This is a genomic window from Methylobacterium sp. NEAU K, assembly GCF_030700285.1.
GTDB lineage: Bacteria > Pseudomonadota > Alphaproteobacteria > Rhizobiales > Beijerinckiaceae > Methylobacterium.
Genome location: NZ_JAUYZJ010000021.1, coordinates 53,434 through 96,580 on the forward strand (window position 1 = coordinate 53,434; position 43,147 = coordinate 96,580).

A 43,147-nucleotide genomic window follows, 5' to 3' on the forward strand; every position below is an offset into this window, starting at 1 on the left:
TGCCCACCTCCGCCCCCTCCCCGTTCGAGGACACCGCCGCCCGGTTGCGGGCCTGCCGCATCTGCCGGGACAGCCCGCTCTACGGGCCGCCTCTGCCCCAGGAGCCGCGGCCGATCGTGCAGGGGAGCACCGGCGCGCGCCTGTGCGTGGCGAGCCAAGCCCCCGGCACCCGGGCCCACCGCACCGGCCTGCCGTTCATGGACCCTTCGGGCGTGCGGCTGCGCGCCTGGCTCGGCCTCGACGAGACGCAGTTCTACGACCCCGCCAAGGTCGCGATCGTGCCGATGGGCTCCTGCTTCCCCGGTCTCGACGCCAAGGGCGGCGACCGGCCGCCGCGCCGGGAATGCGCCGAGCGCTGGCGGGCCGAGCTGTTCGCCGGCCTGCCGGACCTCGACCTGATCCTGGTGATCGGCCAGTACGCGCAGGGCTGGCATCTGGGCCGGCTGGAGGGCGGGCTCACCGGCACGGTGCGGCGCTGGCGCGCGATCCTCGCGGAGCCCCGCCGCCCCCGGGTGCTGCCCCTGCCCCATCCGTCCTGGCGCAACAACGGCTGGCTCAAGCGCGAGCCCTGGTTCGAGACCGAGCTGCTGCCGGTGCTGAAGGCGGAGGTGGCGCGGGTGCTGGCGGACTGATCCGGCCGCCTCGGCATTGACTCGCCGGTGTTCCGCATGGTCGGTGCCGCCAGCCCGAAGGATGCCCCGATGACCGAGAGTGCCGATCCCCGCGACCGCCTGATCGTGGCCCTCGACCTCCCCGGCGTGCCGGAGGCGGAAGCGCTGATCGACCGGATCGGCGATGCCGCGACCTTCTACAAGATCGGCTACCGGCTGGCCTATGCGGGCGGCCTGGCGCTGGCCGAGCGTCTGGCGGCCAGGGGCCTCAAGGTCTTCCTGGACCTGAAGCTGCATGACATCGGCAACACCGTCGAGGAGGGCGTGCGCTCGGCCTCGGCGCTGGGCGCCGCCTTCCTCACCGTGCATGCCTATCCGCAGACGATGCGGGCGGCCGTGCGCGGCCGGGGCGCGGGCCTGAAGATCCTCGCCGTGACGGTGCTGACCTCCTACGACGATGCCGACGCCGCGGAGGCCGGCTACGCCCTGCCGGTGGCGGAACTCGTGGCCAAGCGTGCCGCCCAGGCCGCGGAGATCGGGGTTGACGGCCTCGTCTGCTCCGCTGCCGAGGCCGCCTCTGTCCGGCGCATCGTCGGGCCGGACCGGCTGATCGTCACCCCGGGGATCCGCCCGGCGGGCGCGGAGGCCGGCGATCAGAAGCGGGTGATGACGCCCGGAGCGGCGCGGGCCGCCGGGATCGACCACGTCGTGGTCGGGCGCCCGATTACCGGCGCCCCCGACCCGCGCGCGGTGGCGCGGGCGATCGTGGCCGAGCTGACCTGATCTCCCGCCGGGATTGCCTTCGGGCGGTGCGGACCCACTTGGCTCGGCAACCGAGGAGACGCAGGATGGCGAAGGGCTACTGGATCGCGCGGGTCGATGTCCGCGACGCGGAGGCCTACAAGGACTACGTGGCAGCCAACGGCGCCGCCTTCGCCAAGCATGGCGGCCGCTTCCTGGTGCGCGGCGGGGCCTTCGAGTCGGTGATGGGGCAGGCCCGGTCCCGCAATGTGGTGATCGAGTTCCCGAGCTACGCCGACGCCCTCGCCTGCTGGAACTCCGACCTCTATCAGGCGGCCAAGGCCAAGCAGCGGGGCGGGGTCGAGGCCGAGATCCTCGTGATCGAGGGCTATGACGGCCCGCAGCCGAGCGCCTCCGAGGCGGCGCCGGAGGCCGGTCCGGCCTCGGAATAGAGCGGGGCTGCAGGCGGCCGCACGGCGATCGGACGCGTGGTCCCTACGGCCGCCCCGCATCCGAGCCGGCGGAGCGCGTCGGCGCCAGGGCCCGAAGCAGGAACGCCGTCATGGCCTCCAGGGACGGCACCGGCTGGAGCGCCGATTGCCCGACCAGCAGGGGATGGGTGTAGCGGGCGATGCCCGCATGGACGCAGGCGGCGGCCTCCGCCGGGTCGGCGGCCTCGAACTCGCCGCGCCCCACCCCGTTGCGGATGATGCGCTCGAACCCGGCGGTGATCCGGGCGATGTGGTGGCGGCAGACATCCCAGCTCTCGCCCATGGCCGCCTCGACCATCTCGTGGAGGCGGGGAAATTCCTGGCAGCGCCGCGTGCAGTCCCGGTGCAGCACGTCGATCGCCGCCACGAGTCGCTCGGTCGCGCTCAGCCCCGGACGGTCGGCAATCTCCGAGACCAGGGCCTCGATCTCGCCGATCAGCCGCTCCAGCACCGCCTCGTTGATCGCCTTCTTCGAATCGAAGAACCGGTAGACGTTCGCCGGGCTCATCTTCAGCGCCCGGGCGATGTCGGCCACGGTGGTCTTCTGGTAGCCGATCTCGCGAAAGTACTCCGCCGCGGTCGCGAGGATGCGGCAGCGGGTGGTGGGCGCGCTCTCCTCTGCGAGCACCGGAGTCGGGTCAGCCAGGGACATGCGCTCTCAGTAGGGCACGGGCACGCAGGGCGTCAAAGACCCCGACCCGGCTCGGGATAGCCGGCGGCCGAGGGGCGCCTGGAACCGGGCCCGACCGGACCAAGGCGATCGCCCGGGCGATCCACTATCTCGCCTCGGCCGCGTCCGATTACATGGCCGGCCACACGCTGGTGGCCGATGGCGGGCCGACGGTGTGAGTGGGGCGGGGCGTGCACGGCGAAAAGGCGCCGGGCAGGTGCCCGGCGCCGTGTCGAAGGCGGATGGGATCAGATCTTTGGCCGGCCCGCGCGGCGAGCCGCCCTGCCTACGACCCGAACTGGGAGCCGAGGCGCTCCAGGTACTCGGCGAGGTCGACGCCGCCGATGCGCTTGCCGTAATCGAAGCGCATGCCCTGGCGGATGTCGATGCTGGCGTCCCGCGTGGTGAGGGTGAAGGGCCGGACGCACACCCAGGCCCCGTCGCGGCGGTGCTCGAAGTAGCCGAGGATCTCGTGCTTGGCCATTTCCTTCCCTCCGGGATCGTGTTCGAAGACATAACGGACACGCTGCACTCCGGTTCGCGCGACGCGACTGTTTTTCTCGATCGATCCGACACGGATCGAGTGTTCGCGTCCTGAAGGTCCGCAGGCCCGCCTGGCCTGAGCTTGGCTATTACGGTTCAAATCTGCCGCGTGTGGTCCAGGGCGCTCACGGCCAGCGGTCGAGGATCGCGTCGCCCCGGCCGCCCGGCGATCGGGCGGCTCCGACCGGCATGTGCGCACGCCCCCACCGGCGACGATGATCCTGCCCGGCCGATGCCTCGGAAACCGGCCGGGCGGCGGGGACGCGTCAGCGGTCGGCCTTGGCGCCCGAGGTGGTCAGCGCGATGTAGCGCTCAGTCGTCGGCTTGATCAGCGCGCGGACCGCCTCCGCCATGGCCTGCTCCTCCTTCAGCGACTGCTGGAGGGCGGTCCGATGGGCCTGCTGGCCGGCCGCCTCGCCGATCGTGAGGAGGGACTCGTAGGCCGCGATCTCGAAGTTCTCGAAGGCGTGGTTGGCGTAGGTGTTCTTCAGGATCTCGTCCTGAGCCGGCGCGTGGCCCAGCGCCATCATGTTCCCCACGAAGCCCAGGAAACCCTCCTTGAGCGCCGAGGGGCCGTCGCCCAGGCTCTGGAGGGCTTCCTCCAGGCGCCGGCGCTGGCCGTGCGTCTCCTCGATGTGGCGGCGCAGGGCCTGCTCCATCTCCGGATAGCGCTCCAGGCGCTCGACCTGCCGCTCCATGATCTGCAGGGCCTGCATTTCGAGGGCGTGGGTGTTCTTCAGGGCCGTGACGTAGATCTCGCGCGCGTCCATAGCCATGGGCTTCCTCCGACGGGGTGCGGGTCCTGGGGGCCCGCTCACCCGGGGAACCCGGGTGGCGTACGGCCAAGTTCCGGTCGGAAGGTCGCAGGCGCCGGCCTTTCGCCAGGCCGATCCGCGGGGTGCCCGACCCGATCCCCGGGGCTGCGCCGCGATCCGCGACGGCGGCAGCGACTTCCTGGATCCGGCCCGCACCGCGCCGGCAGCCACCAAGCTCCGCCACCGGCCGGGTCTCGCCTCGATCCGCGCCGACCGGATCGAGGCGGGCTGGGGCGGCGGGTCCGGGGGCGTGTCTCAGGGCGCAGGCCCGAGCAGGTGCGAGACCGCCTGGGCGGCGCTGACGGCCGCCACGGCGCCGAGCAGCAGGATCGACAGGGCCCGGTGCCCGCGCCCGCCGCTGCGCCGCAGCAGGCGCTCGCCGAGCCGGCTGCCGACCAGGATCAGCGGGATGCCGATCGCCAGCGGGACCGCCAGGAAGGCCCCGACGAGCCCGGCGCTCACGAGGCTGATCACGCTGGCGACCGAGGTCGCCAGGAAGAACACCAGCAGCGAGGCGCGCCCCTGCTGCGGGGTCAGCGGCATCGCCAGGTAATAGGCGACCACCGGCGGCCCCGGCATCGCCGCGAGCCCGTTGCACAGGCCGGCGGCCAGCCCGACCATCACGGTCTCGCGTCCGCCCGGTGGCGCCGGGAAGCGGAAGCCGCGCACCAGCGCGATCGTCCCGCCGCCGCAGACCAGGGCGATGGCCAACCGCGCCACGTCCGGGCTCGCCAGCGCCAGCGCCGCCACGCCCAGCGGCGAGCCGATCGCCGTGCCGGCAACCAGCCAGCGCAGCGACGGCCAGTGCGCGCTCTTCCGGGCCCGCGGCAGGTCGGACAGGCTTGCGCAGAACTGCAGGCCGACGGCGAGGGGTACGCACTGGCTCGGCGGCAGCCAGAAGCCGAGCAGCGGCACCGCCGCCAGGGCGAACCCGAACCCGGTGAAGCCCCGGATCAGCGCGGCAGCGAAGATGGCCGCCGCGAGGCCGGCTACCAGCCCGGGCTGGTCCGACAGGCCGGCCGGGAAGGCGATGGTGTCCACCCCCTTACCGCAGGTCGATCACGGCGGTCTTCTCGCGGGTGGACTGCGCCTGCATCGCTTCGCGCGTCCCCTCCTTGACGGGCCCCGGCGCCTCGAAGCCACCGTAGCTCACGTTCCAATTGGCCTGACCGTAGCCCGCTTCCAATCCGTGCGAAACCCGGAGCGCCCGGCCCGGATCCGCGGGCCACACCGCGGCGGCGATTTCGAAATCCCGCGCCTGAATCCCATCCCGGCCGGCGACTTTGTCGAAGACCCGCACGCCGTCTTCCGAAGGATCGTGAATTGCCCCTCGGCGAGGTCCGGCGCCTCCGGCCGGGTTCGTCGGCGCCCCCGCCTTCGCCGCGTCCTGAGCCATGGAGGCGGCGTTCCGGGCGCCCATGGCGGTTCCGGCAGCGGCGAGGCCATCCGCCGTGCGATCCCGTTGTGTCCCGGTCAATGAAGAGAGACCTGGGGCGAAGACCGTTGCCGGTCCGCGAGATGTTTCCCGACCTCGAGCAGCAACGTTTCCGTCAACGCGATGATGCGCGAATCGCCGAACTGGGAGACCGCATTGTGGAGAGACAGGCACAGATCGGCGGTCTTGTTCAGGGCGTCGTCGATCGTGGTCCCGTCGCGCATCGCGAAGGCGACACCGGCGGCCTTGCTGTCCGAGATCTCGACGACGACCCCCCGGCCCGTTGTCGGCCGACCGTTTTCATCCCGGTAGAAGTGTCCGCGCGTGAAGACCCAGCGCAGCCGCCCCTCCGTGGAGCACACGCGATACTCCGCCGTATAGGAGCCGCCGGACCGGACGCAGTCCAGTATGACCTGCGAGATATGCGCACGATCCTCGGAATGTACGGCTTCCAGGATCTCCGACAGGCGGACGCCCGCTCTGGAGCGTGCAGGGCTTATGTTGAACAGCAGCGCGGCGACCGGATCGGCGCGCGCATCATCTTCGATGATGTCCCACATCCAGAAGCCGACGCCGCCGGATGATTCGAGAGCCGTTGCCAGCGCCGCCTCGGATACCACGTCGTCGGAATGTTCCACTTAAGATATAATCCAACATCCGTATGGGGATCTTGCGCTGGGGCGTCTACCGCCCGGCATTGCCTTGTTTACCAATTGTTTCAGCCATCGTCGACCGAATAGAGCATGCCAGGGCGATCGGCGATCCCTGCGATAGCGCACCGATCCAGAGCCGGATGATCGTCAGCAGCCGCTAGGCCAGGAGCGGCGGTCGCCGGTGGAACGCGATCGGCGGATCGAGGTTAGAGCCGTGCGCAAGGCGGCGCCGACCACACGTAGGAGCATGTCCCGGGAACGCCGATGGATTTGCCTTTCTGGCCCGAAACCTTTATAAATTTTTTTAATTCAAGCGAAGAATGAACTTGGACTAGATCATGGCGGTTCTGCGATATATCTTGCTCGGAGTTTCTACCTTAGCCATGGCGTCGGTGTTGATCTTTTGGATCGCTGGTGGTCGATCCGGGGATGTCTCGGTATTTTTTGTGATCGCCTTTCTGGCGGCTAATATCGCGTATATTTTATTCTCCAGCCCAAATCTGAAAATCAGTGCCCTGTTCGACCGGGCGGCTACCGGGCTTGCTTTTGCTTCGCTTGAACTCCAGCATCAAGCGAAGGAGGCGAAGCTGCGGGAAATCGAGGCTGATCGCCTCAGGGCCGAAGATGCCGAGCAGAACAGATACAAGCTGCGAGCGGCTGAGGAATTCATCAGTTACGTCCGGCAAAATCCTCTCATGAAGAGGAGGAATGCACTTGAGGTCAACCAAATCGCGCTGCGCAGCGAGCCGCATAACCTAGCGTTACCGGCCCTGGAGATGGCCCGCTCCGGGCAGCCGGAGCTGCATGGACGCCTCCGCGCCGACCCGGGCGCTGCCGGCATGGCTCGTCCGGGATCGCACTCTGGGGCGATGCCCCGGCTTGAAGGCTAGAGAATCGTTCTGTGGAGATCGGCCCGAGGGCGATGCGCGATCTCCTTGCCGGGCATCCCTTTTTCCAAATGCTGGCGGCCACCTCGTCGGGGCGATGCTCGGAGCGGACGAAGGCATCGGACTGCCGACGTCTCGTCCGCTTGGACTGTCGGCGTGCGCCGGCGAAGGTCCTCCGACGCACGCGAGACCGACGCCTCCGCGATGGGCCTGCCCCACCGGCGATCGCGGCCGACGTCCGAACGGGATGATCCGGCTCGCCGATCGGGGCTACATCGCGCCGCATGGTGCGTCCGATCCTCCGCGGAACCATCTTGGCGGCCAACGGCTTCCTGCGCTGGGCCATGGGAGGATCTGCTCCCGATGCGGCCTCGTGAAGAACCACCGCCCTGGATGGCGGCACGAGAGGAAACATCTTTTGCGCACAACGATCATCACCGCGGCTGTGCTCGCCGCCCTCGGCGCCGCCGTCGCGACGCCCGCCTCCGCAGCCCCGATCGGACGCGGAGCCGGCCTCGCCGCGCCGGCCGACATCGTCTCGACCGTCCAGATGGACCGCATGGAGCGCCACATGATGCGGCATCGCATGGAGCGCCGGATGATGCGGCGGCATATGGAGCGTCGCATGATGCACCGTGAGATGCGCCATCGCATGATGCGTCGCGAGATGATGCACCGCATGTAACGACGGGGTGGCGCCGCCGGCATAGACCCGGCTGCATTGCTTCAGGCCCGTCCGGGGTTGATACCGCGGCCGGGCTTTTTCGTGCGCGCATTCCGCTCGATCCGCCGCTCCGCACAAAGGCGTCGGGGCGGGCCGATCGAACCATTTGTGGCGCACTGCGTTTCAAGCCTCCGATAGGGAGTGTAGGTACCATGAAGGCGTTTCTGGCAGTGGCCGCCGTGGGATTCGGTGTTCTGGGCGCGTTCGGCCCGGCTCTGGCCCAGCCGCGCGGCCCGGATTACGAGTACGGCGACCGGGATCGCGGCGAGGGCTACGGGTATCGCGACCGCGGCTACCGGGAGCGGGACCGCGGCTACGGCGAGCGCGCCTATGGCGGCTTCGACGAGCGTGAGTACCTGCGCTGCAACCCGGATGTCCGCCGGGCCGTCGCGAATGGCCAGATGGAGTCCGGAGCCGCGCATTACCGGACCTTCGGACGCCGCGAAGGCCGCCGGCTGAGCTGCTGACGGGGGCTGGCCGGGTCCGCCCCGGCCGGGTCACGCCCGAGGCGCCGACCGCGTCCGCGCGCGGTCGCGCAGCAGGTTGACGATCAGCGCGGTCCATCCGGTCTGGTGCGAGGCGCCGAGCCCCCGTCCGGTATCGCCGTCGAAGAATTCGTGGAACAGCAGGGCCTCCTCGGCGCCGGGCGCCGGGGAGATCGGCGGGCGCGTGCCGAGGGCGGGCCGGCGGCCCTGCACATCCTTGGCGAACAGGGCGATCAGGCGGTCCTCAAGCGCGTCCGCGATCGCGCTGAGCGTGCGCGTCGTCCCGGAGCCGGTCGGGTATTCCACCAGGAACTCGTCGCCGTAATAGGTGTGGAAGCGCCGCAGCGCCTCGACGATGAGGTAGTTCATCGGCATCCACACCGGCCCGCGCCAATTCGAGTTGCCGCCGAACATGTTCGAGGTCGAGTCGGCCGGATCGTACCGGACCGTGAACGAGCCCCCCAGCTCGTTGAGCACGTAGGGCTCGTCGCGGTGGACCTTCGACAGCGAGCGCACGCCGTAGGGTGAGAGGAACTCGGCCTCGTCGAGCATGCGCCGCAGCAGCGCCTTCATCCGGTGGCCGCGCAGCAGCGAGAGGAGCTTGCGGTCGTTGACGCCGCCCTCGTTCCAGCGCGACACCAGGCGGGCGAGATGGGGCCGGTTCTCCAGTGCCCAATTCAGGCGCCGGGCGAAATCCGGCAGCCGCTGGAGCACGGCTGGCTCGATCACCTCCACGGCGAAGAGCGGCACCAGCCCGACCATCGAGCGGACCCGCAAGGGGAGCATCCCGCCCCCGGGGATGTCGACCTCGTCGTAATAGAATCCGTCGGCCTCGTCCCACAGGCCGAACCCCTCGCCGCCCATGTCGGTCATCGCCTCGGCGATGAGCAGGAAGTGCTCGAAGAACTTCGAGGCGGTGCTCTCGTAGACGTCGTTGTGGAGCGCGAGCTCCAGGGCAATGCGCATCATGTTGAGCGCGTACATCGCCATCCAGGCGGTGCCGTCGGCCTGGTGGATCACCCCGAAGCCCGGGGGCGGGCGCGACCGGTCCAACACCCCGACATTGTCGAGCCCCAGGAAGCCGCCCTGGAAGACGTTGCGGCCCTGCGCGTCCTTGCGGTTCACCCACCAGGTGAAGTTGATCAGCAGCTTGTGGAACACGCCCTCCAGGAAGGCGAGGTCGCCGCGCCCGCCCCTTCGGTCCCGGTCGATCTCGAACACCCGGTAGGCGGCCCAGGCATGGACGGGTGGGTTGGCGTCGCCGAACTCCCACTCGTAGGCCGGCAGCTGGCCGTTCGGGTGCATGTACCATTCGCGGGTGAGCAGCAGGAGCTGCTTCTTGGCGAAATCCGGATCCAGCAGCGCCAGCGGCAGGCAGTGGAAGGCGAGGTCCCAGGCCGCGAACCAGGGGTACTCCCAGGTGTCCGGCATCGACAGCACGTCGGCCGCCGCGAAGTGGCGCCACTGGCCGTTGCGGCCGCCGTCGCGCGCGCGGGGCGGCACGGGCTGGAGCGGGTCGCCCTCCAGCCAGCGGCGCACGTCGTAGCAATAGAGCTGCTTCGACCAGATCAGGCCGGCCGCCGCCTGCCGGAAGATCGTCCGGGCATCCGGGTCCGAGATGCCATCCTGCAACGCGTCGTAGAAGGCGTCAGCCTCGGCCACCCGGCGCCCGACCAGGGCGCCGTCGCCGTCGACGGGGCGCACCCGCGATCCGGCCGACAGGCGCAGGCGGATCCGGGCGGTCGCCCCGGGTTCCAGTCTCAAGGCGTAGTGCAGCCCGAGCTTGGTGCCCGCATCCCGCCGCACCGCCGCGGCGTCGCCCCCGACGATCGCCGCGTGGAGGCCGTCCTTGAACGGCCCGGCGGCGTCCGGCTGCCAGCCGTGCAGCCGCAGGTTGGTGTCGTTCTCGCAGAACAGGAGGTCCGGCGCGCCGTCGAAGGCGAGCCGGTACGGTCCGAGCCGCGGGTGCGCGCAGGTCACGCCGCCGTCGGGGGCACGGGCGATCCGCGGCCGCGCCTGTCCGGCCTGCCAGGACCAGGTGTTGCGGAACCAGAGCTGCGGGATGACGTGGAGCTCGGCGGTCTCGGGGCCCCGGTTGAGCGCGGTGATCACCGCGTGGATGTCGTCGGCATCGGCCTTGGCGTATTCCACCGTCACGTCGAAGAACCGGTCCTCGGCGAAGATCCCCGTATCCTCGATCTCGTATTCGGGCTGCTCGCGCCCGCGCTGCAGGCTCTCACGCACGAGCTCTTCGTACGGGAAGGCTGCCTGCGGATAGCGGTAGAGCAGCTTGAGGTAGGCGTGGCTCGGGACCGCGTCGAGGTAATGGTAGATCTCCTTGACATCCTCTCCGTGGTTGCCCTCCTCGTTGGTCAGGCCGAACAGGCGCTCCTTGAGGATGCGGTCGCGCCCGTTCCAGAGGGCCAGCGCCAGGCAGAGACCGCCGCGCTCGTCGCAGATCCCGGCGATTCCGTCCTCACCCCAGCGATAGGCGCGGGAGCGGGCCTCCTCGTGCGGCAGCGCGCGCCATGCATTGCCGTCGGGACTGCAATCCTCCCGCACCGTCCCCCATTGCCGCTCGCTGAGATAGGGCCCCCACAAGGACCAGGCCCGGTCGCCTCGGCCCTGCTCGGCGATGCGGCGGCGCTCCGCCCAATCCACCGAGTCGTCCTCGTACGGGCTCATCAGCCGCGTCCCGGGCGCGGGGCGGGCCGCGTGCGCGAGAGCGTGCAGAGGGCGTGAGGAGCGGTCATCGGTCTCGAAGGCTGCGGCGGACTCGCCGGCCGGATGCATCATCGAAGCCATTCCGCCTCGCGCCGGAGGCGCCCCCGGGCGGAGATGGCCGCGATCACGCCGCCGCTCCGCCTCACCGGGATCCGTGAGACGGAGAGCGGGGCGGCCCTGTCCCCAGTCCCCGTTCGTCTCGATCGACGGTCATATCCGGCGACCGCAGCCAGCGGCGCGCGGATCAGGACCGGGGCGATGCACGCCTCCGCATCCTTCGGGCTAAGATCGCAGACTGGCACTTCGGTTCGCGAGATCGACGGATGCTCGCGCGACTGAAAAGATGCATCACGCGCCGCCGGCTATCGTGTGCCGCAGGCTGCGGCATCGATCCTGCCTGTCCCCGCCGGCCGTCTTGCTCTTTAGATCGAGGAGAACATCGTGAAAGCGACCCTGACGATCGGTCTCCTCGGGCTCCTGGCGATAGGGCCCGCGAGGGCTCAGGAGGGGAGCGGGCCCATGAAGATCGGCGTCGCCGCGCCCTTGACCGGGCCGTACGCGGCGTTCGGCGCGCAGATCAGGAACGGAGCGAGCCAGGCGATCGATGACATCAACAAGGCCGGTGGGATCAAGGGCCGGACGCTCGAGATCCTCATCGGCGACGACGCCTCCGACCCGAAGCAGGGCGTCTCGGTGGCCAACAAGTTCGCCGGCGACGGCGTGAAGATGGTCGTCGGCACATTCAATTCCGGCGTGTCGATCCCGGCTTCCGACGTCTATCTCGACGCCGGCATCATCCAGGTCACCCCGGCCTCGACGAACGTGAAGTTCACCGAGCGCGGGATGTGGAACACGTTCCGCACCTGCGGCCGCGACGACCAGCAGGGCACGGTGGCGGGCACGTATCTCGCCGAGCACTTCAAGGGCAAGAAGATCGCCTTCGTCCACGACAAGACCCCCTACGGCAAGGGCCTGGCCGAGGAGACCCTGAAGGCGCTCAAGGCCAAGGGCGGCAAGGAGGTTCTGCTCGAGGGCATCAATCCGGGCGAGAAGGACTATTCGGCGCTGGTCTCCAAGCTGAAATCGGCCAACATCGACGTGGTCTATTACGGCGGCTACCACACCGAGGCGGGGCTGATCCTGCGCCAGATGCGCGACCAGGGGCTGAAGGCGATCGTGACGGGCGGTGACGCCGTGGCCGACAGGGAATTCGTGCAGATCGCCGGCCCGGCCGCCGAGGGCACGCTGATGACGTTCCCGCCGGATCCGCGCAGGAACCCGAACGCCAAGGCGACGGTCGCCGTGTTCAATGCCAGGGGCATCGATCCCGAAGCCTTCACCCTGTACGGCTACGCGGCGGTGCAGGTGCTCGCCAAGGCGATGGCCGAGACCGGCTCCAGCGACGGCAAGACGCTCGCCGACTGGCTGCACCAGGGCAAGAGCATCGACACCGTGGTCGGGCCGATCGCCTACGACAAGAAGGGCGACATCACCCGGCTCGACTACGTCATGTACGAGTGGAAGAAGGGCGCCGACGGCAAGATCGACTACGCCGGCAACGAGCTGACGCAGTAAGCCCGGTCCGGGGGGCGCGCCACCGGGCCCGATCCCGGTCCTGCGCACACCTGCGATGGGGCCTGGACGCGGCGACTCGATCCGACGGAATCGGGAGCCGCCATAGGTCGAATGGTCGAGGGCTGGCGCCGAGGCTTCATGCTCCCTGTCCGCGTCGCGGCGCGCAGGGGAGGATCGATGTTCGATTTCAGCCAGCTCCGGTGCTTCGTCGCCGTCGCGGAGGAACTGCATTTCGGGCGCGCGGCCGCCCGGCTGAACATGACGCAGCCGCCCCTGTCGCGGCAGATCCAGGTGCTGGAGCGGATCCTCGACGTGCAGCTCCTGGAGCGCACCAGCCGCTCCGTCCGGTTGACCGCGGCCGGGCGGAGCTTCCTGCCCGAGGCCCAGCGCATCCTGCGGCTCGCCGAGACCGCGACCCAGGTCACCCGGCAGGTCGCGGCCGGGCGCGCGGGCGTCCTGAAGCTCGGCTTCACCGCGGCCTCGGCCTACGACTTCCTGCCGCGCCTCGTCACCGCGCTCCGGCGGACGCTGCCCGATGTCACGCTCTCCCTGCGCGAGATGGTGAGCAAAGATCAGATCGAGGATCTGCTCGCCGGACGCATCGACGCCGCCCTGGTGCGGCCGCCGGTCACGCATCCGGACCTGATCGCCGTCCGGGCCCTGGCCGAGCCGCTCGTGGTGGCGCTCCCGGCCGGGAATCCCCTGGCCGCGCGCGAGCATCTCACCCCCGGCGATCTCGGACGCGAACCAATCATCGCCTACGCGCCGAACGAGGCCCGCTACTTCCACGACCTCGTCCTCGGCCTGTTCGCCGAGGCCGAGATCCAGCCCCGGATCGTGCAGCATCTGACCCAGATCCACGCGATCCTGGCCCTGGTCCGGGCCGCGCTCGGGATCGCCCTGGTGCCGGCGGCGGCCGAACGCCTGCGCTTCGAGGGCGTCGTGTTCCGGCCCCTGCTGCTGCCCGCCCCGCGACCGGCCGAGCTGTTCCTGGCCTGGCGGCGGGACGCGGACGATCCGCTGATCGCGCCGCTGGTCTCGATCGTCACGGAGATGCACGCGGCCTGAACGATGCCGGCGCCGCATCGATCGATCCAGCCTTTGGCTTTGACCCCGGAGGGGAAGGCTGCGCGTGATGGCGGACGTCCGCGCCGCCTCGGCGCGCCGGGAGGGATCGCGATGGACCGCCTCACCAACCGCTTCAAGGCGGCCCTCGCGGAGGGGCGCCAGCAGATCGGCCTGTGGTGCAGCCTCGCCAGCCCGATCTCCACGGAAATCGTCGCCGGCGCCGGCTTGGATTGGCTGCTCCTCGACATGGAGCACTCGGCCAACGACCTTCGGGACATCTACGCCCAGCTCCAGGCGATGATGGAGAACGCCACCCATCCGATGGTGCGGGTACCGAGCGACGATGCCGTCACCATCAAGCGCGTCCTCGACGCGGGGGCGCAGTCGCTGATGGTCCCCAACGTCGATGATGCCGAGCAGGCCCGGCGGGTCGTCGCGGCGACGCGCTACGCGCCCCGCGGCCTGCGCGGCTTCTCGCAGGCGCCCCGCGCCGCCCGGTTCGGCCGCATCCCCGATTACCACGCCCGCTGCGAGGCCGAACTCTTCGTGGCGGTGCAGATCGAATCGCGCCGGGCCCTGGACAATCTGGAGGCGATCGCCGGCGTCGAGGGCGTGGACGGTCTGTTCATCGGGCCGGGCGACCTCTCCACCAGCCTGGGTTATCTCGGCCAGCAGGGCCACCCGGAGGTGGTCCGCACCATCGAGGAGGCGGTCGCCCGCATCGTGAAGGCCGGCAAGCATGCCGGCATCCTCACGCCGAACGAGGAGCTGGCCCGTCGCTATATGGCCGCCGGCACCCGCTTCACCGCGGTCGGATCGGATCTGGGTCTGCTGGCACGCGGTGCCGAGGCACTGGCCGCGCGCATTCGGTCCGGCGTCTGATCGCCACGGCGGGGGAGCATCCGATGCCGGCCGAGATCAAAGCCCCGACCCGCGCGCGCCCGGCCGGGGACGTGCCGCGCACGATCCGCCTGAGCGCGTGCGACAACGTCGCCATCGTGGTCAACGCCTTCGGGCTGCCCGCCGGCACGGTCTTCCCAGACGGGCTGGAACTCGTCGAGTTCGTGCCGGAGGGCCACAAGGTCGCGCTCGTGGACATTCCGGAGGGCGGGGCGGTGCGCCGCTACGGCGAGGTGGTGGGCATCGCCACCCGGGCGATCCCGCGCGGCGCCTGGGTGGAGGAATCCCGGGTCGCGACGCCGGTCGCCCCCGCCCTCGAGACCCTGGATCTCGCCACCCGCGTGCCGGCACCCCTGCCCCCGCTCGACGGCTACACGTTCGAGGGCTACCGCAACCCGGACGGGTCGGTGGGCACCAAGAACATCCTGGCGATCTCGATCAGCGTGCAATGCGTCGCCGGCACCCTCGACGTGGCGATCCGGCGGATCAAGCAGGAGCTGCTGCCGCGCTTTCCCAATGTCGACGACGTGGTCGGCCTGACCCATGCCTATGGCTGCGGCGTCGCCATCAATGCCCCCGAGGCCGTGATCTCGATCCGGACCCTCCAGAGCCTGGCCCGGAACCCCAATTTCGGCGGCGAAGTCATGGTCGTTGGGCTTGGCTGCGAGAAGCTCGTCTCGGAGCGGCTCCTGCCGGACGGCACGGAGCCCGGGGTCGGGGTGGTGCGCCTCCAGGACGAGCGCCACCGGGGCTTCTCGGCGATGATCGACAGCATCCTGGCGATGGCGGAGGCGCGCCTGGAGGTGCTGAACCGGCGCCGGCGCGAGACCTGTCCGGCTGCCGACCTCGTGGTCGGGCTGCAATGCGGCGGCAGCGACGCCTTCTCGGGCGTCACCGCCAACCCGGCGCTCGGCTTCGCGGCCGACCTCCTCGTGCGCTGCGGTGCCACGGTCATGTTCTCGGAAGTGACGGAGGTGCGCGACGCGATCCACCTCCTGACCCCCCGGGCGAAGACTCCGGAGGTCGCGCAGGCGCTGATCCGCGAGATGGCGTGGTACGATGCCTATCTCGCCAAGGGCGAGGCCGACCGCCGGGCCAACCCCTCCCCCGGCAACAAGAAGGGCGGCCTCAACAACATCGTCGAGAAGGCCCTGGGCTCGGTGGCCAAGTCCGGCACGGGCGCGATCTCCGGGGTGCTGGCGCCGGGCGAGCGCGTGCGCGAGAAGGGGCTGATCTTCGCCGCGACCCCGGCCAGCGACTTCGTCTGCGGCACACTCCAGCTCGCCTCGGGCATCACCCTCCAGGTGTTCTCCACCGGCCGCGGCACGCCCTACGGCCTCGCCCAGGCCCCGGTGATCAAGGTCGCGACCCGCACGGAACTCGCCGAGCGCTGGTCCGACCTGATCGACCTCGATGCCGGCCGCATCGCAACCGGCGCGGCCACGATCGAGCAGGTCGGCTGGGAGCTGTTCCACCTGATCCTCGACGTGGCGAGCGGGCGCACGCGGCCCTGGTCCGACCGATGGGGCCTGTTCAACGACCTGACCCTATTCAATCCCGCCCCGATCACCTGAGACCGGGCGCCCGCGACGGGGGCATGCGTTCCGCGTCATCGTCAGCTTGGCCGGACCCTGGTAGGCAGCCGGCGACAGACATGCCGCTCCCGATTCCCACCCCCCGGGCCGTGCTCTTCCGCTTGCACTGGGCGCTGGGCCTCACCGCCGGTCTCGTTCTCGCGCTGATGGGCCTGACCGGGGCCCTGATGAGCTACGAGGAGGCGATCACGGCCTTCGCCAACCGCGACCGGTTGACGGTGGCTGTGGGCGAGCGGCAGGCACTCCCCCCCGCTTCCCTGGCGGCCCGCATCGACGCGCAGGCCAGCGGGCGCCGGGTGAACGCGCTCACCCTGTCGGACGACCCGGGCGCGAGCGTCCATGTCCGCTTCGCCCGCGATCCGGAGACCCGCGCGCGGCCGCCCTCGGTCTATGCCAACCCCTATGACGGCGCGGTGCTCGGCCCGGTGCGCCTGGAGGCGGCCTTGGCGACGGTGCGGGACCTGCACCGCTGGCTGCTGATCCCCGGCGGGGCCAAGGGCTGGGGCGGCACCGTCACGGGCGCCTGCACGCTGGCGCTGATCGCCTTCCTGGCCACGGGCCTCTACCTGCGCTGGCCCAAGGTCCATCGCTGGCGGATCTGGCTCAAGCCGAGCCTGTCGCGGCCGGGGCGCCCGCGCTGGTGGTCGCTGCACGCCGTGGCCGGGACGTGGCTCGCGCCCGTCTACCTCGTCATCGCGCTCACCGGCCTGACCTGGTCCTACCCGGCGTTCAAGGACGGCGCCACGTGGCTGCTCGCCGGCACGACGGACGCGGAGAAGCCCGGGCGCGCGCCCGGTCGCAAGCGCATGGCCGAAGGGCAGGCCGACGCGTCCGAACCTGCGGCCCTCGACCGGGCCTGGGCGGCGTTCCGGGCCGGAGAGGGGCGCGAGGCGGGCTTGGCGATCCTGACCCTGCCGGAGCCCGACGCGAAGGCGATCCGGATCCGCTGGTTGCCCCGGGGCGTCGACGCGCCGAGCGCCCGCAACGAGGCGCGTTACGACGCCGCCACGGGCGCGCTGCTCTCCGCCGCGCGCGCCGCCGACACGCCGCTCGGGCGGCGCATCCTCGACAACATCCTGGAGGTGCATCGCGGCCGCTTCTTCGGCGACGTGTTCGCCCTGCTGTTCTGCCTTGCGGCGCTCGCCATGCCGGGCTTCGCGGCGACCGGTCTGGTCCTCTACGGGCTGCGCCGCCGTGCGGGCGCCCGGCACCGGGCCGGCGATCCTGTCGCCCGCCCTCCGCGGGGCGAATCCCTGAAGCGGGCGCTGTGACCGCCGGCACCCGGGCGGCCCGGCTCAGAGCCGCGCGGTGATCGTCGCCAGCACCGAGAGCGGCGCGCCGGGCTGGTTGTTGAACTGGTTGAAGGGCTGCTCGATGTAGCGCCGGTCGGTCAGGTTGCGCGCGTTGATCGAGAACCGGGCATGGTCGTTGAGGTCGTAGAACACGGCCGCATCGAGCCGGGCGTAACCGCCCACCGAGTAGCTGTTGTTCAGGTCGCCGGCGCGCCGGCCGACATAGGTGATCCCGGCCCCGACGTTCCAGCCGAGCAGAAGGCCCTCCTGGAACTGATAGGTTGACCAGATGCTGCCGCTGAAGGCCGGCGCCCCCACCAGCCGGTTGCCGACCGCGAAGGTGGTGTCCCGGGTGATCCGCGCATCAAGGAAGCTGATCCCGCCGATGACCTTCCAGCCCGGCAGGATCTGGCCGGCGAGGTCGGCCTCGACGCCCTCGGAGCGCTGCTGCCCGGTGATCACGGAATAAGTGGTGTTGACCGGGTCGGCGGCGGAGACGTTGTTGCGGGTGATCCGGAAGGCCGCCGCGGACAGGGTCAGATCGGGGGTCAGGTCCAGCCGGCTGCCGATCTCGTACTGCTCGCCGGTCTCGGGAGGCGGGTTGGCGACGTTGAGGACGTTGTCGATCTGCGGCTTGAACGAGGTCGAGTAGCTCGCATAAAGGGTCAGCGGCTCGACCGGGCGGTAGATCAGGCCGACGCGCGGCGAGGTGCCCGACAGCTCCTGATTGGGCGGGATCGCGCGCGACGTCAGTGTCCGGTTGAAGTAGTACTGCGTGCCGGTATCGTAGCGGACGCCGACCAGGAGTTGCAGGCCCAGACCCAGATCGATCTGGTCCTGGACGTAGAGGCCGTTCAGCTCGTTCTTCTGCTTCAGGTCGCCCTGCAATTGCAGGCCCACGAGGGCTGCCCCGAAGGCCGGGTTCTGGAAGCTCACCGACGGGTAGTTGGTGCTCTGCGTCGTGTAGGAGTGCCGGTAGCCGTTGGTGTACTCGACCCCGGCCAGCACGGTGTGCCGGAAGCCCAGCAGGTCGAACTTGGCCACGACCTCGGTCTGGCTGTCCACGGCGGCGTAGGTCGAGTAGCCCGCGGTCTCGCGCCGGGTCACCATGGTCTTGGTATTGTTCAGTCCTGTGGCGCGGGTCGCCAGGAAGTTGAAGCCGCCCCATTGGGCGTTGAGAACTTCGCGCAGGGTGATGTTGGCGTTGACGTCGTGCTCGACCTTCAGCAGGCCGAAATTCGCGGTGCTGTTGTAGCGGGAGAAGGGCTCGCCGTAATAGCGCGCGACATTGTCGAGCGGCACGCGGCCGTTCCGGGCGACGAGCCCCTCGTCGTACTGCGTATCCAGTCGGGTGAACTCGCCGATGAACGAGACCCGTGTGTCCGGGCTCGGGTTCCACGTGAAGGCCGGCGCCACGAAGGTCCGGGAATTGTCCCGGCCGTCGAAATTGCGGAAGGTCGGGTCGGACTGCCCGGCGAAGCTGACGCGCCCGGCGAGGCCGTCCACCCCCTCGATCGCGCTCGACACCGAGCCCTGCACCCGCCGGAAGCCGAAGCTGCCGGCCTGCAGGTTGATGTCGCCGGACGGCACCAGAGTCGGCTGCCGGGTGACGATGTTGATCAGCCCGCCGGGATCGCCGCGCCCGTACAGCACCGAGGCCGGACCTTTGAGCACCTCGATCCGCTCCACGTCGGCGAGATCACGGGTGACGGTGGAGAAGGTGCCCGCCTGGTTCAGCAGCACGCCGTCGATGGCGTAGGTCTGAGTGCGGAAGCCGCGGATGATGAAGGTGTCGCTCCGGCCCTGGATCGTGCCTCCGGGCTGGACGCTGCTGACGTTCTGCAGGGCATCGCCCAGGCGGATGTCCTGCTGATCGACCAGCACGTCTCGGGGTACCACCTGCACCGATTGCGGCGTGTCGCGCAGGGGCGTGTCTGTCCGGGTCGCTGTGGCCGAGCGCGTGGCGCGGTAGCCGACGACCGGCCCACCCGCCCGCTCGGCCGCGGGGCCTGTGCCGGTGACGCTCAGTTCCGAGAGGACGACCTCGTCCAGGGCCGAATCGGATTGCGCATGAACCACAGTCGTCGATGCGAAGAGCAGGGCGATGGTCAGTCCAGTCAGTCTATTGACGCCGCATGCGCTGTCGAATTCTCCGACATCTACGCGGTTGTCGTGGTCATGTGGCATAGATTTTAGTCGTTCTTAAAAAGATCATCGCCACACGGCGTGCCGAATCTTAGCGTGCAGCGACGGGATTGTTTCAATGCTCGACGGGGATTGAGGACTGAAAAATCGCAGTGACTTGCCGTACGTGGCTGGCGAGCCACATAATAGCATTGGAATAACTCAAAGCTGTTTCGTTTTGGCTTACTGAAACGTGTGCGCGTCTAGCCTGTACACGTTCAGAGGGAGAACTGGCGCGGCTGGGCCGCCTGCCCGTCCGAGGTCCGGGCCTTCGGGCCCGTCACAGCCCATTCGGGATCCGATCGGGGCCCGTCCGGCATGTCGGTCGCGGCCCGCAAGTGGCCGGGATCGAGACTCGTCACCCGCCCCCAGGTCTGCGTGCCGCGCAGCACGGCGAGCAGGCAGCCGCGCACCGAGAGCCCGGCGGTCTCGCTCCAGATCGACACGTCGTCGGACTTGCCGCTGTCGCCGCTTAAGATCTTGCCGATAGCGGCCTTCCGCGTCCGGACTCAGGCCGAGGATCATCTGGTGGCCGAGCAGAGGGCGTGCCTGCCGGCGCGGATCCGGGCTGGCCTGTCCAGAGGTCCCCGTCCCTTGTCGTGCTTCGGATTGCGCCAGACGACGGCGCAGCACCGGTGCGCGTGGTCGGGGCCGCATGGTTCGGTCCGAACGCGGGCACGCCCGTCCTCGGTGAGCCAGGTGCCCGTCGCGCCATCTCGCTCGCGCGGGACTCGCGCCCGTGTGACCAGCTCGGCGCGTCACCGCGAAATGCCGCCGGTCGCGCGATCGTTCGGACCGGAGCGCGCCGTTCCCAGGCGCCGGCGCATCTTTGGCCGATGCGCTCGGGCTGCCCAAGACCCTTCATCCGACACCGCGGGCCCTACCTCGGCCTCGGAGAGAGTGCGGCCTCAGGCGTGCCCGGCCGGCTTCAAAGCCCCGGTCCGGTCGTGGAAATCCGGCCCGTTCACCGTCCGGGCCACATGCCCGGCCCGGATCAGGTAGTCGCCGAAATGCTCGCCGGGATTCCGGCCTTTCGCGTAGTCGGCAAATAATGGGTCCAGGGTGTCCCGGATCTCCGAGGCCGCCACGTCCTCCTTGTAGAGCTTGCCCAGGCGCGAGCCGTCGAAGGCGGCGCCGAGATAGAGGTGGTAGCGTTCGGGACCGCGGCCGACGAGGCCGATCTCGGCGATGAACGGCCGGGCGCAGCCGTTCGGGCAGCCGGTGGAGCGGATCGTGATCTCCTCCTCGGCCAGCCCGTGCGCGGCCAGGCTCTCCTCCAGTTCGGTCATCAGGTCCGGCAGGTAGCGCTCGCTCTCGGCGAGGGCCAGCCCGCAGGTCGGCAGGGCCACGCAGGCGATGGAGTTGCGGCGCAGCGCCCCCGCGCCCTTGGTCAGACCGTGCTCGTCGACCAGCGCCTCGATCTCGGCCCGCTTCTCCGCCGGGACGTTGGCGATGATCACGTTCTGGTTGGCGGTGAGGCGGAAATCCCCCTCGTGCACCTGCGCGATGCGGCGCAGCCCCGAGAGGAATTGCGGGCCGCCCTCGATGTCCTTGATCCGGCCGGAGGGGACGTAGAGCGTGAGGTGATGCCGGCCGTCATCGCCCTCGGTCCAGCCGAAGCGGTCGCCGTTGCCGGTGAACGCGAAGGGCTTTGGCGCGCCGAGCGTCTTGCCGACGCGCTTCTCGACCTCGGCCCGGAAGGCGTCGAGCCCGTAGCGCTCGATCGTGTACTTGAGCCGGGCGTTCTTGCGGTTCTTGCGGTTGCCCCAGTCGCGCTGGACCGTCATCACGGCCTCGGCGACCTTGATGGCGTCCTCAGGTGCCACGAAGCCCATCACGTCTGCGGTGCGCGGGAAGGTGTCGGTCTCGCCATGGGTCATGCCCATGCCGCCACCCACCGTGACGTTCCAGCCGGTCACCCGGTTCTGCTCGTCGAGGATCGCGATGAAGCCGAGATCGTGGGCGAAGATGTCGACCTCGTTCGAGGGCGGCACCGCCACGACGGTCTTGAACTTCCGCGGCAGGTAGGTCCGGCCGTAGACTGGCTCGACCTCGGACTCCGCCTCGCCGCCGACCACGCGCTCGCCGTCGAGCCAGATCTCGCGCCACGCGCTGGTCTTCGGCAGCAGCGAATCGGATATGTCCTTGGCGAGCTGGTAGGCTGCCGCGTGGGCGCCGGTCTGGGCCGGGTTCGTCGCCGCCATGACGTTGCGGTTGACGTCGCCGCAGGCCGCGATCGTGTCGAGGAGCGCCGCGTCGATGGCCGCCATCGTGCGCTTCAGGTTCGACTTGATCACGCCGTGATACTGGAAGGTCTGGCGCGTGGTCGCCCGCAGGGCGCCGCCCGCATAGGTCACCGCGATGTCGTCCAGGACCAGCCACTGCTTTGGGCTGATCACGCCGCCCGCGATGCGCAGGCGGATCATGAAGCTGTAGGCCTTGTCGAGCTTCTTCTTGGTCCGCTCGGGGCGCAGGTCGCGGTCGTCCTGCAGGTACATCCCGTGGAATTTCACGAGCTGCCCGTCATCCTCGGAGATCGCCCCGGTGGCATGCTTCAGCAGGCCGTCCGCGAGCGTGCCGCGGAGATAGCCGCTGGCGATCTTGATGTGCTCGTTCGCCGCGAGCTGGGCCGCGCGCGCAGCCTCCGCGTCGGTGATCGGCCGCTCGGTGGGCGGGGTCTCGTAGACGCGCTTGGCCGGGCTGGCGGCCGGGACAGAGGCCGGGGTCTCGGCGGCCTCGCGGGGGCTGTGGTCGTCCATGGAACGAATCCAATATCGTCGAATGCGTAGGCCTCTTCCCGACCGCGGGGATACCGCGGCGCGGGCAAGAGCGTGAAACTCGGTGTCCGGGAGGTCTCCTCCCGCGCCCCGCCGGGGCCGGCCGCTCGGTGATGGAGCGGGCCGTGGGGTCCCTAGTAAACGTCCTGCTGGTAGCGGTGGCTGCGCTCCAGCGCCGCGACCTGCGCCTCCGCGTCGGCGGCGCTCAGGCCCTTGCTGGTCTCGTAGGCCTTCACCAGAGCGACGCGCACGTCCTTGGCCATGTTCTTCGCATCGCCGCAGACGTAGAAGTGGGCGCCTCCGTCGAGCCAGGAGACCAGCTCCGCGGCGTGCTGGGTGATCCGGTCCTGCACGTAGATCTTCTCCGGCTGATCCCGCGAGAAGGCCACGTCGATCTTCGTGAGCGCGCCATCCTCCAGGGCCTCCTGCCATTCGAGCTGGTACAGGAAGTCGTGGGTGAAATGCCGGTCGCCGAAGAACAGCCACGACCGCCCGGGCGCCTCGACGGCCCGGCGCTCCTGCACGAAGGCGCGGAACGGCGCGACGCCGGTGCCCGGCCCGACCATGATGATGTCGGTGGCCGGATCCTGCGGCAGGCGGAAGTGGCGGTTCGGCTTCAGCCGCACCCGCAGCTTGGCGCCGTCGCGGATCCGGTCGGCCACGTGGACCGAGGCGACCCCTGAGCGGGCTCGCCCGTGGGTCTCGTAGCGCACCGCCACGATCGCGAGATGCACCTCGTCGCCCACCTCCTTGCGGGAGGAGGCGATCGAGTAGGCCCGCGGCGGCAGCGGCCGGGTGATGGTGCCGAGATGCTCGGCCGTGAGCGCGGCCGGGTAGGTCTCGAGCAGGTCGATCAGGTGCCGCCCCTCGATCCAGGCCCGGGCCTCGCCGCTGTCGATGAGCTTCTGCGCTTCCGTGTGGCCGGTCGCCTTGACGAAGCGCTCGATGGTGGCGGGCGACAGCGTGGTGATGTCCCGCTCTGCGAGCAGCGTCTTGCGCAAGGCCGCGTCATCCGCGAGGCCGGCGGCGTTCAGGATCTCGTCCACGAGCTGCGGATCGTTCTCCGGGAAGATCTCGAGGGAATCGCCTGGCTCGTAGGCCGGTGCGCCGTCCTCGAAGGCCAGCGCCAGGTGGATCGTCTCCTTGTCGGAGCGCGAGGAATTGAGGTTCACGTGCTCGACGACCTCGACCACCAGGGGTTCGCGGCTCGGCTCGGCCTCGTCGTCCTCACCCGCGGCGGCGCGGGCGAAATCGACCGCCACCACATTGTCGGCCGCCTCCGCGGGGGCGAGGGCCTTGAGGGTGGCCTTGATCCAGTCGGCCGCCGGCTTCTCGAAATCGAGGTCGAGGTCGGCCCGCTCGGCGGCGCGCCGGCCTCCCAGAGCCTCGAAGCGCGCGTCGAGAGCCTTACCGGTGGCGCAGAATTCCGCGTAGGAGGTGTCGCCCAGTGCCAGGACGGCGAACTGGACGCCGTCGAGGCGCGGGGCGCCCTCCCCCATCAACTCGCCATAGGCCCGCACGGCGCGCGCCGGCGGCTCGCCCTCGCCCCAGGTGGCGGCGATCGCGACGAGCTTGCCGGCCTTCGGCAGGGTCGAAACGTCGAGATCGGAGAAATCCACGACCTTCGGCTTGAAGCCCTGCTTGCGCGCCAGCTTGGCGACGTTGCCGGCGAGCGCCTCTGAATTCCCCGACTCGCTGGCGTAGACGATCGTCAGCGGCTCGGCCGCCTTTGGCGGGGCGGCCGGCGCGACGGCCGGCTGGCCGCCCGCGGCGTCGAGTCCCGCCAGGAAGCCCGCAAGCCACGCGCGTTGCACGGGGGTCGCAGTGCCCAGCACGGCGTCTAGGCTGGCGCGCTCGCCGTCGCCGAACGGGGCGGTGCGCGGAAGGAGATTCTGGCGTGACATCAGGAGACCATGTCGGGGCCTGGGAGGCCGCTGTCAATCGGAAACGTTCTTTTTGCAGAACGGGCTCGGATTAGGACATCGCATTCGCTGCGATGCAAAGAAATAGAAGATTATTCTCCAACGACGGCGAGGGCCGGGCCGGTCCCGGGCAGGTGGCGTCCGGTTTTCGGCGGCGCGGGCAGCGGCAGGGCGGTGGTGGACTTCACCTTCTCCATGGCGAAGCGCGAGGTGACGTTCTTCAGGGGCAGCACCGCGATCAGCTGCTTATAGAAGCTGTCATAGGCCTGCATGTCGGCCACCACGACGCGCAGCATGTAGTCCACGTCGCCCGCCATCCGGTAGAATTCCAGGACCTCCGGCATCGCCGAGACGGTAGCGGCGAAACGCTGCAGCCAATCCTGCGAGTGATCAGCAGTCTCGATCGAGACGAACACGGTCAGCCCGAGGCCGAGCTTGACCGGGTCGAGCACCGCCACCCGCCGGTCGATGACGCCATCCGCTTCCAGCTTCTGGATGCGCTTCCAGCACGGGGTCTGGGACAGCCCGACCCGCTCGCCGATCGCCGCGATGGAGAGTGTCGCGTCCGCCTGCAAGAGGGCGAGAATCTTCAGATCGATCGCGTCCAAAGGAATCTCCGTGGGCTTCTTCCACGCCGCGCCGCGCTGGCGCTCTATAGGCTCTCCGGGAGCCCGGCGAGAAGAATCTTTTATGGTGAACCGTATCGGGTGAAGCGGGGCGCTGTGCGCCACCGCACGTCAGGGCCTCGGGATATGCCGGACAAGCACACCCTGGCGCCTTGACTTCGTTCGGTATAGCGAACATCTCGCCCGTTCGACAACAGGGTACGGAGTCGTCCGGGCCCTGTCCCCCGTTCCAACCCAGGACATGTCGCGATGACCCGTCCGGACCGACAGACGGCCGAATCCCTCGCCGGGCGGCTGTCCGGGCTCGACCTGACAGACCGCCTCCACGTGATCGCCTCCGAGATCCCGGGCCGCCTCGTGTTCACCACGAGTCTCGGCGTCGAGGACCAGGCCCTGACCCACGCGCTGGCCATGGCCGGGCTGGCGAAGGGCCGCGTCGAGATCGTCACCCTTGATACCGGCCGCCTGTTCGCCGAGACCTACGACACCTGGGCGGAGACCGAATCGGCCTACGGCATCCGGATCGGCGCCTATGCTCCGGAGCGCGCGGCCGCGGAGGCCTTCGTGCGCCAGGAAGGCATCAACGGCTTCCGGCGCTCGGTCGCCGCCCGGCAGGCCTGCTGCGGCTTCCGCAAGGTCGAGCCGCTGGGCCGCGCCCTCGACGGCGCGAGCGGCTGGCTCACGGGTCTGCGCGCCGGCCAGTCGGCCAACCGCGCCGAGACGCCGCTGGCCGAGTTCGATGCCGGGCGCGGCCTGATCAAGCTCAACCCTCTCGCCGACTGGTCCCGGCCGCAGATCGACGGCTTCATTCGCGAGAACTTCGTTCCCTACAACGTGCTGCACGATCGCGGCTTCCCGTCGATCGGCTGCGCGCCCTGCACGCGCGCGGTGAAGCTCGGCGAGCCGGAGCGCGCCGGACGCTGGTGGTGGGAGCAGGAAGAGAAGAAGGAATGCGGCCTGCATATCGGGCGCCCCGCGGCGTCCGTGCAGCCGGGTCAGGAGCCCGCCGCGTTCGAGACCAGCCAGGATGTGACAAACCGCCAGCCGGAGTTCGCCCGATGAGCGCAGCCCTCGCCGCCGCCGTGCAGCCGAGCGCCCCCTCGCACACCCAGAATCCTGCCGACCGCCTCAGCCACCTCAAGCGGCTGGAGGCCGAGAGCATCCACATCTTCCGGGAGACGGTCGCCGAGACCGAGAACCCGGTGATGCTCTACTCGATCGGCAAGGATTCCTCGGTCCTGCTGCACCTGGCCCTGAAGGCCTTCGCGCCCGGGCGGCTGCCGTTCCCACTGCTCCACGTCGACACCACGTGGAAGTTCCGCGAGATGATCGCCTTTCGCGATGCCCGGGTGAAGGAACTCGACCTCGACCTCCTGGTGCACACCAACCCGGACGGGCTCGCCCGCGGCGTCGGCCCCGTGAGCCACGGCTCCGAGGTCCATACCGACGTGATGAAGACCCAGGCCCTGCGCCAGGCTTTGGACAAGCACAAGTTCGATGCCGCCTTCGGGGGCGCCCGCCGCGACGAGGAGGCGAGCCGCGCCAAGGAGCGGATCATCTCCCTGCGCACCGCGCAGCATCGCTGGGACCCCAAGCGCCAGCGCGCTGAGCCGTGGCACCTCTACAACCTCAAGAAGAAGCGCGGCGAATCCCTGCGGGTGTTCCCGCTCTCGAACTGGACCGAGCTCGACATCTGGCTCTACATCGAGCAGGAAAACATTCCGATCGTGCCGCTCTATTTCGCCCAGGAGCGCCCCGTGGTGGAGCGCGAGGGCCAGCTGATCATGGTCGATGACGACCGCCTGCCGCTCGCGCCGGGCGAGACCCCGCAGCAGCGCCTCGTCCGGTTCCGGACGCTGGGCTGCTACCCGCTCACCGGTGCCGTGGAGAGCGATGCCGCCACGCTGCCCGAGATCATCGGCGAGACCCTGGCCGCCCGCACCTCGGAGCGCCAGGGCCGGGTGATCGACAAGGACGGCGCGGGCGCCATGGAGCGCAAGAAGCAGGAGGGCTACTTCTGATGACGTTGCACCAGGCTCCCACCGCCTTCGCCGACCGCGCCTCCGGCTACGCGGCGTTCCTCACCGCGCACCGCAACAAGGCGGTGCTGCGCTTCATCGCCTGCGGCTCGGTGGATGACGGCAAGTCGACCCTGATCGGGCGGCTCCTGCACGACACCAAGCAGATCTTCGACGACCAGATCTCGGCGCTCCAGCGCGATTCCCGGCGCCACGGGACGCAGGGGCAGGAGATGGATCTCGCGCTTTTGGTGGACGGCCTCCAGGCCGAGCGCGAGCAGGGCATCACCATCGACGTCGCGTATCGGTTCTTCTCCACGGAGAAACGTTCGTTCATCGTGGCCGACACCCCCGGCCACGAGCAGTACACCCGCAACATGGCCACCGGCGCCTCGACGGCGGACGTGGCGGTGATCCTGGTGGATGCCCGCCAGGGCCTGACCCGCCAGACGCGGCGCCACGCATTGCTGGTGTCGATGCTGGGCATCCGCCGGGTCGTTCTGGCGGTGAACAAGATGGACCTGGTCGGCTGGTCGCAGGACAAGTTCGACGCGATCCTGTCGGGCTTCACCGATTTCGCCGGCGGGCTGAACTTTGCCGAGGTCAAGGCGATCCCGCTCTCGGCCAAGAACGGCGACAACGTCGTGGACCCGGCCATCGCCGCCACCTGGTACACGGGCGGCACGCTCCTCGACTACCTGGAGACCGTGCCGGTGCGCGAGGAGGCGCTCAACGCGCCGTTCCGCATGGCGGTGCAGTGGGTGAACCGGCCGAATTCCGAGTTCCGCGGCTATAGCGGCCGGATCGCCAGCGGCCGGGTCCGCCCGGGCGATGCCGTGACGATCCAGCCCTCGGGCCGGACCTCGACCGTGGCGCGGATCTACACTGCCGACGGCGACCTTGCCGAGGCCGGCGAGGACGAGTCGGTGACCCTGGTTCTGGCCCACCAGATCGACGCCTCGCGCGGTCAGGTGATCGCGGCCTCCGGATCCCCGATGCGGGTCACGGAGCAGTTCGACGCCCGCCTGTTCTGGGCGGCCGAGACCGAGCTGGCGCCGGGGGCGAGCCTGCTCGCCAAGATCGGCACCGCCACGGTAAGCGCCACCGTGGAGCGGATCGTCTCGCGCATCGATCCCGAGACCGGCAGGCCGGGCCCTGCCGAGCGCCTGTCGGCCAACGACATCGCGGATGTGTCCCTGCGCCTCGACCGTCCGGTGGCGGTGGACGCCTATGCGGCCAACCGCGAGACCGGCAGCCTGATCCTGATCGACCGCGAGACCACCGACACGGCGGCGCTCGGGCTGGTGCTGGCACCGCAGGCTGAGGCCTCGCCGGTGACAACCGCCGCACCGGCTGCCGAGAAGGCACCCGGCCTGCTCGGTCGCCTCAGCCGCCTGTTCGGGCGCTGAGCCGGTAAAAAGGTCCCGGATTCAAAAGGTCCGGGACCCAGCCCTTTCAAGGTGATTGAAAGGTGTTGCGATCCAAATCCCGCGGTTTCTCAGATCTGTGCCTTCGCCCCCGTGAAGGCGGCAGGTCCATGAACGACTCCCTCATTCCGGAACCGCGAAGCGGAGCCCGGAATGACGCGGAGGCTCAGGGACGCTGCCGTCAGGCCGCCCGCGCGGCGGCGCCGAGACCCCAGGCCTGCGCCAGCAATGCGTAGGATTCGTGCCGCACCCCCTGGTCGGGGATCGCCGAGACGATCATCAGCTCGTCCGCCTGCGTGTGCTCGGCCATCTCGGCGAGCCGCGCCCGCAGGGTCTCGGGGCTTCCCACGTGCAGCCGGTCGCGACCGCGCTCGATCTGGGCGCGTTCCGCGCTGGAATACGGGTATTCCAGCGCCTCGGCGAGGCTCGGCAGCGGCCGGTATTCGCCCCGCTCCCGCCGCAGCGTCGACAGGCGCGCGCTCGCGGCCAGCCGCTCGGCCTCCGCGTCCGTGGCGGCGCAGATCGCCGCCACGGCCAGGATCGCGTGGGGCCGCTCGCCGAGCCGCGTCGGCCGGAACAGGCGGCGATAGGCCCGCATCGGCCCCTCGGCCGGCATCCCGGAGAAGTGCTGCGCGAAGCCGAACCCGCAGCCGATCTCGCCGGCGAGCTGGGCGCTGTAGTCGGATGAACCGAGCAGGAAGATCGGCGGCAGCGGCACTCCGGCGGGGCTCGCCTGGATTGTCGCGAATGGATGCCCCTCCGGGAAGCCGCCGTCCCAGAACAGCAGCTCCTGCAGGCGGTCGAGGAAGTCGTCGCCCCCGCTCTCGCCGGGGGCCTCCCGACGGCGCAGGGCCCGGGCAGTGAGCCCGTCGGTACCGGGTGCGCGCCCGAGGCCGAGGTCGATCCGCCCGGGAAACAGCGCCTCCAGCACCCGGAATCGTTCGGCCACCATCAGCGGTGCATGGTTCGGCAGCATGATCCCGCCCGAGCCGACCCGGATCGCATGGGTCGCGGCGGCGATCTGGCCGATCATGATCTCGGGGGCCGGGCTCGCCACGTTGGGGAGCGCATGGTGCTCGGCGAGCCAGTAGCGCCGATAGCCGAGGCCATCGACGTGGCAGGCGAGCGCCAGTGTGTCGTGCAGCGCCTGCGCGGGGGTCGAATCGGCGCCGACGAAGGAGAGGTCGAGGACGGAGAGCGGGATCATCCGCAGGAGATGGGGGCGCGGGTGGGCGGGCGCGAGGGCGGATGGAGCACCGGGCTTAACGCTTCAGGAGTTCAACTCAGCGCGTCCCGATCTTTCAATCCCGGCCCTGAAACAGGGCCACGCAGGTTCTGCCCCGATAGAAGACGTTGAGGATTCGCACCTGATCGCTTTCTTCGGATTGCCGGGAGGATAGCCAGGAATCCGGTCCGCCGGGCAGTCTTGTCGGCATCGCAGCCTCGGCCTAGGGTCCCGCCCGCATCGTGGGCGCCCGGGATCGCCGCGCCCTTACGGAGACAGACGACCATGGCCTTCCTCGCCGACGTCCTCTCGCGGGTGAAGCCGTCCGCGACCATCGTGATGACCCAGAAGGCCCGGGACCTGAAGGCGTCCGGCGTCGACGTCATCAGCCTGTCGGTGGGCGAGCCGGATTTCGACACCCCCGAGCACATCAAGCAGGCCGCCATCGAGGCGATCCACCGCAACGAGACCCGATACCCGCCGGTCTCCGGCATCGTGCCCCTGCGCGAGGCGATCGTGCGCAAGTTCAAGCGCGAGAACGGGCTCGACTACAAGGTCTCGCAGACCATCGTGGGCACCGGCGGCAAGCAGGTGCTCTACAACGCCTTCCTGGCCACCCTGAACCCGGGCGACGAGGTGGTGATCCCCCGCCCCTACTGGGTGTCCTACCCGGAGATGGTCGGGCTGTGCGGCGGCACGCCGGTCTTCGCCGACACCGACATGGCGCACGGCTTCAAGCTCCAGCCCGAGGAGCTCGACCGGGTTCTGACGCCCAAGACCAAGTGGATCGTGCTCAACTCGCCTTCGAACCCGTCCGGGGCCGCCTATTCGCGCGACGAGATGAAGGCGCTCACCGACGTCCTGCTGCGCTACCCCGACGTGCACATCCTGACCGACGACATCTACGAGCACCTGACCTACGGCGACTTCGAATTCGTCACCCCGGCCCAGGTGGAACCCGCCCTGGTCGAGCGGACGCTGACCATGAACGGCGTCTCGAAGGGTTATGCCATGACCGGCTGGCGGATCGGCTACGCGGCCGGTCCGGAAAAGCTGATCAAGGCGATGGACTTCGTCCAGGGCCAGCAGACCTCCGGCGCCAGCACCATCGCGCAATGGGCCGCGGTGGCCGCCCTGGACGGCCCGCAGGACCACCTCGCCACGTTCCGGGCGGCGTTCCACGGCCGGCGCGACCTCGTCGTGTCGATGCTCAACCAGAGCAACGGCCTGACCTGCCCGACGCCCGAGGGCGCCTTCTACGTCTATCCGTCCTGCGCGGCGCTGATCGGCAGGAGAACCGAGGGCGGCAAGACCATCGAGACGGACGAGGACTTCGTCACCGAGCTGCTCCAGGCCGAGGGCGTGGCTGCGGTGCACGGATCGGCCTTCGGTCTGGGCCCGAACCTGCGCATCTCCTACGCCACCTCGAACGCGGTGCTGGAGGAGGCCTGCCGGCGCATCCAGCGGTTCTGCGGCTCGCTGCGGTAAGTCCCACCACGGAGCCGGCCGCATCGGAGGCGCCATCGCGGTGATCGCCCCCGGCGCATCGCCGCGCTCCGGTCGCGCCTCGCGGCCGAAGCGTCCGAGGCCGACAGCGCCGCGCTGATACGCGTCGCTGCGGCCGCCGCGGAGCGCTGATCGCCGCGGGGGCGCCGAAATGGCCGCCGCTCTGTTGCCGGCTCGGCTGCCACCCTCTACACGGGCGGTCCCTGTGGCCGATGCGCCTGAAGGTTTCGCGAGCCCGCTCGGGCCTGCATGGTAGCGGGGTCGGCAGTGACGGGGTGGTCCGGACCAGTTCTCTGGACCAATCCTGTGAGGCTCAGTGGGCCGAGTTGCTGCAGGAGTGTCGGGAGCGCGGGGAACAGGAACCGCGGGCTCGGCGCAGGGCCCACACAGAATTCCAGCGGACTTCACCCGGGGACGGCCGGCGGCTCCCGCATGGGCCGCCCGCGGGGTTGCCCGCGAGACCGGCCGGGACGGAGCCCTGCCCCGTTCCGGGACGCCGCCTGGCCGCGCGATTGCGGCTTCGTTCACGCTCCGGGGCGATGATGCGACAGGACCGGGGATCCGGTCTCGCACAACCGCGTTCTTTCGGGCCTGACGACCATGCGAGCCCTGCTCACCGGCGGCATCAAGGCGATCCTGGCAATCGCCACGCTCTCCACCGCCGCACACTGGACCCTGCGCGTGCAGCGCGAATCCGCCACGACCACCGCCAGTCCGGTTCCTGTGGCCGCCGGCATTCCCGATCCGGTCACGACCAGCTCCATCGAGCCGCGCCGGCCCGTGAATGCCGTCGCCGCCGTCGCGCCCGTTCCCGCCGCGGGCCTCGACCAGACCCACCTCGCCGCTCTCATCGCGGGCGCGACGCCGTCGAGGCCGAAGCTCGCGAAGGCGTCGACGAAGACCGCGGCCGCCGAGAAGATCGCGGCCAAGCGCTGACCTGCGCGCCGGCTCGGGAGACCGTGCCGGCTGCATGGTTCCCCTGCACCGCGGCGGGTGCCGCCGCGGTCGCGCGCGTGTCAGGAATACAGGCCTCCACCGAGATCCGGCAGGCATGAGCATCCAGGTCGCGACGACCGTCGCCAATGACACGGCCCCCGTGCGCGCCGCCCCGGAACCCGACCTCGCCCATCGCCGGCGGATCATCGGTATCGCGCTGATGTGCGGCGCGGTCGCTTTCTTCGCGAGCCTCGACGCGTGCGGCAAGACCCTGGCGCGGGCCGGCGTCGACCCGCTGGTCACCACCTTCATGCGCTACGCCGCGAGCGTCGCGATGATCTCGCTGTTCATCAACCCGGTGCTCACGCCAGGCGTGGTGAAGAGCCGGCGGCTGCCGCTGCAGATCGTGCGCTCGCTGCTGCTGTTCGCCTCGACGGCCCTGAACTTCCTGGCGCTCCGCTACCTGCAGCTGGCCGAGACGATCTCGATCCAGTTCGCCGCCCCGCTCACGGTCGCCCTGCTGGCCGGGCCGCTGCTCGGCGAATGGTCCTCGCGCGCGCGGCTGGCGGCCATCGGGGTCGGCTTCCTGGGCGTGCTGGTGATCGTGCGCCCGGGCCTCGGCGGGATGCACCCGGCCGCCCTGCTGTGCGTGGCCAACGTCGTCGTCTACGCCTTCTACGCGATCATCACGCGCAAGCTCGCGGCCTACGATTCCACCGCGACGACCATGTTCTACACCGGGCTCGCGGGCCTCGCGCTGATGGCCCCGCTCCTGCCCTGGATCTGGACGAGTCCCGCAAGTCTCGCCCACTGGGCCCTGCTGTTCGGGGTCGCCCTGTTCGGCACCCTGGGGCACTGGCTGCTGGTGATGGCGCATGCCCGCGCCCCGGCCAACGTGCTGGCGCCGTTCATCTACACGCAGCTCCTGTGGTCCGTGACCCTGGGCTTCCTGCTGTTCGGCGACGTGCCGAGCCGCTGGACCGTGGCCGGCGCGATGATCGTGGTCGGCTCGGGCCTGTATCTGCTCGCGCAGGAGACGATCCGCCGGGACAGGCCGGCCGCCTGAGGCGGCCTGTCCCGGGCCGGATGGATCAGCGGCCCAGGCGCTCCTGGCGGTCCATCCGCTCCTCGCGCCGGTTCTCGCGGGCGCGGCGGGCCGGATCCGGATCGGTGCCGAGCACGCCGCCGACCGTGCCGGTGGCGGCACCGACCGCGCCGCCCACGACGCCGCCCACCGGCCCGGCCGCGGCCGAGCCATCCTCGACGCCGCGCTGGGCGCCGCGGACCGTGCCCTGGGCCTGCGCGGCGCCCGCGAAGGCGAGGGGTGCGAGAGCGAGGGTCGCGATCATCAGCTTCTTCATGGTTGCTCCTGTCGGTCGATCCAGGTCGGCTCCGCACCACTTCGGGTTGCGGAGGGTGTACCGGTCAACGGTTCAGGCGCCGAAAGGTCTCATCCGGGCTCGCATCCGCGTGATCGGCGCTGCCGCTGGCATCGGGCCGATGCCGCTGATAGAGAACGGGCGATGCACGCTTTGCGCGCCCTGCGCGGCTTCGGCCGCCCGATTCGAATTACCGGCCCGGCCTCCGCCTGAGGGCCCGCTTCGGCGCGGCCGCGCGGAGGTCCGGGATTTCCTGCCGCCCGATCCGCCCTGACTCCCCTTCTTGCCGGCCCGTTGCCGCCGGCCCGACCGCCGATGCGAGACCCGATGACCACCCCCGAGACAGCGCCGCCCGAGTCCGCCCGCGATTATTCCAAGACCCTGTTCCTGCCGCGCACCGAGTTCCCGATGCGCGCCGGCCTTCCGACCCGCGAGCCGCTGCTGCTGGAGCGCTGGGCCGCGATCGACCTCTACGGCAAGATCCGGGCGGCGGCCGCGGGCCGGCCGAAATTCGTGCTGCACGACGGCCCGCCCTACGCCAACGGCAACATCCATATCGGCACGGCGCTCAACAAGATCCTCAAGGACGTGGTGGTGCGCTCGGCAGGCGCGCTCGGGCTCGACGCCAACTACGTCCCCGGCTGGGACTGCCACGGCCTGCCGATCGAGTGGAAGATCGAGGAGCAGTACCGCGCCAAGGGCCGCAACAAGGACGACGTGCCGGTGATCGAGTTCCGGCAGGAATGCCGGACCTTCGCGGCGCAGTGGCTCGACGTGCAGCGCGCGGAGTTCAAGCGGCTCGGCGTCACCGGTGACTGGGACCATCCCTACGCGACCATGGCCTACCCGGCCGAAGCGGTGATCGCCGACGAGCTGATGAAGTTCTCGATGAGCGGCCAGCTCTATCGCGGCTCCAAGCCGGTGATGTGGTCGGTGGTCGAGAAGACCGCGCTCGCCGAGGCGGAGGTCGAGTACGAGGAGCATGTCAGCGACACCGTGTTCGTCGCCTTCCCGATCCGGGACGGGGCCGACGCGGCGCTGGCAGGTGCGCGGGTGGTGATCTGGACGACCACGCCCTGGACCATGCCGGGCAACCGGGCCGTCGCGTATTCCAGGAAGATCGTCTACGGCCTCTACCGGGTCACGCAGGCGCCCGCCGAGAACTGGGCCACGCCCGGGCAGACCTACCTGCTCGCCGACAGTCTGGCGGCCACCGTGTTCAAGGCAGCCCGGGTCGAGGCGTTCGAGCGCGTGGCCGACGTGAGCCCGGAGACGCTCTCCGGCCTCACCCTGGCGCACCCGCTCGCCGGCCGCGGCTACGATTTCCACGTGCCGATGCTCGACGGCGACCACGTCACCGACGAATCCGGCACCGGTTTCGTCCATACCGCGCCCGGCCACGGCCGGGAGGATTTCGAGCTCTGGATGGCCGCTGGCCGCACCCTCGCCCAACGCGGGATCGACACGACGATCCCCTACACGGTGGACGCGGACGGCGCGCTGACCAGGGCCGCCCCCGGCTTCGAGGGCAAGCGGGTCCTCACCGACAAGGGCGAGAAGGGCGACGCCAACAAGGCGGTGATCGCTGCGCTGACCGAGGCCGGTTCCCTCGTCGCCCGCGGGGTGCTGCGCCACCAGTACCCGCATTCCTGGCGCTCGAAGAAGCCGGTGATCTTCCGCAACACCCCGCAATGGTTCATCGCCATGGACCGGCCGGTGGACAGCCTGGGCAGCCGGACCCTGCGCGAGGTTGCGCTGCAGGCGATCGACGACACCCAGTGGGTCCCGCCCCAAGGAAAAAACCGCATCACCGGCATGGTCGGAAACCGGCCGGACTGGGTGGTCTCGCGCCAGCGCGCCTGGGGCGTGCCGATCACCGTGTTCGTCCACCGGGAGACCGGCGAGATCCTCAAGGATGCGGGCGTCAACGCCCGCATCCGCGACGCCTTCGCGGCCGAGGGCGCCGACGTGTGGTTCCGGGACGACGCCGCGCAGCGCTTCCTGGCCCCGGACCACGATCCCGCCGCCTACGAGAAGGTGTCGGACGTCCTCGACGTCTGGTTCGATTCCGGCTCCACCCATGCCTTCGTGCTGGACGATCCGGAGGCTTTCCCGGGGCTCGCCGGTGTGCGGCGCGTCCGCGACGGCGGCCAGGACAAGGTGATGTACCTGGAGGGCTCCGACCAGCACCGGGGCTGGTTCCAGTCCTCGCTGCTCGAATCCTCCGGCACCCGCGGCCGGGCGCCCTACGACATCGTCCTGACCCATGGCTTCGTGCTCGACGGCAAGGGCCTGAAGATGTCGAAATCGAAGGGCAACGTCGTCGCGCCCCAGAGCGTGATCAAGGATTCCGGCGCCGACATCCTGCGCCTGTGGGTTGCCGCCTCCGACTACACGGACGACCTGCGGATCGGCCCGGAGATCGTCAAGACGTTTGCCGAGACCTACCGCAAGCTGCGCAACAGCTTGCGCTGGATGCTGGGCTCGCTGGCCCACCGCGTGCCGGGCGACGACGTGGATCCGGAAAAAATGCCGGAGCTGGAGCGGCTGATCCTGCACCGGCTGGCCGAACTCGACGGCGAGATCCGCGAGGCCTACGCGACCTACGACACCAAGCGGGTCGTGGCCCTGCTCAACGGCTTCATGACCGGCGACCTGTCGTCGTTCTACTTCGACGTGCGCAAGGACGCGCTGTACTGCGATCCGATCTCGTCGGTGACGCGCCGGGCGGCGCTGCAGGTGATCGACGAGACGTTCCGGCGGGTCGTGGTCTGGCTCGCGCCGGTGCTGGCCTTCACGGCCGAGGAGGCGTGGCTCGACCGTTATCCGTCGCGGGAGGGCTCGGTGCACCTCCAGACCTTGCCGGAGACCCCGGCGGCCTGGCGCGACGACGCGCTGGCGACGCGCTGGCAGAAGATCCGCAAGGTGCGGCGCGCGGTGACAGGGGCGCTCGAGATCGAGCGCGCGGCCAAGCGCATCGGCGCGAGCCTGGAGGCGGCTCCCACCGTCTACGTCTCGGACCCGGAGCTGCTCGCCGCCCTGGAGGGCTGCGACTTCGCCGACACCTGCATCACCTCCGACATCACCGTGGTGTCCGGCGAGGGACCCGGGGACGCGTTCCGGATCGACGAGGTGCGCGGCGTCGCCGTGGTGCCGAGCCCCGCGGAAGGGCGCAAATGCGCCCGCTCGTGGCGGGTCAGCACCGCGGTCGGAGGCGACCCGGATTATCCCGATGTGACGCCGCGGGATGCGCAGGCCCTGCGCGAGTGGGATGCGGCCCATCCGGAGGCCAGCGCGGCGTGATGAGGCCCGCGACAACGCCCACCCCCCTCCGCGGGGGAGGGTGCCCTGCGGAGCCGGGGGGGAGAGGGGCGGCGCGACGCTGGCGGATGTGTCGCCCGTCGCGACGTCTTCGGAAGGGGCGCTCCCCTCTCACGACCCCTGCTGACGCAGGGGCCACCCTCCCCCGCGGAGGGGGGAGGAATGCGCCCGTCGGGCATCGGTCCTCCGGTCACCGCCCATGACCCCCGCCCGCGCCGGCTTGCTGGCCCTCCTCCTCACCCTGGTCCTCGACCAGGCCTCGAAGATCGGGCTCTACCTCGGCACCGACCTCGTGCTGACCCAGCCATGGCGGCTGGGGCCGTTCGCCGACTTCGTGGTGGTCTGGAACCGCGGCGTCTCCTACGGGCTGTTCCAGCAGGAGAGCGGGCTCGGACGCTGGCTGCTGGTCATCCTGTCGCTGGCCGCCGCCCTCGGCCTCGGGCTCTGGATGCTGCGGGCGACCTCGCGGCTCCTGGGGGTGGCGCTCGGCCTCATCGTCGGAGGCGCACTGGGCAACGCCATCGACCGGGCCGCCTACGGAGCGGTGTTCGACTTCGTCCACCTGCATGCGGGCGGCTGGTCCTGGTACGTGTTCAACGTGGCCGACGCCGCGATCGTCGCGGGTGTGATCGGCCTGATCCTCGACAGCCTGCGCCCGTCCGGGCGAAGTGCGCAGACCGATCCGGCGCCGCGCCCGTGATCCGCGCAACACACAGGTGCTGCGCGTCTCGCGGCACTGGCGCAACTCGGTCAAGGCGCCATACGATCGCCGGAAATCGGTCCCAGGCCGGGACCCGTCGGATCAGGCCGCGTCGCGGCCGTCCCCGCGCCGGAACCCCGGCCGGAACCCGTGAGGCAGCATGACCGGGCACCGCAGGCTTCGTCTCATCCTCTCCGCCGCAGTCGCACTGACCCCGCTGCTGGCCGGCGGCGCACGGGCACAGGAGAGCGGCGAGTTCATGCGCGATGCGCTCTCCGGCATCGGCCTCTTGGAGAAGCGCCAGGACCCGATCGACTACCACGAGCGTCCGCCGTTGGTGATGCCGCCCAAGCTCGACGGCAAGGCGCTGCCCAAACCCCGGGCCCGCTCCACCAGCACGGCCTGGCCGAAGGACCCCGAGATCGCCGAGCGCGAGCGCGCGGCCGCGGAACGGCGCCTTCCCAAGGGCAATCAAGCCCAGGGCCGCTACGAGGACAACAACGCCACGCTCTCGGTGGACGAGATCCGGAACGGACGGCGCGCCGGCGCGAACGTGACCACCACGGCCGAGCGCAAGCCCGGCGACCACAACCGGGACGACAGCCTTCTCAGCCCGTTCGAGTTGCTGCAGGGCAAGAGCGCGAATGCCGAGCCCTCCGATGTCGAGCCGTCCCGCGACGTGCTCACCGATCCGCCGACCGGCTACCGGCAATCTCCGAAGAAGCTGGCCCAGCGGCCGACGGGCGACCCGATCAACAATGCCAGCCGCGAGCGCGAAGAGGCCGATCCCGGCACTTATCTGCGCCAGCGCGCGCAGCAGTAGCCCGTCCGCCGTGGCGCGGTTGCAACGGCGCTCCGGCATGGCGACATGAGATGTTTGTCCCGGTACGGCTCTTGCCCGCCGGCGACGAGGACGGCCGCGGTCTGGGCATGCGTCTCGCGACGAGGCGCGCACGGGAGCGGGGCCGGCAGAAGGAAAGCGGAATGCACCTGTTCAGGAAGGCGACGCCACCCCTCTTCCCGCTGCGTCCGGGTTCGCCCTACGGCGGCAGCGCCGGCCGGGGAGAGGCCGCGCCGTTCGGGCGCTCCGAGGCGGGCGGACCGGAAGTGACGGCCTTCACCCTCGACAACGGCCTCGACGTGGTGGTGGTCCCCGACCACCGGGCCCCCGTAGCCACCCACATGATCTGGTATCGCAACGGTTCGGCCGACGATCCGCTTGGCCAGTCCGGCATCGCCCACTTCCTCGAGCACCTGATGTTCAAGGGCACCGAGAAGCACCCGGTGGGCGCCTTCTCCAAGGCCGTGTCGGGCCTCGGCGGCCAGGAGAACGCCTTCACCAGCTACGACTACACCGCGTATTTCCAGAGGGTCGCCCGCGACCATCTCGGCACCATGATGGAATTCGAGGCCGATCGCATGAGCGGGCTCGTCCTCGACGACGCCATCGTGGCTCCCGAGCGCGACGTCGTGCTCGAGGAGCGGCGCATGCGGGTCGAGACCGATCCCTCCGCCCAGCTCTCCGAGGCGATGGCGGCCTCGCTGTTCGTGCACCATCCCTACGGCATCCCGATCATCGGCTGGATGCACGAGATCGAGGGCCTGAACCGCGAGCACGCGCTGACCTATTACAAGCGCTTCTACACCCCGGAGAACGCGATCCTGGTGGTGGCCGGCGACGTGACCCCGGACGAGGTCCGCCGTCTCGCGGAGGACACCTATGGCCGCGTCGCCCCCCAGGGAACGCGGCCCGAGCGCCTGCGGGCGCGCGAGCCCGAGCCGAAGGCGCTCCGCCGGGTCGCCGTGGCCGACCCGAAGGTCGAGCAGCCGACCCTGCAGCGGCTCTACCTCACCCCCTCCTGCATCACCGCCCGCAACGGCGGCTGCCACGACCTGGAGCTGCTGGCCGAGGTGCTGGGCGGCGGCTCGACCTCCTACCTCTACCGCAAGCTGGTCATGGAGACCGGCCTCGCGGTGAATGCCGGTGCCTGGTACATGGGCTCGGCGATCGACGAGACCCGATTCTCCGTCTACGCGGTGCCCGCCGAGGGCGTCTCCCTGGAGACGCTGGAGGAGGCCGTGGACAAGGTTCTGCGCCGGGCCCCCTCGGAGGCCCTGGGTGCCGAGGCTGTCGAGCGCGCCAAGACCCGGCTCGTCGCCGAGACTGTCTATTCGTCCGACAGCCAGTCGTCGCTGGCCCGCATTTATGGCTCGGCTCTGGCGATCGGCGAGACCATCGAGGAGGTCCGCCGCTGGCCGACCGACATCGAGGCGGTGACGCAGGACCGCCTCAAGACCGCCGCCGAGCGGTGGCTGACGCCGGCCCGCTCGGTCACCGGCTACCTGACCAAGGCGCAGGACCCCGACGCCCCGGTCGCGATGGCCGCGGAATAGGCTCAGGGCTCGTCCTGACGGTGCGGCATCCGGCCCATCGTCGGGGCGCGCATCAGACTGAGAGCCTTGGCCCGCTCCGCCGACGCCCGCGACAAGATTGAAGAGGTTTCCATGAGCTTGGCCGAGAACTTGGTCGACACCGCCGCCCCCGCCGCCAACTCGCCGACGACGGCGCTTCCGGTGACGACCGCTGCCGGCATCGAGGCGTGGCACGTCGAATCCCCCGTGGTCCCGATGATCGCGCTGGCCTTCACGTTCGAGGGTGGCGCGGCCCAGGATCCGGCCGGCAAGGCCGGCTGCGCGCAGATGCTGGCGCGGCTCCTCGATGAGGGCGCGGGCGACCTCGCCTCGGACGCCTTCCAGGAGCGGCTCGCCGCCCGGGCGATCGAGCTGTCGTTCCATGCCGGGCCCGACGCGATCGGGGGCTCGCTCAAGATGCTGGTCAAGCATGCCGAGGAGGGCATCGCGCTCCTCGCTCTGGCGCTGGCCAAGCCCCGCCTCGACCCGGACGCGATCGAGCGCGTCCGCGGCCAGGTCATCGCCGGCTTGCGCTACCAGCAGAACGACCCGGGTGTCCTGGCCTCGCGCCATTTCTTCAAGGAAGCGTTCGCCGGCCACGCCTACGCCCGCCCCTCCTCCGGCACCGTCGAGAGCGTCACCGCGATCACCCGCGAGGACCTGCTGGCGATGCATGCCCGCATCATCGGGCGCGGGCGTGTGAAGGTCGCAGCCGTCGGCGCGATCGGGGCCGAGCAGCTCGCGGAGGGCCTGAACCGCGCCTTCGGGGCCCTGCCGGAGGCCGGAGCGCTGAAGGCGGTGCCGCGAACGGAGGTGCAGGATCTCGGCCGGCGCATCGTCGTCGACCTCGACGTGCCCCAGTCGGTGATCCGCTTCGGCATGGCGGGCGTGGCCTGGCGCGATCCGGACTTCATCCCGGCCTACGTGCTGAACCATATCCTGGGCGGGGGCGCCTTCACGTCGCGCCTGTTCCAGGAGGTGCGCGAGAAGCGCGGGCTCGCCTACTCGGTCGGGACCTCTCTGGTCAGCCATCGGTCCGCGGCGATCACCTGGGGCTACACCGCCACCAAGAACGAGCGCGTCGGCGAGGCGCTGTCGGTGATCGGCGACGAGATCGGCCGGTTGATCGCTGACGGGCCCGACGACGACGAACTTCAGAAGGCCAAGGACTACCTCACCGGCTCCTACGCGCTCGGCTTCGACACCTCGACCAAGATCGCCCACCAGCTCGTGCAGATCGCCTTCGAGGAGTTGGGCATGGACTACATCGCCCGTCGCAACGCCCTGGTGGCGGCCGTCACCCAGGCCGACATTCGTCGCGCCGCCGCCCGCACCTTCGCGGACGGGCGCATGCTGGTGGTCGCCGCCGGCCGGCCGGTCGGGCTCTGAGAGCTCGTCGCGCGGGGTTCGGTCCGGAGGATCGGGCCCTGCGCGCGCAGGTTGTCGTGCGCGGCAAGCGCATGCCGCAGGCCAGCCGTGCGCTCGCAACCCGGGCGTCGATCCCTACGTGAGGCGTAGCGGAGCGAACCCCCGAAAGACATGCAGCTCACCGGCATCCACCACCTCACCGCGGTGACCGCCCGCGCGGCGGAAAACGTCGCGTTCTACACCCGCACGCTTGGTCTGCGGCTCGTGAAGAAAACGGTGAACCAGGACGACGTCTCGGCCTATCACCTGTTCTACGCGGACGGGCTGGCGAGCCCCGGCAGCGACATCACCTTCTTCGACTGGCCGGCGCCCCGGGAGCGGCGCGGCTCGAGCAGCATCACCCGCACCCATCTGCGCGTGCCGGGAGAAGGCGCGGTGGCGTGGTGGCACGCGCGCCTGCGCGAGGCCGGAACCGTGCTCGCCGAGCCCACCCTGCGCGACGGCCGCCTCACCGTCGATTTCGAGGATCCCGAAGGTCAGCGCCTCGCCCTGGTCGATGATGGCGGCACCGGCCCGGAGCACCCCTGGGACGCCTCGCCGGTGCCGGCGGCCTATCAGATCCGCGGCCTCGGCCCGATCCGGCTCTCGGTGCCGGCGCCCGGCCGCACCGCCGCCGTGCTGACCGAGGTGCTCGGCATGCGCCGGGCGCGGACCTTCGAGACGGGCGAAGGGCCGGTGGAGGTCTACGAAATGGGGCCCGGCGGTCCGGCCGCCGAGGTCCAGCTCCTGGCCGATGCTTTCGCGCCGGCGCAGCAGGGAGCGGGCGCGGTCCATCACGTCGCCTTCCGCATCCCGGACGCGGATTACGGCGCCTGGGCCGACCGTCTGAGGACCGCCCGGGTGCCGGCCAGCGGCCCGGTGGACCGCTACTACTTCCGCAGCCTTTATTTCCGCGAGCCCAACGGCATCCTGTTCGAGATCGCCACCGACGGTCCCGGCTTCACCACCGACGAGCCGCTGGAGACTCTGGGCGAGCGCCTCGCCCTGCCGCCGTTCCTGGAGCCGCGCCGGGCCGAGATCGAAGCCGGCCTGAAGCCGCTCCGGCCCAGCGGCGGGGGTTAAATATTCGAACGATTCCAGGCCATTCACTTCTTCGGCCGGTGTGATCCCGGAGCGCCTTGACGGGCGTGCTGCAACTGCGAAAGAAGCACCGAACGTATGTTTGCATCCGGATCCCGGCGAACTGGCTCGCGGGGTCCGCCCCCGCCGGGGCGAGGCGGCGGTCGTCCGCCGAACCTCATGCACCCCGAATACCCGGGGGAGCATGACCCGAGCATCAGAGGATTCGAGGACTGATCCGTCGATGAGCAAGTTCTACGAGGAGCGCGTTCTGTCGGTTCATCACTGGACCGACAACCTGTTCTCGTTCCGCACGACCCGGGACCCGGCGTTCCGGTTCCGCAACGGCGAGTTCACCATGATCGGCCTTGAGGTGGACGGGCGGCCGCTGCTGCGCGCCTACTCGGTGGTCTCGGCCAATTACGAGGAGGAACTGGAGTTCTTCTCGATCAAGGTCCAGGACGGCCCGCTGACCTCCAAGCTGCAGCACCTGAAGGTCGGCGACCCGATCATCGTCGGTAAGAAGCCCACCGGCACGCTGGTGCTCGACAACCTGCTTCCGGGCCGGCACCTCTACCTGCTCGGTACCGGCACGGGGCTGGCCCCGTTCCTGTCGATCATCAAGGATCCGGAGACCTACGACCGGTTCGAGAAGGTCGTGCTGGTCCACGGCTGCCGTCAGGTGCAGGAACTGGCCTACGGCGAGACGATCACGGAGGCCCTCCCGAAGCACGAGTTCCTGGGCGAGATGATCTCGAACCAGCTGATCTACTACCCGACCGTGACCCGGGAGCCGTTCCGCAACCGCGGCCGGATCACCGACCTGATGGTCTCTGGCAAGCTGTTCTCGGATATCGGCCTGCCGGAGATGTCGATCGAGGCGGACCGGTTCATGCTCTGCGGCAGCCCCGACATGATCCGCGACACCCGCGAGCTGCTCTCGGGCCGCGGCTACGAGGAGGGCAACCACGGCGAGGGCGGCCACTACGTCATCGAAAAGGCCTTCGTCGAGAAGTAG

38 protein-coding genes (1 of these 38 cut by a window edge) are annotated in these 43,147 nt (G+C 70.1%); 24 read left to right on the forward strand and 14 right to left on the reverse strand.

What is annotated here, in order from left to right:
- From Q8W67_RS17305 to Q8W67_RS17315, 3 genes are all read left to right on the forward strand, one after another.
- Window positions 1–632, forward strand: the 3' portion of a protein-coding gene (locus Q8W67_RS17305) for a uracil-DNA glycosylase family protein (RefSeq protein WP_305547758.1). Its footprint begins 1 nt before the window's first position; the window shows 632 of its 633 coding nt (coding positions 2–633); only part of the start codon is in view: it crosses the left edge, with 2 bases visible at window positions 1–2; its stop codon occupies window positions 630–632.
- A 69-nt stretch (window positions 633–701) separates the two neighbouring features.
- Complete coding sequence (gene pyrF / locus Q8W67_RS17310; RefSeq protein ID WP_305547760.1) at window positions 702–1,394, forward strand: orotidine-5'-phosphate decarboxylase; 693 nt, start codon at window positions 702–704, stop codon at window positions 1,392–1,394.
- Between the two features lie 65 nt (window positions 1,395–1,459).
- The gene (locus Q8W67_RS17315; RefSeq protein ID WP_305547762.1) at window positions 1,460–1,804 is read left to right on the forward strand and encodes a DUF1330 domain-containing protein; all 345 of its coding nucleotides are present in this window, start codon (window positions 1,460–1,462) and stop codon (window positions 1,802–1,804) included.
- 43 nt (window positions 1,805–1,847) lie between these two features.
- On the opposite strand, the gene Q8W67_RS17320 is transcribed toward Q8W67_RS17315, so the two are convergent.
- The 6 genes from Q8W67_RS17320 to Q8W67_RS17345 all read right to left on the reverse strand — a co-directional run bounded on the left by Q8W67_RS17320 (window position 1,848) and on the right by Q8W67_RS17345 (window position 5,944).
- Window positions 1,848–2,495, reverse strand: coding sequence for a TetR/AcrR family transcriptional regulator (locus Q8W67_RS17320; protein WP_305547764.1), 648 nt, complete (start codon window positions 2,493–2,495; stop codon window positions 1,848–1,850).
- Window positions 2,496–2,799: 304 nt separating this feature from the next.
- On the reverse strand, window positions 2,800–2,997 hold the full coding sequence (locus tag Q8W67_RS17325) for a hypothetical protein (RefSeq protein ID WP_305547766.1): 198 nt from the start codon (window positions 2,995–2,997) through the stop codon (window positions 2,800–2,802).
- A 325-nt stretch (window positions 2,998–3,322) separates the two neighbouring features.
- Window positions 3,323–3,832, reverse strand: a complete 510-nt coding sequence (locus tag Q8W67_RS17330; RefSeq protein ID WP_305547768.1) for a ferritin-like domain-containing protein — start codon at window positions 3,830–3,832, stop codon at window positions 3,323–3,325.
- A 294-nt stretch (window positions 3,833–4,126) separates the two neighbouring features.
- Window positions 4,127–4,912, reverse strand: coding sequence for a sulfite exporter TauE/SafE family protein (locus tag Q8W67_RS17335; protein ID WP_305547770.1), 786 nt, complete (start codon window positions 4,910–4,912; stop codon window positions 4,127–4,129).
- 4 nt (window positions 4,913–4,916) lie between these two features.
- Entirely contained in the window at window positions 4,917–5,267 is a 351-nt protein-coding gene (locus Q8W67_RS17340) for a hypothetical protein (protein WP_305547772.1), read from the reverse strand.
- A gap of 77 nt (window positions 5,268–5,344) precedes the next feature.
- Window positions 5,345–5,944, reverse strand: coding sequence for a PAS domain-containing protein (locus Q8W67_RS17345; RefSeq protein WP_305547774.1), 600 nt, complete (start codon window positions 5,942–5,944; stop codon window positions 5,345–5,347).
- 353 nt (window positions 5,945–6,297) lie between these two features.
- Between Q8W67_RS17345 and Q8W67_RS17350 the strand changes: the two genes are divergently transcribed.
- The 3 genes from Q8W67_RS17350 (at window position 6,298) to Q8W67_RS17360 (ending at window position 8,037) form a co-directional block, all read left to right on the forward strand.
- Window positions 6,298–6,849 carry a hypothetical protein gene (locus tag Q8W67_RS17350; RefSeq protein WP_305547776.1) on the forward strand — a complete coding sequence of 184 codons (552 nt, stop codon included), beginning with the start codon at window positions 6,298–6,300 and terminating at the stop codon, window positions 6,847–6,849.
- Between the two features lie 415 nt (window positions 6,850–7,264).
- Complete coding sequence (locus tag Q8W67_RS17355) at window positions 7,265–7,531, forward strand: hypothetical protein (protein ID WP_305547778.1); 267 nt, start codon at window positions 7,265–7,267, stop codon at window positions 7,529–7,531.
- Window positions 7,532–7,722: 191 nt separating this feature from the next.
- Window positions 7,723–8,037 (forward strand): hypothetical protein, encoded by a 315-nt coding sequence (locus Q8W67_RS17360; protein ID WP_305547780.1) that lies wholly within the window; start codon window positions 7,723–7,725, stop codon window positions 8,035–8,037.
- Window positions 8,038–8,067: 30 nt separating this feature from the next.
- On the opposite strand, the gene Q8W67_RS17365 is transcribed toward Q8W67_RS17360, so the two are convergent.
- The gene (locus Q8W67_RS17365; protein WP_305547850.1) at window positions 8,068–10,740 is read right to left on the reverse strand and encodes a glucosidase; all 2,673 of its coding nucleotides are present in this window, start codon (window positions 10,738–10,740) and stop codon (window positions 8,068–8,070) included.
- A gap of 558 nt (window positions 10,741–11,298) precedes the next feature.
- Between Q8W67_RS17365 and Q8W67_RS17370 the strand changes: the two genes are divergently transcribed.
- From Q8W67_RS17370 to Q8W67_RS17390, 5 genes are all read left to right on the forward strand, one after another.
- Window positions 11,299–12,354: a branched-chain amino acid ABC transporter substrate-binding protein gene (locus Q8W67_RS17370; protein WP_305547783.1), complete on the forward strand. Its 1,056-nt coding sequence runs from the start codon at window positions 11,299–11,301 to the stop codon at window positions 12,352–12,354.
- Window positions 12,355–12,531: 177 nt separating this feature from the next.
- On the forward strand, window positions 12,532–13,422 hold the full coding sequence (locus tag Q8W67_RS17375; protein WP_305547791.1) for a LysR substrate-binding domain-containing protein: 891 nt from the start codon (window positions 12,532–12,534) through the stop codon (window positions 13,420–13,422).
- 111 nt (window positions 13,423–13,533) lie between these two features.
- The gene (locus tag Q8W67_RS17380; protein WP_305547793.1) at window positions 13,534–14,304 is read left to right on the forward strand and encodes an HpcH/HpaI aldolase/citrate lyase family protein; all 771 of its coding nucleotides are present in this window, start codon (window positions 13,534–13,536) and stop codon (window positions 14,302–14,304) included.
- A gap of 23 nt (window positions 14,305–14,327) precedes the next feature.
- Window positions 14,328–15,896, forward strand: a complete 1,569-nt coding sequence (garD, locus tag Q8W67_RS17385; protein ID WP_305547795.1) for a galactarate dehydratase — start codon at window positions 14,328–14,330, stop codon at window positions 15,894–15,896.
- A gap of 80 nt (window positions 15,897–15,976) precedes the next feature.
- Complete coding sequence (locus Q8W67_RS17390; RefSeq protein WP_305547796.1) at window positions 15,977–17,188, forward strand: PepSY domain-containing protein; 1,212 nt, start codon at window positions 15,977–15,979, stop codon at window positions 17,186–17,188.
- A 24-nt stretch (window positions 17,189–17,212) separates the two neighbouring features.
- Here Q8W67_RS17390 and Q8W67_RS17395 read toward each other — a convergent pair whose 3' ends face one another.
- The 5 genes from Q8W67_RS17395 to Q8W67_RS17415 form a co-directional block, all read right to left on the reverse strand.
- Window positions 17,213–19,396 carry a TonB-dependent siderophore receptor gene (locus tag Q8W67_RS17395; protein WP_305547798.1) on the reverse strand — a complete coding sequence of 728 codons (2,184 nt, stop codon included), beginning with the start codon at window positions 19,394–19,396 and terminating at the stop codon, window positions 17,213–17,215.
- 215 nt (window positions 19,397–19,611) lie between these two features.
- The gene (locus tag Q8W67_RS17400) at window positions 19,612–19,839 is read right to left on the reverse strand and encodes a hypothetical protein (protein WP_370693898.1); all 228 of its coding nucleotides are present in this window, start codon (window positions 19,837–19,839) and stop codon (window positions 19,612–19,614) included.
- Window positions 19,840–20,301: 462 nt separating this feature from the next.
- The gene (locus tag Q8W67_RS17405) at window positions 20,302–22,152 is read right to left on the reverse strand and encodes an NADPH-dependent assimilatory sulfite reductase hemoprotein subunit (RefSeq protein ID WP_305547800.1); all 1,851 of its coding nucleotides are present in this window, start codon (window positions 22,150–22,152) and stop codon (window positions 20,302–20,304) included.
- A gap of 152 nt (window positions 22,153–22,304) precedes the next feature.
- Window positions 22,305–24,074 (reverse strand): sulfite reductase flavoprotein subunit alpha, encoded by a 1,770-nt coding sequence (locus Q8W67_RS17410; protein ID WP_305547802.1) that lies wholly within the window; start codon window positions 24,072–24,074, stop codon window positions 22,305–22,307.
- Between the two features lie 110 nt (window positions 24,075–24,184).
- Window positions 24,185–24,700, reverse strand: a complete 516-nt coding sequence (locus tag Q8W67_RS17415) for an Lrp/AsnC family transcriptional regulator (protein WP_305547804.1) — start codon at window positions 24,698–24,700, stop codon at window positions 24,185–24,187.
- A gap of 267 nt (window positions 24,701–24,967) precedes the next feature.
- Here Q8W67_RS17415 and Q8W67_RS17420 point away from each other — a divergent pair, with 267 nt between their 5' ends.
- The 3 genes from Q8W67_RS17420 to cysN are packed head-to-tail and all read left to right on the forward strand — an operon-like array spanning window position 24,968 to window position 28,145.
- The gene (locus Q8W67_RS17420) at window positions 24,968–25,780 is read left to right on the forward strand and encodes a phosphoadenylyl-sulfate reductase (protein ID WP_305547807.1); all 813 of its coding nucleotides are present in this window, start codon (window positions 24,968–24,970) and stop codon (window positions 25,778–25,780) included.
- Window positions 25,777–26,739 (forward strand): sulfate adenylyltransferase subunit CysD, encoded by a 963-nt coding sequence (gene cysD / locus Q8W67_RS17425; RefSeq protein WP_305547810.1) that lies wholly within the window; start codon window positions 25,777–25,779, stop codon window positions 26,737–26,739. The genes Q8W67_RS17420 and cysD overlap by 4 nt, the downstream gene beginning before the upstream one ends.
- Window positions 26,739–28,145 (forward strand): sulfate adenylyltransferase subunit CysN, encoded by a 1,407-nt coding sequence (gene cysN, locus Q8W67_RS17430; protein ID WP_305547813.1) that lies wholly within the window; start codon window positions 26,739–26,741, stop codon window positions 28,143–28,145. Before cysD ends, cysN begins: the two co-directional genes overlap by 1 nt.
- A gap of 199 nt (window positions 28,146–28,344) precedes the next feature.
- Here the strand turns inward: cysN and Q8W67_RS17435 are convergent, their stop codons facing one another.
- Window positions 28,345–29,370, reverse strand: coding sequence for an LLM class flavin-dependent oxidoreductase (locus Q8W67_RS17435; protein ID WP_305547816.1), 1,026 nt, complete (start codon window positions 29,368–29,370; stop codon window positions 28,345–28,347).
- Window positions 29,371–29,673: 303 nt separating this feature from the next.
- Between Q8W67_RS17435 and Q8W67_RS17440 the strand changes: the two genes are divergently transcribed.
- The 3 genes from Q8W67_RS17440 (at window position 29,674) to Q8W67_RS17450 (ending at window position 32,896) form a co-directional block, all read left to right on the forward strand.
- Window positions 29,674–30,876, forward strand: a complete 1,203-nt coding sequence (locus tag Q8W67_RS17440) for a pyridoxal phosphate-dependent aminotransferase (protein ID WP_305547819.1) — start codon at window positions 29,674–29,676, stop codon at window positions 30,874–30,876.
- 618 nt (window positions 30,877–31,494) lie between these two features.
- Complete coding sequence (locus tag Q8W67_RS17445; protein WP_305547822.1) at window positions 31,495–31,830, forward strand: hypothetical protein; 336 nt, start codon at window positions 31,495–31,497, stop codon at window positions 31,828–31,830.
- A 115-nt stretch (window positions 31,831–31,945) separates the two neighbouring features.
- Window positions 31,946–32,896 (forward strand): DMT family transporter, encoded by a 951-nt coding sequence (locus Q8W67_RS17450; RefSeq protein WP_305547825.1) that lies wholly within the window; start codon window positions 31,946–31,948, stop codon window positions 32,894–32,896.
- A gap of 25 nt (window positions 32,897–32,921) precedes the next feature.
- On the opposite strand, the gene Q8W67_RS17455 is transcribed toward Q8W67_RS17450, so the two are convergent.
- Window positions 32,922–33,191 (reverse strand): hypothetical protein, encoded by a 270-nt coding sequence (locus Q8W67_RS17455; protein WP_305547827.1) that lies wholly within the window; start codon window positions 33,189–33,191, stop codon window positions 32,922–32,924.
- A 345-nt stretch (window positions 33,192–33,536) separates the two neighbouring features.
- On the opposite strand from Q8W67_RS17455, the gene ileS reads away from it, so the two are divergent.
- The 7 genes from ileS to Q8W67_RS17490 all read left to right on the forward strand — a co-directional run bounded on the left by ileS (window position 33,537) and on the right by Q8W67_RS17490 (window position 43,147).
- Window positions 33,537–36,512 (forward strand): isoleucine--tRNA ligase, encoded by a 2,976-nt coding sequence (gene ileS, locus Q8W67_RS17460; RefSeq protein ID WP_305547829.1) that lies wholly within the window; start codon window positions 33,537–33,539, stop codon window positions 36,510–36,512.
- Window positions 36,513–36,729: 217 nt separating this feature from the next.
- Entirely contained in the window at window positions 36,730–37,230 is a 501-nt protein-coding gene (gene lspA / locus Q8W67_RS17465; RefSeq protein ID WP_305547831.1) for a signal peptidase II, read from the forward strand.
- A 160-nt stretch (window positions 37,231–37,390) separates the two neighbouring features.
- Window positions 37,391–38,053 (forward strand): hypothetical protein, encoded by a 663-nt coding sequence (locus tag Q8W67_RS17470; RefSeq protein ID WP_305547833.1) that lies wholly within the window; start codon window positions 37,391–37,393, stop codon window positions 38,051–38,053.
- Window positions 38,054–38,214: 161 nt separating this feature from the next.
- Window positions 38,215–39,624: a pitrilysin family protein gene (locus Q8W67_RS17475; protein ID WP_305547835.1), complete on the forward strand. Its 1,410-nt coding sequence runs from the start codon at window positions 38,215–38,217 to the stop codon at window positions 39,622–39,624.
- 111 nt (window positions 39,625–39,735) lie between these two features.
- Window positions 39,736–41,031, forward strand: a complete 1,296-nt coding sequence (locus Q8W67_RS17480; protein ID WP_305547837.1) for a pitrilysin family protein — start codon at window positions 39,736–39,738, stop codon at window positions 41,029–41,031.
- Window positions 41,032–41,181: 150 nt separating this feature from the next.
- The gene (locus tag Q8W67_RS17485) at window positions 41,182–42,132 is read left to right on the forward strand and encodes a ring-cleaving dioxygenase (RefSeq protein ID WP_305547839.1); all 951 of its coding nucleotides are present in this window, start codon (window positions 41,182–41,184) and stop codon (window positions 42,130–42,132) included.
- 241 nt (window positions 42,133–42,373) lie between these two features.
- Window positions 42,374–43,147, forward strand: a complete 774-nt coding sequence (locus Q8W67_RS17490) for a ferredoxin--NADP reductase (protein ID WP_305547841.1) — start codon at window positions 42,374–42,376, stop codon at window positions 43,145–43,147.

Bases quoted from the DNA above. Each gene is read 5' to 3' on its own strand.
- Q8W67_RS17480 (WP_305547837.1), top strand. From the start codon at position 39,736: ATGAGCTTGGCCGAGAACTTGGTCGACACCGCCGCCCCCGCCGCCAAC.
- ileS (WP_305547829.1), top strand. From the start codon at position 33,537: ATGACCACCCCCGAGACAGCGCCGCCCGAGTCCGCCCGCGATTATTCC.
- Q8W67_RS17475 (WP_305547835.1), top strand. From the start codon at position 38,215: ATGCACCTGTTCAGGAAGGCGACGCCACCCCTCTTCCCGCTGCGTCCG.
- Q8W67_RS17375 (WP_305547791.1), top strand. From the start codon at position 12,532: ATGTTCGATTTCAGCCAGCTCCGGTGCTTCGTCGCCGTCGCGGAGGAA.
- Q8W67_RS17450 (WP_305547825.1), top strand. From the start codon at position 31,946: ATGAGCATCCAGGTCGCGACGACCGTCGCCAATGACACGGCCCCCGTG.
- Q8W67_RS17485 (WP_305547839.1), top strand. From the start codon at position 41,182: ATGCAGCTCACCGGCATCCACCACCTCACCGCGGTGACCGCCCGCGCG.
- Q8W67_RS17360 (WP_305547780.1), top strand. From the start codon at position 7,723: ATGAAGGCGTTTCTGGCAGTGGCCGCCGTGGGATTCGGTGTTCTGGGC.
- Q8W67_RS17440 (WP_305547819.1), top strand. From the start codon at position 29,674: ATGGCCTTCCTCGCCGACGTCCTCTCGCGGGTGAAGCCGTCCGCGACC.
- Q8W67_RS17350 (WP_305547776.1), top strand. From the start codon at position 6,298: ATGGCGGTTCTGCGATATATCTTGCTCGGAGTTTCTACCTTAGCCATG.
- cysN (WP_305547813.1), top strand. From the start codon at position 26,739: ATGACGTTGCACCAGGCTCCCACCGCCTTCGCCGACCGCGCCTCCGGC.
- Q8W67_RS17370 (WP_305547783.1), top strand. From the start codon at position 11,299: ATGAAGATCGGCGTCGCCGCGCCCTTGACCGGGCCGTACGCGGCGTTC.
- Q8W67_RS17380 (WP_305547793.1), top strand. From the start codon at position 13,534: ATGGACCGCCTCACCAACCGCTTCAAGGCGGCCCTCGCGGAGGGGCGC.
- Q8W67_RS17405 (WP_305547800.1), bottom strand. From the start codon at position 22,152: ATGGACGACCACAGCCCCCGCGAGGCCGCCGAGACCCCGGCCTCTGTC.
- cysD (WP_305547810.1), top strand. From the start codon at position 25,777: ATGAGCGCAGCCCTCGCCGCCGCCGTGCAGCCGAGCGCCCCCTCGCAC.
- pyrF (WP_305547760.1), top strand. From the start codon at position 702: ATGACCGAGAGTGCCGATCCCCGCGACCGCCTGATCGTGGCCCTCGAC.
- Q8W67_RS17320 (WP_305547764.1), bottom strand. From the start codon at position 2,495: ATGTCCCTGGCTGACCCGACTCCGGTGCTCGCAGAGGAGAGCGCGCCC.
- Q8W67_RS17435 (WP_305547816.1), bottom strand. From the start codon at position 29,370: ATGATCCCGCTCTCCGTCCTCGACCTCTCCTTCGTCGGCGCCGATTCG.
- Q8W67_RS17325 (WP_305547766.1), bottom strand. From the start codon at position 2,997: ATGGCCAAGCACGAGATCCTCGGCTACTTCGAGCACCGCCGCGACGGG.
- Q8W67_RS17315 (WP_305547762.1), top strand. From the start codon at position 1,460: ATGGCGAAGGGCTACTGGATCGCGCGGGTCGATGTCCGCGACGCGGAG.
- Q8W67_RS17330 (WP_305547768.1), bottom strand. From the start codon at position 3,832: ATGGCTATGGACGCGCGCGAGATCTACGTCACGGCCCTGAAGAACACC.
- lspA (WP_305547831.1), top strand. From the start codon at position 36,730: ATGACCCCCGCCCGCGCCGGCTTGCTGGCCCTCCTCCTCACCCTGGTC.
- Q8W67_RS17420 (WP_305547807.1), top strand. From the start codon at position 24,968: ATGACCCGTCCGGACCGACAGACGGCCGAATCCCTCGCCGGGCGGCTG.
- Q8W67_RS17490 (WP_305547841.1), top strand. From the start codon at position 42,374: ATGAGCAAGTTCTACGAGGAGCGCGTTCTGTCGGTTCATCACTGGACC.
- garD (WP_305547795.1), top strand. From the start codon at position 14,328: ATGCCGGCCGAGATCAAAGCCCCGACCCGCGCGCGCCCGGCCGGGGAC.
- Q8W67_RS17455 (WP_305547827.1), bottom strand. From the start codon at position 33,191: ATGAAGAAGCTGATGATCGCGACCCTCGCTCTCGCACCCCTCGCCTTC.
- Q8W67_RS17470 (WP_305547833.1), top strand. From the start codon at position 37,391: ATGACCGGGCACCGCAGGCTTCGTCTCATCCTCTCCGCCGCAGTCGCA.
- Q8W67_RS17365 (WP_305547850.1), bottom strand. From the start codon at position 10,740: ATGAGCCCGTACGAGGACGACTCGGTGGATTGGGCGGAGCGCCGCCGC.
- Q8W67_RS17395 (WP_305547798.1), bottom strand. From the start codon at position 19,396: ATGCCACATGACCACGACAACCGCGTAGATGTCGGAGAATTCGACAGC.
- Q8W67_RS17445 (WP_305547822.1), top strand. From the start codon at position 31,495: ATGCGAGCCCTGCTCACCGGCGGCATCAAGGCGATCCTGGCAATCGCC.
- Q8W67_RS17340 (WP_305547772.1), bottom strand. From the start codon at position 5,267: ATGGCTCAGGACGCGGCGAAGGCGGGGGCGCCGACGAACCCGGCCGGA.
- Q8W67_RS17390 (WP_305547796.1), top strand. From the start codon at position 15,977: ATGCCGCTCCCGATTCCCACCCCCCGGGCCGTGCTCTTCCGCTTGCAC.
- Q8W67_RS17410 (WP_305547802.1), bottom strand. From the start codon at position 24,074: ATGTCACGCCAGAATCTCCTTCCGCGCACCGCCCCGTTCGGCGACGGC.